This window comes from Candidatus Binatia bacterium (assembly GCA_026415395.1).
GTDB lineage: Bacteria > Desulfobacterota > Binatia > HRBIN30 > HRBIN30 > HRBIN30.
Window position 1 is genome coordinate 115,344 of record JAOAHD010000002.1, and the last position, 56,792, is coordinate 172,135.

Genomic DNA, 56,792 nt, shown 5'->3' on the forward strand with positions numbered 1-56,792 from the left:
GCATTCGACCCGGCGTCGAGCGCTCCGAAAAATAGTGCCGCCAGCACCACGCCGAAGGGAGACAGCCGCCCGAGTAGCGCAACTGCAATCGCCGTGTAACCCCAACCGGGCGAGAAGCGCTCGTAAAGCCTGCGGGTGATTGCACTGAGTTCGACGCCCCCCGCAAGACCGGCTAAGGCGCCGCTGAACACGAAGGCCCAAAACAACCGGCGGCTGACCGCGATGCCGGCGAGCCGCGCTGCAGTTGGGTTAAGTCCGGCAGCACGCAACTCGAAGCCAACGCGCAACCGAAAGAGTCCGATGTGGGCCGCGATTGCTGCGAGCAAGGCCAGGAGCAAGCCAAGATGCAGCCGATAGGGGGCCAGTCGGGGTAGCTGGTAGGCCGCCGGCAGAGGATCGGTTTGCGGGTAGGTCCCGCCCTGCTCCATCAATGGCCCTTGCACGAGATAGCTCACGAGGGCGGCAGCGATGAAGTTGAGCATGATTGTGGCAATGACCTCGTTTACGCCCCGTTTGAGTTTGAGCACAGCCGCACAGCCGGCCCAGGCTGCGCCTCCCGCAGCAGCAGCCGCGAGCCCCAGGGCAAGCGCAGCCGCCTTCGGCAGCCACGCGCCGACCACTAGCGGTGTGGCGGCAAGTGCTAGCGCTCCGATCAGCAACTGTCCCTCCGCCCCGATGTTCCAGATGCCGGCACGAAACGACAGTGCGACAGCGAGGCCCGTGATCAGCAGCGGGCAGGCTTTGACCGCTAACTCCGCCAGGCTGTCGCGACTGCCAAAGGCTCCGTCGAGCAGTGCGGCGAACGCGAGTGCCGGGCTACTCCCGGTAAGCCAAACGACGGCGGCGCTCACGGCGAGGGCCAGGACCACGGCGGTTAGCGAGACACCGATCTCTACAGCCCAGCGGCGCATATCAGTTTGCCGAATTTGCTACGATGCCGCCCATCAATGCTCCGAGTTCTATTGGGTCGATGGGAGGCACCAACGGGGCACTGAGGCGGCCGCGATAGAGAACCGCCACGCGGTCGCTGAGCGCAAGGATTTCGTCGAGATCCGTGGAGATGAGGACTACTGCGGCGCCGTTCGTTGCCGCCGCGGCTAAGGTGTGAAACACGAAGCGAGTCGCAGCGAAGTCGAGTCCGCGCGTGGGGTTGGCAGCGATGAGAATTTCGGGTCTAGCGGCCAGCTCGCGAGCCAAAATCACGCGCTGCTGGTTTCCCCCGGAAAGGGTTCGCACCGGTGCGTCGAGGCCGGGTGCGCGAATGTTGTACTCTCGCACGAGGGCCTCCGCATGGGCGCGCGCTCGAGCCCAAGCGAGGGCACCGCTTGCACGGGTAAACTGCGCAAGCGTCCGGCAATGTAGCAGCAAGTTCTCGAACACCGTCATTTCGAGAATCAGCCCTTCGCGGTGGCGATCGGGCGGCACGAACCCAACACCGGCTTCGAGAACATCTGTCGGTTTGCGGGGGGTAACTGGCGTTCCCGCAATGCGCAGCGTGCCTGTGCGTAGGGGCCGGAGGCCGGCGAGGACCTCGAAGAGTTCGCGTTGCCCATTGCCATCCACGCCAGCAATGCCGAAGATCTCACCGGCGCGAACATTGAAGCTCACATCGCGCAGGGGGGTACCGAAGGGATCGTCCTCGGTGCCCACAGTTTCCAGTCGCAAAAGCTCTGCTCCGATGGAAGTCTGGGGCTTCGTCCACTCTGGTTGTCGTTCGCCAATCATCGCCTCGGCAAGCGTGTGCAGCTCGAAAAACGGCGCTTGGGCGCGGGCCACCACTTGGCCTTGGCGGAGCACGGTTACGCGGTCGGCAACTTCCGCCACTTCGGCAAGCTTATGGGAAATGAACAGTACGGCACGCCCGTCTGTCCGCAGGCGGCGGATGAGGGCGAAGAGTTGCTGGGTTTCTTGCGGCGTGAGCACCGCGGTGGGCTCGTCGAGAATGAGCACGCGGTTGGCACCCACCAATGCTTTCAAGATCTCCACCCGCTGGCGCGCACCGACGGAGAGATCGGCAATAGGTGAGTCGAGTGGCGGGATATCGAGCCCTGTGGTCTCAGCCCAGCGCCTGGCCCGCTCGGCGAGCGTCCGTGACGCGATGCGCCACTCGCGCGGTTCGGCCAAGGCGAGCGCCAGGTTTTCCGCCACCGTCATCGACTCGGCCAGGGCAAAGTGTTGGTGCACCATGGCGACGCCCAGCGCGCGGGCGTCGTTGGGGGAGCGCAACCGCACGGGGCGGCCCGCTAAACGAATTTCTCCGCTGTCGGGAAACTCCTCGCCCGCGAGGATGCGCATCAGCGTGGTTTTGCCCGCGCCGTTTTCTCCCACAATGGCATGGACCTCACCCGCATAGAATTCGGCATCCACACGAACCAACGCCGGGATCGTTCCGTACAGTTTGCGGATCCCGCGAACCTCGAGCACCACCCCGCCAGCGGAGGCCGCCAGCGTTGCAGGCGTGAGGCGGTTAGCGGTGACAACCATCGGTTCCGCTAAAACTCGACGGTGGGCACGCGGATCGTACCCGCAATGATGGCTGCTCGGGTTTCTTCGAGCCGCTTCTTCACTTCGGCAGGAATCAAGTGTTCGAGGCGCGGGTTCAACACCAAATCGACGACGCCGTCTTTCATGCCTTTGCGCTCGATTCGCCCGACGAATTTCCCTTCCTTCACTTCTTGGGCCACCTGTACAAACGCGCGCGGGATGTCGATCGTGGCGCTGGCGATGACTACGTCGGGCGCTACGTCGTTTTGGTTTTTGTTGGCTCCGAAAGCAAACACCTTCTTTTCTTGTGCCGCTTGAAACACTCCCAGGCCAGCGGCGTCGGCGTTGTGGAAGAGAAAGTCTGCCCCCTGCTGCACCAGAGCGAGGCTGGCGGTTTTCGCGCTGCCAACGTCTTCCCAGTTGCCGATGTACACGGTGGTCACTTGGAAGTCGGCGCGTGCCGCGTTCGCGCCTGCCTCGAAGGCCAAAATGGTGCTTTTCACTGAAGGGATTTCGATGCCACCGACGGCGCCCGCCTTGCCCGTTTTAGACATCAGCGCGGCGAGCATCCCTTCTAAGTAGGTTGCCTCCTCGAGCAGGAACCGCAGCGGCGCCATGTTCTTGCGCACCGTATTCCCCGAAGTGGTGATGAACACGGTGTTCGGATAGTCCGCAGCCACGGTAGCGGCCGCTTCTTGAAACTCGAACCCGTGCCCGAAGATCAGGTTGTACCCGCGGCGCGCAAAGTCGCGAAAACCCTCTTCGAATTCTGCCGGTGTCTTGGTTTGGATTTGGGCGATTTCCGCACCCAGTTGATCGCGGATTGCGAGCAGCCCTTCATAGGCGAGGGCGTTCCAGCCGGCGTCGCTCACGGGACCAGGGCTGAGTAGAGCAACTTTGAAGGGTTTCTTCTCCTCCGCATGGGCGGCTGCAAGCAGGAGCAGACCGGCGAGCGCCGACAGAACCAAGGTCTTCATGGCCTGCGGCTATAGCCAAGGCAATTTTGCGGCCGCAACCATTTGACGACAGGGCATTCGTTCGCGAGCATGCCCCGGATGTTTTCAGCCAGCGCGCTTTTGCTCGTGTTGCAATTCGCGTTCGCGGCCTCGGCTTGGGCGGCGCAACCAAAAGTGGTGGCCACGATTTTCCCACTGGCTTCTTGGCTTGCGGAATTGACGGAAGACACCGCGGAGGTGGAACAGCTTCTCCCGGCGGGGGCGAATCCCCATATGTTCGAGCCGCCGCCGGCCCAGGTGCGCGCACTCAGCCAAGCGATTTTGCTCGTAACCGTGGGAGCTGGCCTCGATGATTGGGCGGGCAAGATCGCCGTGGCAGCCGGGGGGAACTTGCACGTGCTGAGGCTCGCCGATCGCGTGCCCTTGCTGCCGCTCACGGGCGAACAGGGGCGGGATCCGCATTTTTGGCTCGACCCGATTCTCGTCCGCGACCATGTCATGCCCGCCCTCACCGATGCACTTGCGCGTGTGGCACCACAGCACGCCGGGGCGCATGCGGCCCGCGCTCGGCAGTGGAGCGAGGAGCTTTCGCGATTGGATGAGCGGCTGCGGCAGGAATTGGCTCCGGTCCGCGGGCGCGCCTACATTGCCGTGCACTCTGCCTGGCGGTATTTCGCGCACCGCTATGGGCTGGTGGAGGCAGCCACTGTGGAACCCGTGCCCGGAAGGGAACTGTCAGCAAAGGAAATGATTGCGCTTGTCGAACAGGTACGCCGAAGCGGAGCCCGCGCGCTGATTGTGGAGCCCTACGTGTTCTCGAAAGTGGCAAGCCAAATTGCTGCGGAGACTGGCATCCGGTTGGTTACTGTGGATCCTTTCGGCGGGGGTGCGTTGCACGGGGGCTACATCCGGTTGATGGAAGCGAACGCCCGGGCCTTTGTGGAGGCATTGCGATGACGACCACGCCCGCGCTCGTTGTAGAGACCCGCAAGCTCGAAGTGCGGCTCGATGGCAGGCGCGTGCTGTGGGACATCGACTTAGCCATCCCGCCCGGACGCTTCGTTGGCATTATTGGTCCCAACGGCGCCGGCAAGACCACGCTCTTGCGTGTGCTGCTCGGGCTGGTGCCAGCCTCTGGTGGGGAGGTGCGGGTGTTTGGCTTTCCGCCTCTAGAGGCGCGCAAACGCGGCTCGCGCATCGGTTACGTGCCCCAGCGACCGAAGTTCGACCCCTTTTTTCCTGTCTCCGTGTGGGACGTGGTCATGATGGGACGCGTGCCCCGCATTGGTTGGTTTCGCTGGCCACGACGGGAAGACCGTGTGCAAGTTGCCCGCGCGCTGGAGCTGGTGGGCATGCGCGGTCGCGAGCAGCGCCGGTTGGCGGAGCTTTCCGGGGGCGAACAACAACGCGTGTTTCTTGCGCGTGCGCTCTCCAGCGAGGCTCAACTGCTCCTGCTCGATGAAGCGACCACGGGCTTGGATTTACCCGCACAGCATGAGCTGTACGCCTTGCTGCAACGCCTCCGGCAGCAGCTCGGGTTGACGATTGTGGCCGTATCCCACGACTTGCTGGAGCTGGCCGCCCACGCAGAAGAGCTTGTGTGCATCAACGGGACCATGCACATTCACGGCAACCCGCAGGTGGTGTTGCACAGCCACGAACTGCGGGAAGCGTATCGCTGCGAGTTCGATTTCTTGTATGCCGACCGTGCCGGCCTCGATGCCGCGCACGGTGGAGAATGAGTGATGGCGGACTGGTTAACCTACGGCTTTCTTCAGCGTGCCCTGGTTGCCAGCTTGCTGGCCGCATGTTTGTGCGGGGTGCTGGGGTTCTTCGTCGTCCTGCGCCGGCTTTCGTTTATCGGCGTGGGCATCTCGCATGCTGCCTTAGGGGGCGTGGCTTTAGGGGTGTTGTGCGGGGTCGAACCTCTACTTGCGGCGGCAGGCTTCGCAGCAGCGACCGCATGGTCCATCGGCCAGGTCGGGCGACTAGGCCGCCTGCACGAGGACACCGCTATCGGAGTCCTGTTCTCTGCGGCCATGGCGCTCGGGGTGGTATTGCTGAGCTTGTCCACGCAGTTCCAGAGCGACTTGTTCGGTTACCTCTTCGGTAACATCCTCGCTGTGAGCACGGCCGACCTGTGGCTCCTAGGTACGATGGCAACCGTCGTGCTGGTCGTAGTAGCGGTGTTGTTCAAAGAGCTCTTGTTCGCCGCGTTCGATGAAGAAGTTGCCGAAGCGAGTGGCTTGCCGGTGAGCATGCTCCATCACCTGTTGCTCGCAGCCTTGGCGCTAACGGTGGTGGTGGCCATGCGAGTGGTGGGGTTGATCTTGGTGGAAGCGCTGTTGGTGATTCCAGCAGCGGCGGCTTACCAATTAGCGCGCGGCTACGTGAGCATGCTGTCCTGGGCGGTTGCCATTGCCGCCCTCGGAAGCATCGGTGGCTTGTTGTGTTCTTACCAATGGAACATCCCCGCTGGTGCCACGATCGTGTTACTGCTTGCTGCGTTTTTTACGCTCGCGCTGGTCGCGCGCAGGAGCGGGTTGGTTTGCTGAACACACGCTGCCGCGGCTGTATCCAGTGAGCTCGTCTCGCTCATGCCTTGAGGCCTGCGGCTTGGGTAAAGGCTTCTTTCAATTCCTCGTAGGTGTAGGCGACGCGAAACTGCGGAAACTCGCCCACAATGTTGGCCGGTGGGCGAAACAAGATGCCATGGTCCGCCTCTGTCAACATGGTGATGTCGTTGTAGGAGTCGCCAGCGGCGACCACGTCAAAGTTCAGCAGCTTGAAGGCCATCACCGCTTTGCGCTTGCCGTCGCGAATCCGGATGCGGTAGTCCCGCACCCTCCCTGTTTCGTCGACCACTAAGGAATTGCAAAATAACGTCGGGTAGCCGAGCTGGGCGAGGAGCGGCCGAGCGAATTCATCGAAGGTGTCGGAAAGAATGATCACTTGAAAGTGTGCGCGGAGCCAGTCGAGAAATTCCGTGGCCCCCTCGAGCGGCCGCATCGAGCCAATGACGTTTTGGATGTCCGCTAGCTTGAGCCCATGCTCCGCGAGAATTTCCAAGCGGCGGCGCATGAGCCTGTCGTAGTCGGGTTCGTCCCGCGTGGTACGACGGAGTTCTGCAATGCCGGTTCGTTCCGCAACATTGATCCAAATTTCGGGGACGAGTACCCCTTCGAGATCCAGGCACGCAATCATACCGGGCGCGGTTAAGAACAACGGGAGAGGGCTTGCAAGGTGGCTTGCCGAGGGATTTGCTCGCCGAGCTCGGGGTGTCGTGGCAGCTGGGCCCGACCGCCGGTGCGCTCCAGCAGTGCGGCCAAGGCGGCGATGGTTGCCGGCACATCGTTTTCTACCCAGCGTGTGGGATTCGGTGGATTGGCCCAAGAGAAAAAATGGAACCAACGGTGGGGGCGAGCCACCATCGCCCAACCGGGACGGCTGACCTCCACCGTGACGCTGGCAGTGCCAAAGGCGTGCAAGAGGAACAGGTCGAGCTGCCCACTGAGTGCGGAGATCGGTTCGGGGACGGGTCGGTAGCGGCAGTGCTTCTGCGCGGCGGGGAACACGCTGCGGAAAACGTCGAAGATGCGGTCCAATCTCGGGTCGCGGGTCGAGGGGAAAAACACCACACCGCCAAAGCTATGGAAGTTCACCGCAGCGCAAAACCGTTCCCGTTGGCAAAGACGAGCGAGAGCAAGGCATTCCGGTTCGCTCAACGGATGCGGGCCGCGAAAGTAGGGGGACCATTTGCGGGCGCTGCTCGAATTCCAAGCCCGGCGACCTGGAATTGCGGCAAAGGGGAAGTTCCGATTCGGGTCGACCCGGTTGGCGGTGACCCGCGAGGCTTTAAAGCCGACCCAGCCGCGGCGTTGCCAAACGATTTCCGCACCGTCGGGGTTGAGAAGCGGGACGACGGTAATCACCGCGCGTCGTCCGAGAGAAGCCACCATGGGGTCGCGTTCGCTTCCTTCCAGCAGTGTTTGCAGGAGAGCACGCGCAACATATCCGCCAATGTATTCACCGCCGTGTATTTGTGCTGTCACCAACAGGCGAGGGCGGAGCGTGCCCAGTGAATCGAGGCCGACGTGAAACGCCAACAAAGGACGGCCTTGCGCCGACTGACCGATCGTTTCCACCCGGCAGCGTTCGGAGAAGCGCTCTGCCAGGCTGGTCGCTTGCTCCACTGCTGCGACGGGATGTGGATACGGGGCTAACCAGGGAGCAGCGGCCGGCACAGCTACGAGTCCTGCAATTGGCGCGGATGCGGTTTAGTGCAGCAAGCCGGGAACCGCGAGCGTAAAGGGCGCAATGCGGATATCAAAGGTTTCGCCGTTTTCTGCGACCATGCGATAAGAACCATGCATGCTCCCGACCGGCGTCGATAGCGGGCAACCCGATGTGTACGAGAACTCTTGGCCAGGACGCAGCAACGGCTGCTCACCCACGACACCGAGACCGCGAACCTCCTGCACCTCGCCTTGCGCGTCGGTGACGATCCAATGCCGGCTGACGAGCTGCGCCGTTGTGTCGCTCTCGTTGATGATGGTCACATGGTACGCGAAAAACCAGCGACCTTGGTCGGGGTTCGAATGTTCGGGCAAAAATCGCGAGCGCACCCGCACCCGGAAGCCGCGGGTGCATGCCTCAGAGCCGTACGTGTCCTCCATCGCAAAGCTTCGCGCATAGTCGGCTTTCACCGTTGGTTCAATCCTAAGGCGGCGGACCATGGCTCGGCGCAGATGCGGTGAGTCTGTTGAAGGAGACATGCCTAGATGACCGGCAAGAGTGGCGGCTGCCAGCGGGAGGCCCCGCAGCCACTGAAGCGCCAGCGGTACGCTTGACATCCCGACACGGTGTGCCATCGAATGCCGCGCGTGAGCGAATCTTGTTGAGGAGGCTGTATGGCCGAGCGGCCGTTTCGGGTTTTGGGTGTGCAACAAATTGCGATTGGGAGCACGGATAAGGAGCGTTTGCGGCGCTTGTGGGTGGATCTGTTTGGGCTCGCGGTAACCGGTACGTTTCGTAGCGAGCGCGAAAATGTCGACGAGGATATTTGCGTGCTCGGCGAAGGAGCGACGCGGGTGGAGGTAGACTTGATGCAGCCGATCGATCCCGAAAAGCGGCCGAAGGTCCATGAGCCGCCGCTCAATCACATAGGCCTCTGGGTGGACGACTTACCAGCAGCAGTGCAGTGGCTCACCCAGCAAGGAGTGCGCTTTGCGCCGGGAGGGATCCGCAAGGGCGCCGCAGGCTACGACGTGTGCTTCATCCACCCCAAAGGCAGCGAGGAATTCCCGCTGAGTGGCGAAGGCGTGCTGATCGAGCTCGTACAGGCTCCTCCCGAAGTGATCGCCGCTCTTTCTAACTCATAGCCTTGCCAATGTCGCCGCGGCCCGCACTTGGCTTGGGCGCGGCAAAGGGCGTTAGCCTGCATGGCGAAGAGGACACAGAAAACAGGCGGTCAACTTCGCGACCGCTTTGTCCGTACTCACCCAAAGTTGCCATGCGGGCGGCACCGTCGGGATGCGGCCCGTTGTGCAGTGGTGCGCCCGGCAAATGTGCGGTCAGACGGAAGAACGGTTCAGCCTTCGCCCGACGAACCGTGCGGCACGGCTGACCGCGCTGTGCAAAATGTGGAGACCACGGCGTTGGAAACCGCGGATCCACGACTCCACTTGGTCCAGGCTGATTCCCAGTGTGGTGGCGATGTCTTCCTCGTCTTTCCCTTCGGCGGCGGAGAGCAGAACTTGCGCGAGCAAGCGACGCCCAGGGTGAGGCCCGTTCGCCCACGTTGCCAGCAACCGCTCCATGGCCGGCGTGAGCCGGATGCGCAGTTCACGCCCACGGCGCCAGTAGCGCTGGGGCAGGTCATGCCCCCGCAAAATTTGCCGCAAGCCTTCGACGCTGACGTCCTGCACGATCTGCTGCTCCAACAGGTACCCGCGCAGTCGCCGCAAGGACCACCGCGAGTGCGGTAGGCGCAACGAGCGCGGAGAAGTTTGCGCGATCTCCACGATTTTTGCCCGCACTTCGTCGCTAAACACAATTGGGCGCGTGGTGCCGGTGGCTGCATGGGTCAGCCCGGCAACTCCGAGTTCGTAAAAGCGGAGCAGCCGGTTCCGCACGGTGTTCGGGTGCACCCCCAGACGCAGAGCGACCACCTTCAAGGGAAGGCCCTTGGCACGTGCTAACACGATTTGGGCATTGCGTTTTACCGCCTCGGGCCCGTTGTTTGCCAACCACTCGAGCTCTCGCCGAACGGATTCTGTGAGCTCCAGTGGCCGTCGAAGCGAACGTTTCGCCATGGCCTCCACTCCTCGCTTGGTGAGGTTTAGTCAGGACAAGCCGCCTACTGCATCCGGACAGCCATGTCAACAAGCAAGTCGGGGCGAATCGCAGTCACGCCGCCGACCGGGCGGCTTCTCTTACGCCATGACTGGCGCGGGGCGACAACAGTGATTAGAGAGTCGGGCGCTCTCGCTGGCAATGCAGCCAGGGGCGTTTCCATCCGTAAGATTTCTCATGCCGGAAGGCACTGCTCCGGCGAGGTCGACAGGAGATGGAAGGAGGAATCATGCGGATTGCACAGGTTGCACCTCTAATCGAAAGCGTTCCCCCAAAGCTCTACGGCGGCACGGAGCGGGTGGTTTCGTACCTTACCGAGGCGCTGGTCGACATGGGGCATGACGTGACCCTGTTTGCCAGTGGCGACTCGCACACGCGGGCCCGCCTCGTGTCCACGTGCTGCCGCGCCTTGCGGTTGGACGAGTCTGTGCGCGACCCTTTGCCGCACACCCTGCTGCTCCTCGAGCGCGCGCGGCAAATGGCAGACGAGTTCGACATTTTACACTTCCACGTCGATCTCCTGCATTTCCCCATATTCCGTCCGTTGCGTGAGCGCACGGTGACGACCCTACACGGCCGCTTGGACCTTCCGGATCTCGTGCCCTTTGCCCGAGAGTTTGCCGATATGCCCGTGGTGTCGATTTCCACGGCGCAGCGCGCACCCTTGCCGTGGATGCGCTGGATGGCGACCGTCCCGCATGGGCTGCCGAAAGATCTTTTGCAGTTCCACCCGCAGCCGGGTGGTTACCTCGCGTTCCTCGGCCGCATCTCGCCGGAGAAGGGCCCAGAGCGTGCCATTCGCATCGCTCGCCGGGCAGGAATGCCGCTCAGGATTGCCGCGAAAGTGGATCGTGCCGATCAAGCGTATTACGAAACGGTGGTACGCCCAATGTTGCGCCAACCGGGCGTGGAGTTTCTGGGAGAGATCACCGAGGCAGAGAAGTCAGAATTCCTCGGCAACGCGGCGGCGTTGTTGTTTCCCGTGGATTGGCCAGAGCCCTTTGGCTTGGTGATGATCGAAGCGATGGCTTGCGGTACGCCGGTGATTGCCTTCCGCCGCGGCTCGGTGCCTGAAGTGCTCGAGGATGGCGTGACCGGGTTCATCGTGGAGCACGAAGGCGAGGCGGTGCGGGCGCTCGACCGCTTGGGCGACCTCGACCGCCACACCATCCGGCGGGTATTCGAGCAGCGCTTTACAGCCGAGCGCATGGCTCGTGACTACTTGGCTTTGTACGAAGCGCTGCTTAGCCAGGAACAAAACGGGAGGCTGGAAGAGGCAGCATGAGCAACGAGCAGGAGACAGCCGGGCCCACGTTTTATATTCCCGCGCTGGGCTCGGGGGTCGAGCGCAGTCGCATTCTCAAACACGGCGATACGTTTGCGGTCTTTGACCTGCTGGGCGATTTGCCGGGTGAACCGCGAGCGGTGGAGGGCGTGTACCATTGCGACATGCGTCACCTGAATTTCTTGCGTTTGCGGCTCGATGGCCGGTCGCCTCTGCTGTTGAGTTCTCATGTGCAACGCAACAACGCGCGCCTGAACGTCGATTTGACCAATCCGGATTACTGGCAAAATGGTGTGCTGGTTTTGCCGCGGGATTCGCTGCACGTGGGGCGAATGAAATTCCTCTGGGAAAGCGGCGTGTACGAGAGCATTACCGTGCGGAATTACGCTGACCGCCCGCTGCTGGTGGTGCTCGAGTTCGAGTTTGGGGCCGATTTTTCCGACGTTTTCGAAGTGCGTGGGCTACGCCGCGCGCGGCGTGGAACCCTCGAGCAGGAGGTGCAGAACCCGTGCCGTGTGTGGTTCCGTTACACGGGTTTGGATGGCATCCAGCGCCTGACCCAAATCGAATTTACTCCCGCTCCCGCGGAGCTCACCAGCGAACGCGCGCGATTTACGTTCACCTTGAGACAAGGCGAGCGACTACGCTTGTTTCTCACGGTCCGCTGCCACCCGAACGGGATGCAAACCCAACGAGAGCTTGGGTTCGCAACCGGGGTACGCCGCGCGCATCGGGCACGCCTTATTGCCAGCCGTCGTTTTCCGACCGTCGCCACCGGTGACGAGTTGTTCAATGAGTGGCTGTGTCGGGCCACAGCGGATTTGGTCATGCTCGCCACCGACACGCCGTATGGCCCTTACCCCTACGCGGGCATCCCATGGTTTTCTACTGTGTTCGGGCGCGACGGGATTCTCACCGCGCTGCAGGTATTGTGGGCCAATCCTGACTATGCACGGGGAGTGTTGCGCTTCTTGGCTGCGCACCAGGCCGATAAAACCGACCCAGCCTCGGCAGCCGAGCCGGGCAAGGTTTTGCACGAGATACGGCAAGGGGAAATGGCGCGCACGGGAGAAATTCCCTTTAGTGCCTATTACGGGAGCGTCGATGCGACCCCACTGTTCGTCTGGCTTGCGGCGGAGTACTTTCGCCGCACGGCTGACCTGGCCACAATTCGTTCGCTGTACCCACAAATCCAGCGTGCTTTGCAGTGGTTCGATAGTGCCGCAGATTCGATGGGCTTCTTACGATACCACGGTGAAAGCCAGCGGGGATTGAGAAATCAAGGATGGAAAGATTCGGAAGACGCCGTCTTCCACGCCAATGGCGCGTTGGCCCGCGGCGCCATCGCGTTGTGCGAGGTGCAAGGATACCTGTATGCCGCCCGCCTCGGTGCTGCGGCCATTGCCCGCGCGCTCGGTGATCAACAATTGGCCCGCGCACAAGAGGCGAAGGCAGCGGCACTGCAGCAGCAATTCGAGGCCAACTTTTGGTTGCCCGAAAAGAACTTTTATGCGTTGGCGCTCGACGGTGAGAACCGGCCTTGTGCTGTGGCGGCTTCGAACGCCGGGCACTTGCTGCTGACTGGCATTTGCCATCCTGTTAGGGCGGATGCAGTTAGAGACGCATTGCTTTCGCCGCGCTTTTTTTCCGGCTGGGGCATTCGTACGGTGGCCGCCGGGGAAGCCCGTTACAACCCGATGTCGTACCACAACGGTTCCGTGTGGCCGCACGACAATGCGCTCATTGCCATGGGTTTGGCGCACCGCGGGGATGTGGCCGAATTCGTGGAAATTTTCCAAGCCCTCTTTGATGCGGCCGTGCACATGGAGCTGCGGCGTTTGCCGGAATTGTACTGCGGCTTTTCTCGCCGACGCGATGCCGGGCCCACGCTTTATCCCGTGGCCTGTTCCCCGCAAGCCTGGTCGGCGGCCGTACCGTGGGCGCTGCTCGGTGCGGCGTTGGGGGTGGAGGTGGACTCGTCGCGCTCCGCCGTGGTGCTGCGCCGGCCGATTTTGCCGCGCTTTCTCGATTGGGTGCGGATCCGCAATCTCCCGGTGTTGGGAGGCGAGCTCACACTGCATTTGCATCGGGCGGACCGCACGGTGGCCGTCGAAGTCGAGGAGGCTAGCCCCGGGCTGCGGGTGGAAGTGCAACCGTGTTGAACAAGATTCAAGCGGGCGCCAAGCGCATCCGCGTGTCCACAACCACTACACCTTGGCCAGGTGGTAATACCTTAACCGGATTGAGGTCGAGCTCCCGCAACTCGGGAACCACTTCCACTAGAGCCGACACCCGTTGCACGAGTCTGATGAGCGCCTCTTTGTCTCCTGGAGGCATGCCCCGGTAGCCGGTCAGCAACGGCGCGGTTCGCAAGCTCTCGACCATTTCCCGTGCATCCACGTCGGTGACCGGGGTGAGCCGAAAGCGCACGTCGCGCAGCAACTCGACAAGGACGCCACCGAGACCGCAGACCAGGAGGGGGCCAAAGGTCGGGTCGGTCACCACTCCTACCATCGCTTCGTGCCCACCCATGATTTGGCGCTGCAGGAGAACGCGCTCGAGCGTGTAGCCGTGTTGGGCAAGATCCTCTTTCATCTCGGCCACCGCTGCTTCCACCTGCTGCGCAGCAAAAATGTTCAGGATCACGCCCCCGACGTCGCTCTTATGCACCAGGCCAGGGATTTGCGCCTTCATCACCAGCGGGTAGCCAAGCCGTTCCGCAGCTTCGAGCGCTTCTTCACACGGCACGGTTTCGCCCTCCGCCACTGGAATGCCGGCCGCCTTGAGGATCAGCGCGGTGTCGTGCTCGTCCACCCACACAGGCTCCGTAGCGCTCTGGAGGACGCGGTCGACCACAGCGCGGATGGTGCTTTCGGCAAAACGGTCCAAGCGCAGCTCCTCGCCCCGCGGTCGCTCCCGCCAGCGGCGGTAGTGCCACGCTTTGGCGAGCGCCCGTGCAGCGTCTTCCGGAAAGCGGAAGGAGGGAAGCGGTCCGCGCGGACCTTGGGCCAGCCGTGGCGGGATTCCCCGCGATGAGAGGAACACCGTGAGCACGGGCTTTTCTTCCGGGATTCGCCCTGCCCCGCGGGCAATGGCCGCCGCAGTTTCATCCACCTGCGTGAGAAAGAGCGGAATGTAGATGGCAACCACAGCATCCACTGCTGGGTCGTTGCCCACCACTTCGAGGCTGCGTTCGAATTGCTCGGGTGTGGCTGAAGCAATGATGTCCACCGGATTCGCGACGCTTGCTTGTGGGGGAAGGAAGGTGCGCAACTGTTCTCTCGTGGCCTCCCCAAGTTCTGGCAGTTGCAACCCTTCTGCCTCGCAGGCATCGGCCAAGAGGATCCCAGGGCCACCGGCGTTGGTGACGACCCCCACACGCGGCCCCGGAGGAACCGGCTGCGTCGAGAGCAACGCCGCGACATCAAACATCTCTTCCAACGTATTCGTGCGCATCACCCCGGCCTGTTCGAACAGGGCATCCACCGCCACATCGAGGCTAGCCAGTGCCGCCGAATGCGATGCCGCTGCCCGGGTTCCCGCTGCGGAGCGGCCAGACTTCATGGCGATAATCGGTTTTTCGCGTGCGACCAACGGGGCGATACGGGCAAATTTTCGCGGGTTCCCAAAGCTCTCCAGGTACAGCAGGATGACGCGGGTGGTGGGGTCTTGGAACCAGTAGCACAAGAGATCGTTGCCCGACACGTCGGCCTTGTTTCCCACCGACACAAAAGTCGCAATGCCCACTCCGAGAGCGCTCACGGTGTCCAAAATGGCAATGCCCAGGGCACCACTTTGCGACAGCATGCTGATGTTGCCTCGCGGCGGAAAGGTCGGCGCAAACGTAGCGTTCAGCGACACCTCCGGATCGGTGTTCAGCAAGCCGAGACAGTTCGGCCCCACCATCCGCATGCCGGAGTTGCGCACCAACTGGCGCAGCGCCTGTTCGCGCTCCCGGCCGGTGGGTCCGCTTTCCCCAAAACCAGCAGAGATGACCACGACCGCCCGTACCCCAACGCGGGCACAGTCAGACACCACCGCCTCGACAGTGGGCGCTGGTACAGCAATCACCGCGAGATCCACCGGCCCGCCGATGTCCGTGATCTTCGCATAGGCCCGCAGCCCGGCGATTTCGGAGTAGCGGGGGTTGACGGGGTAAATCGGACCGTGAAAGCCACAGTCTTTGAGATTTTTCACCAACGCATGCCCCACAGTGTTGGGCTTATTCGATGCGCCAATGACCGCGACGGACCGCGGGTAGAAAAACGGGCGGATGCTTTCCGCGATGGCTTGGCGCTCGCGCGTTTCCGCTGCAGCACGGAATTCTACAGTTTCTTCCGTGGGGAAGGAGACGTGTACGATGCCGCCCTCGACGGTCCGCGCGACGCGGAAGCCGCTACGCGCAAACACTTCGAGCATCTGGTTATTCTCCCCAAGCACGTTGGCTTCGAACTCAGTCACCCCGCGCTCCCGGGCGATGCTGGCCAAGTGCTCGAGAAGGGCGGTGCCGATGCCTTTGCCCTGATACGCATCGGCAACCGCGAAAGCGACTTCAGCGCGACGTGGGTCGCCATGAGGCGGAATGATGTACCGACCGACGCCAATGATTCGTTCCTTGCCGTCTTCCAATCGGGTAGCCACGAGGGCAACGTGGGTGACGAAGTCCGGCTCGGTGAACCGCACCAGTTCTTCATCGGTGAGCCGCTTCTTGGCACTAAAGAAGCGAAAGTACACGGAGCGCTCGCTCAAGCTGTTGAAGTGCTCCGTCAAGCGCTCTTTGTCGTCGGGCCGAATGGCGCGGATGCGAATGGAGGAGCCGTCGCGCAGCACAACGCTGGTGTCGTAATTGCGCGGGTCGATTGCCATGGAGTCTCCTTCCTCGCTCCGAACAAAGCACGAAGCTTCTCAGCAGGGAACCGCAACAGCAAGAGAGAAAGTGCCGGCCTGTGACCATGCTGAGGGTGACAAACGCGCGAGATTCGGTAAATTGAGGCAACTTTGCTGGATCTGAGCTCGGAAAGAGGAGGCCGTTTGCCGATGTTGGTGGTTGGTGTTCCGCGCGAGTCGTTTCCTGGCGAGCAACGCGTGGCCTTGATTCCGGCCTCCGTGCCTGCGCTAACCAAGGCAGGCTTTACGGTCGTGTTGGAACGTGGGGCGGGTGAGCAGGCAGGATTTCCGGACGCCGCGTATGAAGAGAAAGGAGCAGAAATCCTCCCTGACCGCGCGGCTGTGTTTGCACGGGCCAACATCATTGTGCAGGTGCTGGGAATCGGGGCCAACCCGCCGCGCGGGGCAGAAGATCTGACGCTTTTTCGCCCAGGGCAGGTGGTCGTGGGCTTCCTACGTCCGCTCGGGGCCCCCGAGGCCATCGAGCAACTTGCGCGTACTGGCGTGAGCGCCTTTGCCGTCGAACTCATGCCGCGCATCACCCGGGCACAGTCGATGGATGCCCTCACCTCGATGGCCACCATCGCCGGCTACAAAGCTGTCGTAGTGGCTGCACATGCGTTACCGAAGCTGTTCCCGTTGATGATGACTGCAGCGGGTACGTTGCGCCCTGCGAAGGTGTTGATCCTGGGTGCAGGTGTGGCTGGTCTGCAGGCAATTGCCACAGCCAGAAAGTTGGGTGGGGTGGTGTCGGCCTACGACATTCGCCCTGCAGCGAAAGAGCAGGTATTGAGTTTGGGGGCACGTTTTGTGGAGTTACCCTTGGAGGTCCAGGACGTCGAAGACAAAAGTGGCTACGCCAAGGCACAAGACGAGCGTTTTTATGAGCGCCAGCGCGAGTTGCTTGCTCGCGTCGTTGCCGACAGCGACGTGGTCATTACCACTGCCAACGTGCCGGGGCGGAAAGCGCCGGTGCTGGTGACTGACGAGATGGTGGCGGGAATGGCTCCGGGCTCGGTGATCGTGGATTTAGCAGCAGAGCGCGGCGGCAACTGTTCGGTAACCCAAGCTGGAAAGGAAATCAGCTACAAGGGGGTGAGCGTGTTTGGGCCGATCAACATTGCAGGCACGGTTCCATATCACGCGAGCCAGATGTATTCGAACAACCTCGTTGCATTCTTGCTGCATGTGTTCCCCAAGGGGGAGATGCGTTTGAACTTGGAAGACGAAATTACCGCGGGGACCCTGGTGGCGCATGAAGGGCGGGTGGTGCATCCGGCGGTCCAACGAGCCTTAGCGCAGCCACATTAGGAGCAGCGGGGAGGGAGGCGGGCCATGAGTGACTTCGTCGATATCCTGACGATCTTCGTCCTGGCGATTTTGGTGGGTTTCGAGGTCATCAGCAAAGTGCCACCGACGTTGCACACGCCGTTGATGTCCGGTTCCAATGCCATCTCCGGCATCACGATCGTGGGCGCGATCTTGTCGCTCGGCATGCAGCACACGGTGTTGACTGCGATTCTCGGTTTCGTGGCCGTGGTCTTTGCGATGATCAATGTCGTGGGTGGGTTTTTGGTGACGGATCGTATGCTCGGCATGTTCAAGAGAAAGGAATGAACCGGTGTCCGCGGCCATCATCAATATCGCCTATCTCGTTGCTGCCCTTCTGTTCATTTGGGGCTTAAAGGAACTTGCCCACCCGCGTACGGCGCGCCGGGGCAACGGGATTGCCGCCGTCGGGATGCTGATTGCGATCGTGTTCACGTTGCTCGATCGCCAAGTGTTATCTTACGCGGCAATCTTCGTTGCCTTGGTCATCGGCTCCGCCATTGGTGCTGTGCTGGCCTACTACATCCGCATGACTGCCATGCCGCAAATGGTGGCCTTGCTGAACGGCTTTGGTGGTGGAGCATCAGTGCTCGTTGCCGGTGCGGCGTTGATCGAAGCGGTGGGCATTGTGGAGCGGCCGGTCACGCTGCAACTCACCATTTCCACAGCCGCCTCGGGGTTGATTGGCGCGGTGACCTTTTGGGGTTCGCTGGTCGCATTTGCGAAACTGCAAGAAATCATGCCTGGGCAACCGATTTTGTTGCCAGGGCGCCATGTCATCAATGCTGCGCTCGCCGCCGTGACGTTGGTCCTGGGAATGGCGCTTGTGCTTCACCCAGAGATGCTCTCGTTGTACTGGCTCGTCGTCATCGTGGCTTCGGTGTTGGGAGTGCTCACAGTCATCCCGATTGGCGGCGCCGACATGCCTGTGGTGATCTCGCTGTTGAACTCGTACTCGGGGTTGGCGGGGTGTGCCACCGGGTTTGTGCTCAACAACAACATGCTGATCATTGCCGGCTCTCTCGTGGGCGCGAGCGGGATTATTCTCACGCAGATTATGTGCAAGGCCATGAACCGTTCGTTGCCGAACGTGTTGTTTGGGGGGGTGGGCGTGGTTGCTGCTGCCGGTGGTGCAGAGGAGGACGTCTACGCCGGCCGCATCAAATCGGCCACCGCTGAAGAAGTGGCCATGCTCCTCGATGGGGCGCGGCGAGTGATGATTGTTCCCGGCTACGGCATGGCTGTATCCCAAGCACAGCACGCGGTGCGCGATTTGATGCGCCTTCTCGAGTCGCGCGGCACCGTAGTGGCGTTTGCCGTCCATCCCGTTGCTGGGCGCATGCCCGGGCACATGAACGTGCTTTTGGCGGAGGCGGACATCCCGTACGAAAAAATGCTCACCATGGAAGAGGCAAACCCACTGTTCGAGCAAACGGATGTGGCAATCGTCATCGGCGCAAATGACGTGGTCAACCCACTAGCTCGAGAACAAGCAAGTGGACCGATTGCCGGCATGCCGATCCTCGACGTGGACAAGGCTCGCACTGTGGTGGTGGTCAAACGTTCGCTTTCTCCCGGCTTTGCCGGCGTGCCCAACCCACTGTTCGCGGCGGACAATACCCTCATGTACTTCGCCGATGGCAAGAAGGCAATCTTGGATTTGATCAATGCCTTAAAGGACCTGTGACTCCGTCACCTTTCTGACACCACTACATCACGGCCCGCCTCATTGCCTCACGTCCCTCTGCGGACTCAAACGAATTTCGGGAGCTTGGGCTGCACCGCGCAACATTGATCCCGAGGGATCGCGTTGGCGCTCAACTGCCGCGGTACAAGTGGACGCGTTTGGTGTCCTTCGTGGTGGCGAGCAGTTCCGACACACTTTTGTGCAGCTCGGGATGGCGAAAGCTCGGGGCCAGTTCGCTGAGAGGCAGCAGCACGAACTTGCGGTTCGGTATCTCCGGATGGGGGATCTTGAGGTTGCGTTTGTTCAGCACCAGGCTCTCGTAAAAGAGAATATCGAGGTCGATGACACGGTTGTCCCCCTTCTTGCCCTTCACCCGCTTGCGACCCATCTCTTCCTCGATCGCCTGCAATTTGCGTAACAGCTCTTCGGGGGTGAGGTCGGTTTGCACCTCGATCACGGAATTTACGAACCATTCCGTAGCGTCTCCGTGTGGTTCGCTTTCGTAAAACGAAGATTGTTTGACGACCCGCGTGTGTGGCAGCTCCTGAATGCGGCGGATTGCTTCCAAGTGGTTGGCTTTGCGGTCGCCGAGGTTCGAGCCAATTGCGATGAACACCTGATGAGGCATCGTCGCTCCTCCTCCCCTCGGGCTTTCCCTGCCCGACTTTCACCTCTCATCCCCGGTTGCCAGACGACCTCGTGCCCGCCAACCGGCGCCACCTGCTTGTGGACCCAACACACGTGGCCTTCAATATCGCGGTTTGCCGTGCTTGACAACGTTCGCTCTTTTTTCGCCTGCCCGCGGTGCTGAGCACGCACTACTTTGGTTCCAGCGTGCATCAGTGGTCCTCCACCTTCGCATGGCCGAGCGTTGGCAACGGGGGCGCACCAGGTTCGTTTGGACCTTGTCCATCGACAGGAGTCGGGCCGCGGACAGGCTCCTTCGTTTCGGCGTCTCCGTTGTCGGGCGCTAGCCGTGGTGCTACGCGGCTTCGGCTTTTCCACGAGGAGGAGAGGTATGCGGACAGCGGAACGGCTCAAGAAGATTCCGCCCTATTTGTTTATGGAGCTTCGCCAGAAGATTGCCCGCGCCCGTGCCGAAGGGGCCGATGTCATCAGTCTTGCCATCGGGGATCCGGTGGAACCGACTCCAGAGCCGGTTGTCGAGGAGCTCGCGCGCGCTGCACGAGACCCATTAAACCACCGCTATCCTACCGACGAAGAGAAGGGCATGCTGGCTTTCCGAGAGGCGGTGGCGCGCTGGTATGCGCGGCGATACGGTGTGGAGGTCGATCCCGCAACGGAAGTCATTGCCCTAATTGGATCGAAAGAAGGTTGCCACCACTTCGTATTGGCGCGGGTAAATCCTGGCGAAACTGTGCTGATGACCGATCCCGGTTACCCAGCCTACCGGGCCAGCATTTTGATCGGTGGCGGCGAGCCTTACAGTGTGCCGATTCGTGCGGAGGACGGTTACTTACCACAGTTCGCCGACATTCCAACCGATGTTGCAAAGCGTGCCACGGCGATGTTCCTCAACTACCCCAACAATCCAACCGGCGCCACGGCGACGCGACGTTTCTTGGCAGAATTGGTGGACTTTGCCCGCTCCTACGACATAGCGGTGTGTTACGACAACCCGTACAGCGAGATTGTCTTCGATGGCGAGCGGCCGCTGAGTTTCCTGGCGATTCCAGGCGCCAAGGATGTGGGGATCGAACTCAACTCGCTGTCAAAGCCATTCAACATGACCGGTTGGCGTTTGGGCATGGCGCTCGGCAACCGCGACCTGATTGCCGCAATCTCGAAAGTAAAGGAAAACACCGATTCGGGGGTGTTCAACGCCATTCAGTATGCCGGGATCGTCGCCCTCGACCAGTGTAACGACAACATCCGGCACATGCTCGAAATCTACCAACGGCGGCGCAAACTCGTGCTGGAGACACTGACCGACTTGGGCATTCGCTTCACGCCAGGAAGAGGCACGTTTTACCTGTGGGTGCCGGTTCCTGAAGGGATGACGAGCATCGAGTTCGCTACCTTCCTGTTCGAGAAAGCCCATGTGGTCGTCGCTGCCGGGGCTGCGTACGGTCAGTACGGCGAGGGTTACGTGCGCTTTTCCCTATCAGTGAGTGACGACCGTTTAGCGGAGGCCATGCAGCGGATCCGCCGCGCCTTGAAGTCGTAGCCGGTGCCCTCAGCGAACCCGCCGGACGATCTCGGCAGTCCACGGGCAATAGCGGGCTACGGTGTGCAGCCAGTAGTCCAATTCTTCTTCGACGAACGACGGGCAGGCGTCGCAAAGCTCGATCGCGATATCTGCAAATCCCACGGTGGCAGGGTCCAAGTGCCAGCTCCACGGGCCGTTGAAGTTGCCGTGCCCGCAACGAAGCTCGCCAGTGACGATCTTCGGCTGCTCTTTGCCTGCGAGGATGCGCTCCGCGAGCTCGAGCGTTTCTGAGTCCTGGATGTGAACGCGGAACCGCTCGTCACCGCACACTTGCACCTCGTATATCCCCCCGGCTTCGAGCGGGCAGCCTTGTAGGGCTGAACCTGCCCCAACAACCAGCTCGTCGATTGTTACCTCGCCGTTGCCGTCGCGATCCATGGGCGCACAGCGCGACAGAGACGAGCTGCCCAGGGCAATGAGCACACCCGCGATCAATTCCTCGATGGTGACTTCCGCGTCCGTGTTACAATCCCCAGCGCAAACTGGGATCGGGGCAGGGCAATCTTGCGCCATGGCGGCTCCGCTTCTCGGAGCCGGATTGTGGGCTCCCGCTGGGACCTGAACGAACGGTGAGGCCGGCCATGGTGAGAGGAGCAGCGCCGCTGCAGAAATGAGGACGCGAAGTGCTCGAGTTCGTCGGTCACGCGCCATTGTTCCAGCCATCTGCTGTACCTCGGCCACGAATGCGCCCCCGTCTAGCAGCTCGATCCGCTCACTTCCAAATGGAGCCTCCCTTCGCAGCAAGCAAACGGTGCGAAGGCTTGCCGTTGAATTTCCTTGCATCGCCTCGCTCGTTCGTTATGCGTGCCGCATTCGAGGGACTGCCATGGGTAAGGACGACGTGTTTCCACCACCGACGCGTTTGTTGTTGGGGCCAGGCCCGAGCATGGTGCACCCCCGTGTGTTGCAAGCGATGAGTACGCATTTGGTCGGGCATCTGGATCCAGCTTTTCTCGCTATCATGGAGGAGAACAAGCGGTTGCTGCGCTGGCTCTTCGGTACCGCGAATGAGCTAACGATTCCGATCTCCGGAACGGGGAGCGCCGGAATGGAAGCGTGTTTCGTCAATTTGCTGGAACCGGATGACGAAGCCGTGGTCTGTGCAAACGGCCTCTTTGGCCAGCGCATGGCGGAGGTGGCGCGCCGTTGTGGCGCATCTGTCCATGAGGTGCAGGCACCCTGGGGGCGCATTGTCGATGCGGGGGACGTACGCAGCGCCCTGCGCTCGTGCCGCAAGCCCAAAGTGCTGGCCGTTGTCCATGCGGAAACCTCTACCGGTGTGCTGCAACCGCTCGAGGATTTGGCGGCGCTCGCACAGGAATATGGAGCTTTGTTCCTGGTCGACACCGTAACCTCGCTCGCCGGCCATCCCGTCCGAGTCGATGAGCTGCACATCGATGCGTGTTACAGCGGCAGCCAGAAATGTCTCAGTGCCCCGCCGGGGCTCGCGCCGATCACTTTCTCGGACAGCGCACGTTCGGCCATCAGGCGGCGCCAGCGGCCGGTACAAAGTTGGTACCTGGACGTGTCCTTGCTGTCTCAATACTGGGGTTCGGAGCGGGTGTACCACCACACGGCGCCAATTACGATGAACTATGCCCTGTTGGAGGCGCTGCGGCTGATCGAAAGCGAGGGGTTGGAGGCACGCTGGCGACGGCATCGCCGCAATCACGAAGCTTTGGTGGCGGGCTTGCATGCGCTTGGGATCGAGTTCGCGTCGCAGGAGGGGCATCGGCTGTGGACCCTCAATTGCGTGCGCATTCCGGAAGGAGTGGACGATGTTGGCGTACGCCGCGCGTTGCTCGACGACTTTGGTATCGAAATTGGCGGAGGCTTAGGCCCATTCAAAGGCCGTACTTGGCGTATTGGACTCATGGGTGAGTCGAGCACCGCAGCAAACGTCTTAGCTGTGCTGTCGGCCTTGGAACGAGTGCTCCCTCGTTTCGGGTTCGCTGTGAAAGCCGGGGAGTCGGTGGCCGCCGCCGAGCGTGTGTTGGCAGCCGAGAGCAACTCAGCCTGACGGAGAGGTGTGTGGAGGAGCGATGCGGAAGCTGTTTTTGTTGGTGTTCGTTGCGTGCTGGTGTGGTGCAAGTGGATGTGTCAGGCCGGCGAAAAACCCGGTGCCGGTGCTATCTGAAGGGCTTTCTTCCGGGTCTGGCGAGCTGGTCAGTTTGGTGGCGCTCGATGATGCAACGTGCCGCCAACGGTTACGGGATGATGCCACTCCGGACTCCCTGCAACAGGCAGCCGAACGGAATGCCGATTATTTGATGCGTTTCCCGCCGGAGCGCCGCTTGGCAGTTGCCGGGCGCGAGGTAACGATCGGAGCGCTGCTCGCCGTAACTCGCACCGTGTTGCAGCTTGGGGCCACAGCGCCGGATCGGCTGTGTGAGCAACTTCGGCTTTACCAGGTTCGATTGCCCGAGCCGCTCGTGGTGATGGGGTACTACCAACCCGAACTGCGTGCGAGCCGGCGGCGCACGGAACGGTTCCGCTATCCCGTGTACCGCATCCCGGATGACTTGGTGGATGTCGACCTGCGAGCGGTCTGTTCCGAGTGCCCCGCCCGTGTCGTGCAAGGTCGGGTGAAGGATGGCCAGCTCGTTCCCTACTACACCCGCGCCGAAATCGAGCTCGGCGCGCTGAGCGGACGCGGCTACGAGCTTGCCTGGTTGGACGACCCGGTGGAAGCCTACTTCTTGCACGTGCAGGGTTCCGCGTTGCTCGAACTAGAAGATGGAGTGCGTTTGCAAATCAGCTACGCCGGCTCCAACGGTCACCCTTATCGCAGCCTCGCCAAGATATTGCGCGACCGGGGACAGCTTGGTTCGAGCGCCCTCACCCTACGTGGGCTTAAGGACTACCTCCGGGCTCATCCTCAGGAACAATCTGAATTATTTGCCCACAATCCGCGGTGGGTTTTTTTCCGCGCGGTTGCAGCGGGTCCGATGGGGAGTTGCAGTATTCCTCTCACCCCCGGCCGCTCTGCTGCAGTGGATCCGGCTGCCTACCCGCATGGAGCACTGGCTTGGCTCGAAGTCGAACCACGCCCGGGCGCAGCGCCCGGCAGCCGCGGGTTTCGCCGTTTGGTGTTCTTTCAAGACACGGGAACCACGATTACGGGCACTCAACGCGTGGATATCTTCTGGGGCAACGGGACAGTTGCTGAAGCGATAGCCACTGAACTGGAAAACCCGGGCCAGTTGTATCTGTTACTGCCTAAGGAGTAGGTTCGGAGCACTGCCGACCAAGGCCGAAAGAGGTTGATTCCTGAATGGCAGAGACGGTGACTCTGGGCCACAAAGGCGAAGTTGTCTTACCGCGCAAGGTGCGAGGTGAATTGGGTCTCAAGCCAGGCGATGAACTCGAGTTGCGGCTTGAAGGGGACACGATTGTATTGCGCAAAAAGGCGGGCCACTTTGCGGCGTACTTGGAACGCTTAGGCCGGCGCAAGCAAGAACCGGAGAGATAGCGGTTTTCGATGTACGGGCTTGTTTCCTAGACTCGAACCTTGTACGCACGGCCACCAGCGAGCCGGTGATGGAACGGCTTTACGAATGTGCGGTTGTGGGGATCGAGGAGGCGGCGCCGGGTGTGCGACGGATGGCTGTGGAGCGTCCGCCGGGTCTCAAATGGCTGCCCGGGCAGGATCTTGCTGTTGAGCTTCCCGGATCGACCGGACGCACGGCTTGGTACGCGATTGCGATTGCTCCAGAGGTGGCCGGCCCACTGGAGATTTTTGTGGATGTTACGCGCCGCGGAGTCGGCCCTTCGTACATGGGACAGCTTGCGGTGGGGCAGACCCTGCGGTTTCGTGCCCCAGTGGGCGATTTTTTCCTCGACCGGGCGCCTGGGGCACCGCTGGTGCTCGCGGGTGTGGGGCTGGGCATTGTTGCGCTTCGCCCCATGGTGCAACGGCTGCTCCGCCACCGTTTGGCATTTCCGCTGCGCGTGCACCACTTCATCCAGGATCTCACCCAGCAGCTATTCCGGCCCGAATTGGTGCGCGAAGTGTTCCGGCACGAGCAGTTCGAATATGAACTCCTCTTCGACCTGCCGGTGGTCGATTACTTGTATGGCCGCTACGTCGGTGGCACGGTGGAGCGCAATTGGATTTTTTACTTGTGTGGCCCTGGGCCCGATGTGCGCAACGCTGGCGAACTGCTGATCGATGCCGGGTATCCTCAGGGCGCGATTCACCTGCAACAGTGGTGAGCTCGCTTGGGGTTTTACGCTTGGGTGCCAGTGTGTAAGCGGGCCCGGAAGAAGGCGAGCACCCGTTCGAGCGCCTGTTTGGTTGGGTGGCCCTCCTGGTCGACAAAGTCGACCGTGAGCACCGAGTGCGCGCGCGGAGAGATCCCGTGCGGGTTTCCAGGGGAGGAATCGATCTCGATTGCCTCGAAGCCATTCCCCAATTCCTCGCGCAGCCGCTGAAAGCGCTCCGGCGGACAAGCGAAGTCGTGCGTGAACCTGAGCCCCAAGACCGGACAGCCGCTGCGCACGCGCTCCCTGACGATTTGCAGTTGCCGCGAGGCAAGATGCAGCGCTTGTCGGTGAGAAGGGCTGATGGGCAGCGGTAACGAAGGCTGGCTCAACACCGGCGCCTGCACCGCCGGATCGATCATCATGGCAAGGGCGAAATTGCCTGTAAGGCACATCCCCAACGCCCCCACGCCGGACCCGCCGCACTCGCGAAAAGCTTCGCGAGCCAGTGCGCGCAGCCAGTTCGTCACGGGGCTCGCCTCGTTGCGTGCCAGTACCTTGAATTCTCGGCTGATGCAGGCACGGAAGAACGAACTTGCGATGTAGCCAGAAGACACAGGCTTGCCGGGAACGCCGAACAAGTGAGGTAAGTACACCCGGAAACCGGCTTGGCGGACATAGCCCGCGAAGCGCAGCACCTCAGGAGTGATACCAGGAATCTCGTGCACAACGATGACTGCCGGCCCTTCTCCGGCGCGGTACACGTCGTGCTCAATGTTGTCGAAACGGAAACGGAAGCACTCGTAATCCGCCAACATCAGCGCTGTGTTACGGCCAATCCGGTGGCAAACCGATCGTGGCTTCGCGCGAGCCTTCGAGGTAGGGCTCGTTGCTCGAAGTGGAGGGAACGCCGGACCCGGGTACCGTGAAGCGGTCGATCACGAAACCAATCACCGGAACCTCCACGCCGCGCACAATCAGATGTGCCGTATTCGTTCCGATGCTGCTGAAGCGTAGTGCAGGAATGGTGCTGAAACTCCGTCGCTCCATGCAGCGGAACGAACTGGCTCCGGAAAAGGTTTGTTCCAATTCGTTGATCACCGCATATTGCAGGGTGACTGAGGAGAATACCTGGGTTTCCAGGTTTTGCGTGCATGGGACGAGGATGAGCTCGCTGTTTGAGGTGGCAGTTTGCGCCAGCACATTGAAATGGAGCCGGTCGGGGCAAGCCTCGTAATTCACGCCGTCGAGCGCCACGAAGCTGGTGGGCGCATCGTCGCGCAGCTTGCGGAAGGCAATGGCGGAGTAGGCGATGCGCTGCCCTGTGTCGTCGGCAATGAGGGCACGACCGGTTAACGAATTTGTCGGCGCAAAGCATTTGAGCTCGCCGTCTCCCCGGAACGGTGGGGCAATCCGCCGGCCGTTGCCGTCGAGCCCAGTGCTCACCATCCACGAAAGCGGCCGTGCTGCTGCCCCGCCGCCACCAGAAGGGGCGATGGCCTGGAAGCCGATTTCCACGCAGTTGGTTGCGGTAATGTAAAAACAGCGCGCGGCAGGTCCCGCCGACGTGGAAGACGAGGCAATTTCAATCCGCGTATCTGTGTTCGCGGAAGCACGCACGAGCGGGAAGATCAGCACCGCTGCAGCAAGTTTTTGTGCCGGCGGGTCGCCTTGCGCCACTACCCCGAGCGGATCCACCTCGCCACGGACCCGTGTGGGACGCGGCGTCGGTGACGAAGTCGGCGTTAAGCTCGGGCGCGGGGTCCAGGTTGGTACACGCGTAAACGTCGCCGTGGGTGTACGGGTCGGCGGCGGTGTACGCGTGAGGGTCGGCGTGCTCGTCGGTGGGAACGTGGGCGTTTGCGTACGCGTCGCGCTCGGTGTTCGAGAGGCGCTAGGACTCCAAGTTGCCGAGCGCGTTGCCGTGGCCGATGGCGTTGCCGTGAACGAGCGGGTCGCAGTTGCCGACCGAGTAGCCGTATGGGTCCAAGTGCTCGTCGGGGTGCGCGTGGTTGTGGCGCTCGGTCGCGGCGTGGCCGTCGAGCTTGGCGCTGGCGAAGGCGAGAACGTTCTTGTCGGCAGTTCGGTTCGTGTATGCGTGGCTGTCGCTGGTGGACGCGGGGACCAGGTGGGTGTGTACGTGGGCCAAGGAGTATTCGTTGGTGTCCCCGTTGCTCCGACCGGAGTAGGCGAAGGAGGTAGGTCCGTGGGCGACGGACTACGGTTGGAGGTCAGCGTTGCCACAGGGGTCGCCGTTGCCGTTGGGCGCGGTGTGGCGGGAGACACCCCGTACTGCGCGAGCAATTGGTACCAAGCGAAGAGAAAGGCGGCGAGTCCGCTAAGAAGTTCGTTCATGGCAGCTATCGCGACCGGGGCACGGAAATGGTGGCGGTCCGGCCCCCCAGGAACATGGGTTCGTTGCCCGCCAAGCCGAACGTGGAGGCATACGGGATGCCGTCAATCACTAACCCGATGAGTGGCCCGCCCACGCCCCGAACGGAGATTTGCACGACGTCCGACCCGCCGATGCTTCGCTGCAACACGTCGGCAATCGTGCTCAAGGTGCGGCGGAAGTAACAGCGGACTTGAAACGACGTCGACACGGTTTGCCCGAGTTCGGTGGTGAGCAGGAGTTGAGCGGTAACCGCCGTGGGCGACTGGAGCACCAAATCTTGGGAACAGGGAAGCAGGATCAACTCGCTATTGCCTGCAGGAGTGTCGGCCAGCACGGTAAACAGCAAACGATCAGGGCACTGCGCGTATTCGTTGCCATCGAGCCGCAGTACACCGGTGTACTCGCCGCCGACGAATCGTTGGAACCCGTACGCAGTGTAAGAAACGGTGGAGCCATCGAGGCCGAACACCGTGGCTCGGCCCTGCACGGTGTTGTAAAGCTCCAGCGCGGGCTCCGGTGGCACGACGGCGCACTTGAGTTCGCCGAAGCCCCAAAACGGTGGTGCTGCCGTCCCATTGACGACGTTGCTCATTCCTTCGCTGGCGAGCCAAGCGAAGGGCTGATAAGGCGTGAGCGCCAGCACGAAGCCGACTTCGTTGCACGACGGGTCGTCGCCATTGACGAAGAAGCACTCGAGTTCGATCGGCACACCACTAAGATTGACAAGTTCGATCCGCGTGTCCCGCCCCGCTCCGGCTTCTACGTACGGGAACATCAACAGGGCCGCTGGCACTCGCTGGGCAGGCGGCCCCGGAGCTGCTCCGCCGACGGCAGGAAGGTAGGTGCTGGCAGCCGTTGCCACCACCACTGCTGCCAAAAACCGACCCAACCGTGCCGTCATAGTCCTCCCGCGTGATCCGCTATGCTACGCCGTGTCTCCGAGCAATTCAATCGCAAAAGCAGGCTCTCCGTTCATCCATGGCTGTTGCGTTTGCCGACGTTATCGCAAGCGCCAAGGGCTTGTGGGCTGCGCACAGTGGGAGCAAGACCAGCTTTTGTGCATTTGCCCCGAGGGACGGGCCAAACTCGCGCCGAACTCGATGTTGCAGTTGTGGCGGTAAGGCCACGCTGCGATCGAAGGCTCAATCGCCGTTACCGCGGCCCGTTAGCCAGAGCTCTGTGGACTTCACAGGTTACTTAGCAGGAGGCGAAGGTGCGGTCTGGGCGGTGGGCCAGAAGACTTGCTCTCCGTCGATGCGAAACGAAGCAATGGCATGTTGGCCGGCGGGCGAAGTGAGCCAGAGAATCAGTTGGCGCGCTGCCTCCTGTCGGGCTGAGGGAGCATCCCCCCGTTTGGATAGGAAGATGCGGTACACGTTCCGCAGGGGTGGCTTGTTGCGTACTAAGACGCGCAAGCGTTCTCGGTTTCGGTATGCGAGGAAGGTGGCCCAGTCCGTGAGTGTGTAAGCGCGGCGTTCAGCGCTCATCATCAGTGCGGCGCCCATTCCCTGCCCGGCCTCTAAGTACCAGGGTCCGCTCGGCCGCACCTCGGCTCGCGCCCACAGGTTCAGTTCCGCGGTGTGTGTACCCGAACGATCGCCACGCGACACGAAGGGCTGTCCTTCCGCCGCGATCGTTGCCATGGCTTTGGCGATGTCGTCCAGGCCGGTGATATGGGCAGGGTCGTTGGGCGGTCCGACGAGCACAAACTCATTTTCCATCACCACTCGTGGCTCCGCCACCACCCCTCGCGCCAGAGCTTCTTCCTCGAGCGACGGGGCATGAGTGAGCACGACGTCGGCATCGCCCCGCCCGGCCAGTTCCAGTGCCTGGCCGCTCCCGACGGGAAGTACGCGCACACGCACCCCGCTGGTGCGTTCAAACTGCGGCAAGAGGAAGGCGAGTAGGCCCGAATTTTCCACGCTGCTCGTGGTGGCGAGAAACACTTCGCGCGGTGCTGGGTGGCTTTGTCCTTGGCTGCCTGGCGTAGCCCCGAGGGCGAGAATCAGTGCGAATGGAGCAGCAGCGCGCAAGCGAAAGCTCAACGTTGGCTGGCTTGTTGTGCGACCCGGTGGATTGCTGCCACCATCTCGGGCCACAAGGGGCGCGGCATGTCGTGCCCCATATCCTCGAAGGCGAGAAGCTCGGCTCGTGGCAAGGCGCGAGCCGTCGCCTCGCCGGCAGCGAAGGGCACAAGTGGATCGATGCGGCCGTGGATCACCAGAGCCGGCTTATCGACTTTGCGTAGCGCCTCGGTACGGTTGCCCGACGCCAGGATGGCCGCCAACTGCCGCATGACACCGGCGGGATTGATGCCGCGATCAAATGCCCGCGCCGCCAGCTCGCGGATTTCCGCCTCGTCGAAATATTTCGGACTGCCAATGGTGCGAAAGATAAACACGCCACGCTCAATGGCTTCGTCGCGCGATGAGGGCTGCGGCGCGAGCAGCACGCTCAACGCTTCCGGCCGTGGCGGGGGCAAGGTGGGATCCCCCGTAGTAGACATGATGGAGGTGAGGCTGAGGGTCCGCTCCGGATACTCGATGGCGAAGGTTTGCGCGATCATGCCGCCCATGGAGGCGCCGACGATGTGGGCCCGCGGAATTCCCAACGCATCGAGCAAACCCGCAGTGTCGGCAGCCATATCGGAGAGTATGTAGGGAGCGTCGACCGGTTGACCTGCTGCCGCAGCAGCCATCAGGCCCATTACGTTGGGCAAGCCCAGGTGGTCGAGCCAAGTCGAGCGACCCACGTCGCGGTTGTCGAAGCGAATGACCCGGTAGCCGCGCTCGACCAGCATCTGGCAGAAGTCGTCGCGCCACAGGATCATTTGCGCGCCCAGGCCCATGATGAGCACCATTGGTTCGCCTTGTTCGGGGCCTAGGATTTCGTACTCGAGCTCGATGCCGTTCGTGCGTACCCGTGCCATGATCTCTTCTCGAAAGCGCATTGCGCGTGAAGCGTCAACTCGGGGTCTGTGCCTTTAAGACTTGCGTCGCGTTTGTCGAGCTAACCGTAAAACCTCGGGGGGCAACTTGATATTGCCCACAAGAGCCCGCACATGGGCTTCCTCTTCTGGGGTCAGTTTTGGCTCCGGAGGTTCGCCAGCCTCGATCAAGCGGGCGTGGATTTCCGCAATGAACTCAGGGAAGCCGGCGGCGAAGATTACGCCCCGCCCCTCAGGCTCGCGGATCTCGAGATAGCCTCCGTGGTCTTCGGCAATTTGCAGGCAAAGGGCAAGGCCGAGTCCGGTGCCGTCCGGTTTGGTGGTGAAAAATGGCTGAAACACTTTTTCGCGTAGTTCCTTGGGTAGGCCGGGTCCCGTATCCCGCACCCGGACCTCCCCGTAGCTACGCCCGTTTTTTGTCTCTCGTGCAACAATAAACGCCACTGTGGATCCACTGGGCGAAGCCTCGATCGCGTTGAGCCCCAAGTTGAACAACACTTGCCGAACGCGGTCGGCATCGGCAAACACGGTCACGGGTTCCGGCGGGGCATCAGCTTGGAGAAGCACGCGCACCTGCTTGGCGGCAGGTTTGAGCAAGTCAGCCACGTCGGTAACACACTTGTGTAAATCTACCGCGCCAAATCGGGGCGGCGTGGCCCGGGTGGCGTGCAGCAGCTCGTCGAGCAAGCGTTGCACCCGCTCAAGTTCGCTGATGATCACCGGTGCGCTGTTTTCGATCATCTCCGGCGAGCTCTTATGTTCGCGAGCCAACTGCATGAATGTGCTGAAGGCAACAAGTGGGTTGCGCACCTCGTGGACGATGCCGGCAACCATCGTGCCGATGGCACTGAGGCGTTCGACCCGTTCGAGCGCTTGCCGCGCAAACGCGGCCTGCTCGTGCAACTGGATATTGTCCAGCGCCAGGGCAAGTTCATCGCTCAGTCGTTCCAGAGCCTCGAGTTCCGTCAACATGTACCAGTCTCGGCCCTCTTTGAGGCCGAGGGCAAGAAATCCCAGCAACTGGCGATTCGCTTTGATCGGAACACACGCGGTCCAATGCAGCCGTTGCATGAGCTCGCCCACTTCGCGCGCGCGCGGGCGCTTGGACTCCGCCAACTCGCTTTGCAGCAAGGAAAGGGAGGCCTCTTCGAGTTCGGCTACTAGAGCACTGCTGAAAGGGAAGGTTGTCTCTGCTGGTTCCTGGCCGACATGATGGGCCAAACGCAAAACCCCAGCTTCCGGATGGCGTGTGAAGATGGCCACTGCGGGTGGTCTAAATACCGCCCAGAGGCCCCGCGCAACTATGTCGAGCAGGCGTTCACGATTTTGTTCCTGCAGCACCGCCTTGCGCAGCATTTCCAAGGAGGCGTGCTGTTCAACCTTGTAAGGGAAGGCGCGCTTTGCGAACTCCTGTTCGAGCCGCCGCTGAAGGGCGGGGAACACTAGGGCGACGAACACCAACGACAAGAAGATCCCCGACGACACGTCGATTTGCGCGTGCCCGAGGGTGTAAATTTGCAACACCACGAGCAAGATGTAGGCGGGCACGATGGTGACGAGCCCGGCAACAAAGGCGGTGCCGAGGCGCGAGATCCAAATTTCCACGTCGAGCAGCCGATGCCGGACGATCGCGTAGGCGATGATCCCCGCCCACACGGCACTACCCAGGTTGCCAAGAGGATAGATGGGGATCTCGTAAGCGGGGAATAAGTTCGTGATCCCGAGCGGCAGCGCCACCGCCCCACTGATGAGCCAGAACCTAGCAACGAGGCGCTCTCGGGCATTTGTGGCACCTCTTAAATCAGCCGCGCACAAGACTAGAGCTGAAGCAAAGCACAGTGCGACGTTGGCGGTGTACACATGGTAGAGCGGCCCTGTCAAAGAATAGCAGCCCAAGTGATGATACTTCAACCCGCGAACGACCAAGCCGAAGGGATTGGCCGCAACCAGCACTACACAGCCCAGCACGTTGAGAGAGACCAGCGACTTCCAGAAGAGCGGTCTGCTGCGGAGGTCGTTCACGAAGGATAGGATGGCCGTTGGTAAAATGAGCCCTCCAACCCGGGAGATGTTCAAAAGCTCTGTAGAGGAGGACTCGCATGGCAACGTGGAAAGGAGAAAGAAATGCAGATTCCACGCGCCGACCAGTAGGGCCATGAACGCAAATCCCTTAGCGGTCTTGTCCCGGCGCTGACTTACTACCAGCACCGCGAGGCAAAGTGAGCTGCCGGCAGCCAGAAGGGTAACTACCGCCAGGAAAGTCATTTCCGCGCCCTCGCATCGATCACTGGGGTTGCTGCCTTCCGTGGTGCACCCCCACTGAGCGCTGCGGTAGGCTCATTGCACACTCGATCGTGCAGCGGGAGCCACATTGTGTAGACTGGCCCCCACTCTGGATCGAGGAAGTCTAGCGACTGGAGTCGTAGAAAACCGACCGCTCGATAGAGTTCTGCCACGGGTCGGCTAGGTGTGCGTAAATAGATAGCCGCGGCCGAGTGCCTCGTTGCGACCTCGAGTAATTTCGCGTAAAGCAGCCGGAAGAGTTCGCCAGAGCGCGCTCTTAATCTCCGAAAGTCCCTTCGCACCCAAAACCCGCCGGCCTGCAAGGCACGGTTTTCCAACGGTGGCGATCCCACAAAGCGAAACATTTCAAGCGGCAACGGTGATGGGCCGATGAGCCGAATCGCCGCCACCAGCTCGGTACCGGCAAATCCGGCAATGTGCAACGCCGTACGGTCGGCAAAGTCGATTCCCACTCGGCCAAGGTCCTGCAGGTAAATCTCTCGCCTGCTCGCCACGGTAAGCAAACGCTCCCTGGCATCGGCCACCTTGACGTAGACTCTGTCATCTACTTTGACATTGCCAAGGGTATAGGTCACCTGGGCTGGTGCTCCAATGTAGGTGGGTCTCCAATGACCTTCGTAATGTGACTGGATTGGGGGTACCAGTCAAGCGTGACGAAACAAGGTCTATGCCGGTTGAGGCAATGGGAGGAAAGATGACTTCGCGAACCGAGATCGGGACGGATTTGACGCCTGCTGCCGTAGCCGAGCGAGTCCGACAACTGGTCCACGAAATCACCGGTATTCCCCTCGAGCAAATTACCGAGGATGCCAGCTTCGACACCACGCTGGTGATGGAATCCGTGCAGTTAGTGGAGTTGCAGGTGGCGCTCGAGGAGGAATTTCAGACCGAGCTCGATCCGTTGTACATGATCGAGCTCAACCGGTTTGGCGACATCGTGGATTACATTTATCGCCGGGCGCGCGGCGAGGAGGTGCCGTAATGGCCCTGTTTACTGAGGACCACGAGCAGTTCCGCAAGCAAACGCGGGCGCTCATCGAGACCGAGCTCGCACCAAGGGCGGCAGAGTTCGACGATCCCGAGACCGTCCGCTCGTGGTTTCCGCAGTTCGGTCGATGGGGCTGGCTCGGGCTTTCCGTCGCTAAGGAGTATGGCGGACGCGGCGGCGACTTTGGCCACGATGTGGTGCTCGCCGAGGAAATTCCGCGCGCCCGCACGATGGGCTTGGCTTTGAGCATGGCCGCGCAGTCTCAATTTGTGATTCCATACCTCATTACCCATGGCACGGAACAACAGCGCAGAGAGATTGTTGGTCCGTTGGTTCGCGGGGAAAAGGTTGCTGCTCTGGCGGCCACCGAGCCCACTGGCGGTACCGACCTCGTGCGTGCGGTTCGCTGTACCGCACGCGACGATGGTGATTTCTGGGTGATTAACGGCGAGAAAAAATTCACCACTAACGGCCCGATTGCCGACTACGTCCTGGCGCTGATCCGCACGGCTTCGGCCTCGAGCACCAGCAGCTTTTCGCTGATTTTGATCCCGACGGATACCCCCGGATTTGAAGCAACGCGACTGCAAACGATGGGGATGAAGTCGTCGCCCACCGGCTGGCTCAAGTTTCGAGACTGTCGCGTGCCGAAATCCTTGACCATCGGCAAGCCCAATCTCGGGTTTTTGTATTTGATGAACGGGTTGCAGCGCGAACGGCTCATTGCGGCGGTGAGTGCCGTGGCCCTGGCGGATTTGGTGCTGCAGGAGACCATCGCCCGCGTCCGTGCACGGATGATTTATGAGCGGCCGCTGGCAGAACTACAAAGCGTGCGTCATCGGATTGCAGAGATGGCGGCAGAAATTGAAGCGAACCGACGTTTTGTCCGCTCGGTGGCCGAGTCGTACCGCGATGGCCGCGTGGAAGGCAAAGAGATTTGCATGATCAAGTACCACGTGATGGAGAGCGTGCAGCGCATTCTTGGGCAGTGTTTGCAGTTGCATGGCGGAGAGGGGTATCTCGAGGAAAATTGGATTTCGCGCGCTTTTCGCGATGCCAGAGTGTTTACGATTGGTGGCGGTGTGTCGGAAGCAATGAAAGATCTGGTTGCAGGTTACCTCCGACTGTGATGGGGCAAGGAGAGCTTTGAATCGTCGCGTCGTCATCACCGGCATCGGCTTTGTGAGCCCGGTTGGCTCGCAGTTGGAGTCCTTTTGGTCGGCTTTGATCGAAGGTCGCTCTGGCCTGCGCGTGATCGATCGCTTCGATCCATCGCCGTTTAACTGCCAACTGGGTGGGCAGGTGGACGATGCTGAACTGCAAGCGCTCGATCCGCGTTACCTCCGCACCGTGACGCACGCGAGTCAGCTCGGGCTGTTGGCCGTAGAGCGAGCGTTGCAAGACGCCCAGTTACCGCCCGCCTCGTGGGAGAATCCCGGGGCTGTGGCGCTGCTCGTCGGTTGCGCGCTCGGTGGGCTTCGCAGTGGCGAGCAGCAATATGCGGTGATCATGGAACGCGGCGTGCGGCGCGTGAACCCATTTCTGGCCAACGGCTCCCTCCCATTTGCCACTGCCGCCGAGCTGGCGGCAGTGGCGCGGGCGCAAGGGCCGCAACTGACCATTACCACCGGGTGCACGGCAAGCACCCAGGCTATCGCGCTCGGGCAACAGTTGATTGCGGCAGGCGAGGCGGAGGTGGTGATTGCCGGCGGCACGGAAAGCCCACTGACCGTATTCGTACTTGCTTCCATGGGCCGCACGATGGAGTTGGCGCGCGACAGCAGCGATCCACAACGAGCATCGCGCCCCTTCGATCGCCGCCACAATGGGATGGTGCTCAGCGAAGGCGCTTGCATGTTGGTGCTCGAGCCGCGCGAGCGTGCTTTGGCTCGCGGTGCTCACGTGTATGCCGAGGTGCTCGGCGGTACGAGCTCGTGCGATGCTCGAGGCTTGTTTCCGACGGACCCTAGCGGCGAAGTGGGCGCTGCGGCGATTTGCGCTTTGCTGCGTCGATGCCGGCTCGGCCCCGGCAATGTGCAGTGGCTTTGCGCACATGCAAACGCGTCTCCAACGTTCGACAGCAAGGAAACCCGCGTGGCTAAGGCGGCCTTTGGCGAGTGGGCGGCAAAGTTGCCGGTGAGCTCGATCAAGGCAGTGCTCGGTCATCCGTTCGGCGCCTCAGGAGCATTTCAAACAGTGGCCGCCTGCTTAGCGCTGCGGCATCAGTTAATTCCTCCAACCCACTTCTTGGAGCAGCCAGCAGACGACTGCGACCTCGACTACGTGCCCAACGTCGCACGACCGGCACAACTCGAGCACGTGTTGGTGAGTAGCTACGGTTACGGCGGCGCCAATGCTTATTTGCTCGTACGCCACCCTGAAGCTTGAGAGCTGAAAGCGCCGGCGACAGCCGGCACAACCAGGAATGGGGCGTAGGCGAGGTGCCGCAGTCCCCAAAGGGTACCGCGACCGCCGCGCTCGGCCAGAACGTGTCGCGAGACCAGCGTAGGGGCGAGCGGCCCGTCGCGCCTCGCGACGCGCCAATCCCGCCGGCCGCCTTGGATGTCCTCACCATTCATGTCTCGTGACTCTCCTTTCCATTTCCCACTTGCCGTTCGCGATTCACTTTTGGCAGCTCCCTACCACTCGCCACTCCCGACTCGCCAATCAGCTCTTCACCCGCGGCGAGAAGCGCAGCCTCGCACTCGGCGGCGGTGCGGGTAAGCTCGGATCGGAGAGCGAGCTCGCTTTAGTCCCCATACCTTCCTTGTCCGGAGATCTACCCCTGCTGCCCTGGCTTTGCGTTTGCACCCGCGCTGGCTTTACTGCAAGCTGAGGTAGCCATGGCCGCGCAGCATAAGGCACCACAACGGCGACGGCTCCGCCCGAATTGTCATGCGGTGTACGAGCTCACTGCCGAGCTGTTGCTGGTGTTTAAGCCTCAGGGGCACAGGGAGGGGGAGCACATGCACGAGTACACGCAAACGCTGCGTGTACTCGCGGGGGCGCTCGAGGTGGTCGTGAAGGGAAAACCAAAGCGGCTCACCGCGCAAGCGGCACCGTTGGTGATCGAGGCCGGAGCTGTGCACTCTACGCGCGCTTTGGCCGACACGTGGGTTGCGGTGCAGCGAGCGCAAGCCCGGCTTGCTTAGTGCGTGCCCGAAAGGAGATTTCCCTGCTCAGGCGCTCGCTTCGCGGGCTTCTTGTTTTCCGTACTCCTTGGCGAAGTGTTCTGCGCACAGGCCGCGCCGCTCTTGGCGCTTGCGGCAGCCTTCAGCGTTGCAAGTTTTGTAGCGGGGCTTGGGCATGCGGCCTTTTCGCCACAAGCGGTAGTGCTTGGCGCAGTAGCGCTTCCCTTGTACCTCGCCATTACATCCTTCTACGCGGCAGATTCCTTTTCCCATCGTGACACTACTCTCAACTCCAGAACTCGGGTTTTGCCTCGCGGCGCAGTAGGTCGTTCAAGACTTGCAGGGCAGACTTCCCCTCGTGCAGCAGCAGCCGCACTTGCTCGGTGATAGGCATTTCCACGCCGGCTTTGCGTGCGAGTTCTGAAATGCTGATGCTATTTCGGACGCCTTCCGCCACTTCGTGCATGCTGCTCAGGATCGCTTCCAAGGGCTCGCCGCGGCCGAGGCGCAAGCCGAGAGAGCGGTTACGGCTTAAGTCGCCAGTGCAGGTCAGCACGAGATCGCCGACTCCAGAGAGTCCAGAAACGGTTTGCGCGCTTCCGCCCAAACGCACCACGAGCCGGGCAATTTCCGCCACCCCACGGGTGATCAACGCCGCTCGGCTACTGTGTCCGAGACCCAGGCCGTCGCTCACTCCGGCGGCGATGGCAATCACATTCTTGGTTGCGCCACCGAGTTCCACGCCGATGACATCGTCGTGGGTGTACACCCGAAAGGTGCTGCCCTGAAAGGCCGCCTGTGTTGCTTTGGCGGCCGCCAGGTTGCGGCTGGCGGTGGTGACTGCCGTCGGTTTGCCGGCGGCAACTTCCTTGGCGAAGCTCGGCCCGGAGAGCACGGCAATGCGGTGCGCGTAGCTCGTCCCCAGCACTTCTTCAAGCACTTGCGACATTCGCAGCAGGCTTTCTTCTTCCACGCCTTTCACGGCGCTCACCACCCACGCACCTTCAGCGAGGTGCGCCCGGGTGCTCTCCATCACCTTCCGCACTACATGGGAGGGCACTGCGACCACGACCATTTCGGCACCGCGCACCGCTTCGTTGCAGTCAGCTGTCGCCTGGAGGGTTACAGGCAAAGGAATTCCGGGGAGGTAAAGGGTGTTTTCGTGCCGCGCACAAATCTCGCTGGCATGCTCCGTACGGCGGCACCATAGCCGCACCTCGTGCCCGTTTTCGCACAGTAGCTTCGCTAGCGCCGTGCCGAAGCTCCCCGCACCGAGCACACTCACCCGCATGGCCGTGGTCCGTTTGCTTTACACAAAGGCAACGGTGGCACAAGCGATGGGAGGCACGTCAGGGAACGCGGATGATGATCTTCGCTGGTCGTCCATAATTCCCATTGCGGTCGCGCCAGCGCACGATCAGGGTGGTGCTTCCCGATGGGAACCGCATCTCGGTGCCGATCACCCCGTCGGTGCACACTTGAGTAGTGGTATCGGCAGACACGTATGCGGGGCGCTCGCGCTCGTCGAGCGTGCACGGATCGATGGTGTTGTTGGCCAGTCGGCAGGCAAAATCGTTCATCGCGTCGGTCACCGCTTGCGAGGGGTCGTCGAGGTTTAATGCCGGGAATCCCGGAACTCCGCCCAGCGGAAACGGGGGCGGTCCTTTATCGCACACCTCGGTGCTCCCATTGCCCAGCGGTCGGGAAGAAAGAATCTGCACGTCCGGTCGGGAGTTCGGGTCCGACGGGTTGTACAAGTTGCGGGTGTCGGGGGCACTGTTGCTCGTGCCCGGTTTTGCCTCGATCACGAGGAAAAACCCGGCCCCGAACGGGCGCTCGAAGATCGGCACTCCCTGATCATCCGTGCCCGCTGGGGCGATCAGGTGGTTATCGGCGGTGGTGATACCGAAGTAAGTGATCACGGGCCCTGCCAGCGGTGGCAGCGTGGCTGTGGGAGTGCGGGTAACCGTGGGGGTACGGGTGGCGGTACCAGTTTGCGTGACGGTGGGCGTGTTCGTTTGGGTGCGCGTTTGCGTGGGGGTGCGCGTAATGGTTGGTGTAGCCGTTTGAGTGGGTGTCCAGGTCGGGCTCCCGGTGGCCGTCGCCGTGCGGGTGTTGGTTTGCGTACGCGTCGCGGTGGTTGTCGGAGTCGGTGATGGGGTCCAAGTGAACGTTGCGGTTGCTGAGGGTGTGCGCGTGAGCGACGGCGTGCGTGTCCCCATATCCGTGCGCGTTGGCGTGCTGGAAGGGGTTGGCGAGAATGTTGCCGTGGTTGTGCGGGTGCGCGTGGCCGATGGCGTGCGCGTGGGTGTTGGCGACGGGGTTTCAGTTGCCGTGGCTGTGGCCGAGCGCGTAGAGCTCGGCGTTCGCGACGGCGAAGGCGGGCGGGTAAAGGTGGCCGTTGCGCTCGGAAGGGGCGTGAACGTCGGGCTCGGCGGTGAAGGGAGAGGCGAGACGCTGGTCACCGTGGGGCTGGGCGTGGGAGAAGGGCTCGCGCCTTCCGTGGTGGTGGAAGTGGGGGACCGTGTAGGGAGAACAGGTGTGGTCGTGGGGCTTGCCGTCAGTGACGGGCTGCTGGGCGTTGTTGCGGTCGGAGTGGATGACGGTGAGGGGAAGATCGGAGGTGTTTCAGTCGGTGTTCGGGAAGGCGACAAGCTGGGTACTGTGGGCGTCACGGTTTGTGTAGCTGTGGACGGGGTTGCGCTCGGTGACGGAGTGGGCACGGGGCTACTCGTCGGCGTGGCGCTGGGTTCTGGGGAGGCAAGGGCTGAGGCCGTAGGTGTGGCCGACGGAGTCGAAGTGTTCGGCACTCGATCGCTCGGCGTCGGGCTCGGGCTTGCCGATTCCGTAGGCGTGGGCGTCATTGTGGGGGTTGAAGTCAAGGCCGCGGCGAGAACGCTCACCAGGCTCACCAAGTCGGCTGCGCTTGCGCTGCCGTCGTTGTTGGCGTCCACCTCAATGCAGGAAAACGTCGGGGCAAAGATGGCCGCACTCAGCGCTTGGAGGTCTTCTTCATCCACCAGGCCATCACAGTTGGCGTCGCCAAACAGGCTGGTTTCGAGGTCTAGAGCAGCCTGCCCTATCCAGAGGGAAACGCTGGTTGCTGCCGGATCGCGAAAAAAGGAACCCCGCTGGTGTGCCTCGCTCCCTAAGGTGGGCATGGGCAGTGTGAGCAGACACAGGCCCACTACCCACAGGAACTTTGCCGCAAACCCCGAAGCCGCCGCCATGCGTCGGCAGCATGCATACAACGATTTCTCAGGGAGCGCTACTCACGAATTGGTTTGCCACTTCAGTTGCCACAGAAACGGAATTCGGTGACCAGGTCTGCGCCTTGTAGTGCGTGGAGGACGGGAGCCGCGAGCACAAAGCAGCCAGCGCCGTTCGGGTTCGTCCAGTCTTGACAAGAGAAGTTTTCGCCCTTGGTGGTGAAAACGAGCTGGTGCCCGCACACACCCTTGCCCGGGCCATCGGCATGGTCGCAGTCGCTGTCCTGCGTACATGCCGAGTTGTCGCTGCAAAGGCCGAACTCATTGCTGACATTTTTCACCGTCGCCCGCGCCGTGCCCGTGGTGAACGCGAACGACTGGCTAAACCCGGCGGACACTGGCTCGTCCCCACAGGGGAGCGCTTGCTCGAAGGATAACTCCACAGGCACGCCGTTCAGGCCGAAGACGGGGGCGAGCACAGCGGCTCCGGCCCCGCTGTCTTCTCCCACGGAGCCTGCAGTGAGGGGGCCGTTGCACACTCCGGGGTGGACCGCGCGACCGCCGCACTGCCCGTCTTCGGCGTTGGGTGCCGTGTCGCAGTCACCGTCGTTGCGGCACGGGGCACCCGACTGCCCGACGGTGCAGGTGGCCTGCTCTGTACAACGGCCCGAAGCTTCGGCGGTACGGCAATCATCGTCGCTCGTGCAGGTCTCGCCGTGCTTTGCCCCGACGCAGTAGCGGCCGAGGCCGCAGCGACCATCGCCGGCACCCGTCAGCGTATCGCAATCGGAATCCCTACGGCAGGTTTCGCCCACCGCGCCAGCAGCACAAATCTGCGTGGGGCCTTCCACTTGCCCGCACACCGTGCCGTTACAAACCGATAAACAGTCGGCGAGCGTAAACCCGTCTTGGCCCAACTGGCCGACGTGGTGGTCCGTTTCCAGGGCGATGCTGTAGTCGAGTCCCCCGTTGCACTGCACGACGCCCGCGCGCGCAACCGGTAGAAGCGGCCGGACGCAAACGAGCAGGTTCGCGACTTGGGCTTGGACGAAGAAGTAATCCGACCCGTCGACAATGTCGATGGTTGCGACCCCTGACTCGTCCGGCTCGCCCGCGCGCAGCACGAAGTACGCATCGCCCGTCTCGCCGTTTTTCTGCCCGCGGAAGTTACCCAAGGCGAGGCGGAAGCCACTGCTGAGAATTGCGCTAAACTGGCTTCGCTGGCTGAAAGTGAAGCGACGATCTCCCAGCGCTCCACCCGTAGTTGGGCAAGAAGCCAAGAGGTTGTTCACGGCGGCGACGATTTCATCGACGGTAATGGTGCCGTCACCGTCGCGATCCCCGGCTGGGCACGTGCTTGCGCTGGCGTTACCCAAAGCCACGTTGACCATCGAAATGATTTCATCGACGGTCACTCCCCCATCGCTATTACAGTCGCCCGTGCATTGGGCAACAACGCTCGACGAGCTACCCAGAAGCCAAGCCAAAACTGTCACCGAAAGCCAACGCCGCATGGAGGCACCCCTTGGAAGGAAAAGAATGTCGGTCAGGTACCTGGTTGTGCAGCGTAACGCAACCACCGGACCGCAAGCGGCCAAAGGAGGCGGCGCAACCGTCAAAAAAGAGCCCTGTGAGCTACCAGTGCATGCGCGAACGGAGAGAACGGGTTTGCGCCCGGCTCAGTTCAAGTTCGGAGCCGCGCTGGTCCTTCATCACCAACTTGTAGCGGCCGCCGAACCACGGCACGATTGCCTTGACGTGCTTGAGGTTCACTAAGCGCGACTTGTGTGCGCGGAAGAACACGTTGGGGTCGAGTCGTTCTTCTAGTTCTCGCAGGGTAAAGTTGGTCATGAAGCGATCGCCGTCGACGTACGCGAACACGATCCGGTCTTCGACCTCGAACCAGAGAATTTGTTCGGTGGACAAGACCACGATGTTGCGCCCCCTTTGCGCCGGCACTTGTTGGATGTACCGCCGCTCGCGGGCTTCCAGCGCGGCGAGAATCTCTTCGATCGCGGGTGGTGCGGTTTGGTTCACGAGTCGGTCGCGGACACGCCGCATGGTTTCCGCCAAGCGCTCTTTGGAAATGGGCTTGAGCAAGTAGTCTACGGCACAGACTTCGAACGCGCGAATCGCGTATTGGTCGTAGGCAGTGGCGAACACCACTTGCGGGCGGTGCCGCACTGCTTGCAGCACGCCGAAACCATCCACGCCCGGCATTTGCACGTCGAGGAACACAACGTCGGGCTTCAAGCTGTCGATAGCCTGGATTGCTTGGGGGCCGTTTTTGGCGGTGCCGACGATTTCCACCTCTGCGAAGTCGCGCAAAAAAGTTTGCAACCGTTCCCGTGCTAAACGCTCATCGTCGACAATGAGGGTCCGAATCATCGCGCTGCCTCATGATGGCTTTGCAAAGGAAAGCGCAGCCTCACGGTCGTGCCTTGGCCTGCGACCGAATCGATCTCCGGGGCGTGCCGTTCTCCGTAAAGTCTTACCAAGCGATCCCGCACACTGCGGAGCCCGAGCCCGCGTTCATACAATCGGCCATCGTCGGTGATCCCCACGCCCGTGTCTTCGACTTCGATCTGGAGCTCGCGCTCGCGCACACGCGCACGGATCACCAGCGTTCCCCCGTCGATTTTTTTGGAAATGCCGTGTTTCACTGCGTTTTCCACGAGCGGTTGCAAAATGAGGCTCGGCACCGTCTGGCGCCGTGCGGCAGGTTCGACGTCCCATTCCACGGTGAGCTCGTCGCCGAAACGAGCCGTTTCGATTTCCAAGTACGCGTGGGCAAAGCGTAACTCCTCGTCCAACGGCACGAACTCCGTACCCGAGCGCGAAAGTAAATACCGAAAGACCTCGGCCAAGCGCTCCACGCAGCGCTCGGCTTGATCCGGATGGATGCGGATCAATTGTGCGATGGAGTTCAGGCTGTTGAAAAAAAAGTGCGGGTGGATTTGTGCCCGTAGTGCGGCGAGCTGGGCTGAGGCGGCTGCGTCTTCCAATGCGCGAGCGCGTGCTTGCATAACCAGGATGCGCCACCAATGGAGGTTAAAGCCCACGACGCAGAGAATGGCGGTAGGCACGATGGGGATGAGGAAATAGATCACGGGCGCGTGTCGCAGTGCACTCGCCGGAATGGTGATCGTACGATCTGGCCCGTTATAGGGATTCAAGATGGAGTGTCCGCCAAAGAGAAAGGAATTGGCTTCGACAGTGAGGAACGATAGCGCCGCAATGGCAACCGCGGAGGTGAGAATTTGTGCGGCCAATCGCAGTGGAAAGCGCAGGTTGGCAAAACGCGGTAACACCCAAATCCACAACCCGAGAATGACCGTGCATGACAACAGTGTGGCACCAAGGAAAAAGAAAAACGCTCGTGGTGAGCCCCAGAGGTATAAGTGGACCAGCGCGAGATGGAGGCCAATGGCGAGGCCGGTGAGATACAAAAAGCTTACTTGCAAAACTTGCGAAGGTGCAGAACGTGGCGGATCCGCCCCTAGTACTGTTGCAGGCGAGGGCCGCGGGGCTGACGGGCTCCGCAGCCGGGGCTCAAAAAGCGACTCCTTTGCGTGAGTTTGATCCGGCGTGCGCGCCAATGGCGGCCCTTGTCCCTTGACGACGGAAATTGACATAACTGCGCTCCGGCGCATACTAGTGCAGCTATGAGTGCAAAAAAAGCAGGTTGGTTTGCAGGCTTCTTCGTGACGCTTTTGGGTGTCTCCGCGTTGGTGGCCGTTGCCCAGGAAGAGGTCAAACTGCAAGGCGAGGTCGTGGATCTGGCTTGCTACATGGCTAAGGGCGCGAAAGGAAGTGGCCACAAGAGTTGCGCACAGATGTGCGCGAAGAAGGGGGTGCCCCTGGGACTGCTCACCGATGCTGGTGAGCTGTACCTTTTGGTAGATGACCACAACAACGAGGCACCCTACAACGAGGTGAAGAAGCTTGCCGGTGAACGTGCCGAGGTGACGGGAAAGAAGTACCTCCGGAACAATTTGCCGGGCATCGTTGTCGAAGGCGTGAAGGGGCTGTAGCGCCCGCGACGGCCGCACACTTACAGTGCGCAAATTGTTGTTTCAGAGGGCTGCCCGAGCCGCGGGGTTTTGGTTTGTCCTCGCCTCGCTGGGCTGTGCTGGTGATGGGCCGCCGCCAACGGCGTCTACGGGAAACACGTTTGCTGAGTTGCAAGCGAGCGTGTTCACTCGATACTGCGCGGTTGGGCCGTGCCATTCGGCGGGTGTAGGCGCTGGCGGGTTGGTTCTCGAAGGACCAAGTGCGTATGACCAGTTGGTGAACGCTCCGCCGGAAAATTCTGCGGCGCTTGAGGTGGGATGGCAGCGTGTCGTTCCTGGCGTGCCCGACCGGAGCTTTTTGTGGATCAAGCTTACGGGGCCGGGTCTAGGCCAGGGAAGTCGCATGCCTCTCGGGGCGCCCCCGCTGCCCGAGCAAGAACTTCGGCGGATCGAGGAGTGGATCTTGGCGGGCGCACCGCGCGGCGGGGAAGCCGTTGGTGGAGTTGGAACGCCAACTCCGTCACCCTCGCCTTCGCCGACACCGATCGCAACCCTGAATCCGCCGAGTGCCTCCTTTGCCGCACTGGAGAGCCAAGTGCTCCGGCCTCGCTGTGCGGTAGCGTTTTGCCACGATGCGACGACTCGAGCCGGCGGGTTGGATTTGACCGCGGCATACGACGACTTGGTGGGTGTGCCGCCGACGAACGTTGCAGCGCGCGATGCGGGCTGGCTGCGCGTTACGCCGGGGCAGCCGCAAGCAAGTTTCCTACTGGTGAAACTCACGCTGAGTGCCTTCGACGAGCGTTGGGGGAGCCCCATGCCGCTGGTCGGCGCGCGGCTCGAACCGCTATGGATTGAGGCGCTAACGGCATGGATCGAGGCAGGCGCGCCCAATAATTAGCCTGCTCTTCCGATCAAAAGCCCTGTGATGCGCTCGATGTAGGACGCAGTGGTCGCGCCTCCGCCCATCAGGCGTGCTCCGGGCAAGCGGGCTCATTCGATTAAGCAGTAGTCCATGCTGTCTGAGCCGTGGGCGGTTCGCACTTCGAGCCGGACTGGCTTAAAGCACGTAAAGGGCATACGAACGAAAAGAGTGGTTGGTGTGGCTGCTTCGACGGGAGCGGGAACTTGGTCAACGTACACACAGATTCCCTGGTAACAAGGGTTGGCATCGCGAACACAGGTGGGGGTAGGAGGTGAGCTTGGGAAGAAGCGATGTCCAAGAATTCGTATGAGTGCTCCGGCCGGAGCGGCCCGGGGACGTGCCGCTTGGATTCGAGGAGGCTCACGGAGAGCCAGGGGCAGTGCTGGTTCGAGACCAATGCCCGTGGTGGTCCCACCGATATCTCGCTCGAGCACGACGTCCTCACATCCTGGACTCTGGATGCAGTGTTCCCAATGATTTGCGCGAGCCGAAACGGGCTGATTGTTCAGCACCAGCAAGTTGGGCCGCGCTAAGCTCAAGCCGTTCCAAGCGAAGAGATTGCTCCCGACGGCATGGAAGGGCCCACCGCCAAAATCAGCACGGCTTCCGGCTTCGACGGCGAATCCGGCAGCCTGGTTGCACACGAATGCGTTGCCGTTGGCTTGCAGGGATGGACTTCCAGTGTCTTCGACTTTTTGGATGCGGCCACCATCGCGCCCATTGCCGCTAAAAAAGTTGCTTTGGAGGAAGGCAGCGGAGAGAGCGCGAATGAGCACGCCCGCCCCGGCGTTTGCTCGCACGAGATTGCCTTCGGCAGCGAACAAGGCGGGATCTTCGGGAGTAGAAGGATGGGCGCCATTGACTGCGATGCCATTCTGGGCAGTGGCTCCCTCGTTGAGCTCGATGAGGTTGTCCCGCGCGAAAGCTCGGCCGCCGAGCGTGGCTTGTACGCCACCGTTGGCATTGTGCAGCACCCAGTTTCTCTCGATGCGGGCGTAGGCACCGGCGGTCACTTTGATCCCCTTGTCGCTTGCACCACGGATCACACAATCCCGGACGACGTTGCTTTTACTGGCAAAATCCTCTCCGGCATGGTTGTCGATCCCCACCGCGTCTCCGGTGGCCGACCCTTCGATCAGACAATGTTCGACTACGTTGCCGAAGGCAGCAGGACTAGAAATCGAAAGAACATCGCGATCGGCACCGCCGACGTTGCGCAAAACGAGGCCAATGATCTGATTGTAAGGGCCACGGATCGCCAGCACGGGAAAAGGGCCGCCATTGGCGTCGATCACACGCATCCAAGTGTTCCCGAGGGCATCGCGGCCGTCGATGGTGACGTGGCCAGCACTTAGGGTAGGTAAGGGGCCACGGAGCACAATGGTCGACACTTGTCCGGGCGGAAACACTCCATCATCAAAGCGGATGAGCACGGGTGGGGCCGATGCGTTGGCTAATTCGAGGGCCGAGCGGAAGGACAGTCCGGAATCCGTGCCGTCGCTCGCCGTGGTGACCGTGAACACGGAGGAGTAGAGGCGCCACCGCTGCCGATTCGCGCGCGTGCCTCCGATGACCATACTTTGTGCGTGCTGTACTTGCCCGACTGCAGGCTCGCCCACCGCAATGTGGTGCACCCAGATGCCGGGAGCCAAGTTTTCGAAGTGGGCGGGCGCCGGTGCGGTGAGTACGCTGGAGTAAGAGGGCGCCAATGCTGGGCCAGCTTGGCAACTTGGGAACAGCAGCTCACCTCGGATCTCGGCGGTTGCGTGCGATAAAATAGCGCTGTTTTCGAACTCCACGACTAAACGGGCGCCAGAATCCGGAGGGCACGGCTGGGGTGTGGGGGTTATGGTGGGGGTTGGCGTGTGCGTAGGTGTGAGGCTGGGTGTTGGGGTTGCTGTCCTGGTGGGTGTAAAGGAGGGTGTAGGTGTTGTTGTCGGTGTGGCGGTCGCACTCGGAGTGTAAGAAGCTGTAGGGGTACCGAGCCAAGGCGTTGGCGAGAAAGCCTGGTTGCGCAGGAGAATGACGAGGGTCCAGTCGGCGACCGACACCACTCCATCGCCGTTCCAATCGAAGCATTCCGGTCTGGGTCGGATCTCAAATAAAGGGGCAAAGTCGAAGCCAGGTTCTGGTTCGTCAACGGGGCATACTTCTCCTAAGCTTCGGCTGGTACTTGCCAAAAAGAACGCCGGAATGGCGAGGAGGACGAACGCGAGTGTTTGGATCACCATGTGTGCGGTTGCTTCTATGGGGACACTCGCCCGCCAGACGCAACCGTAAAACCTACAAATTTGCGCCCCGCCGACGTGTGAGCTCGAGCAGACCTTCGTTCAGCAATGCGGTTACGAGTGCGGTTCGCGTCACACCGAGCTGCTCTGCGAGTTCGTGAGCCTCCCGCAAAAGCTCGACCGGAATTTTCAGATGAACCGTTGGCCCGTGATTCAGCGTTGTGCCCCGACGGAGTAGTTCTTCGATGGTGAACGTCGAGAGCGACACCGGCGTGTGCCGCGGCTTCTGACCCATGTATACCCCCTTCGAATTCTACGCCTGGAACAACATCGAACAGATTGAATCTTATCGTTGATGCCGTCAAGCCTCCGAGGCCGCAGCTCGCAGTGGCAGGGCCGGAGGAGGCTTGAGGTCCGAGGAAGGCCGGGGCTCAGGGAAGGGACCGATCCCCAACGGAATCGTGAGTGCTCGTGTTCAGGGCGAGAACCCCCCAACCTTTAGGGCGGGACCTGGCAATGTAAGCATTGGTGGGCAAGGGTAGCGTTGACTTACCGGTGTGCCGCTTTCTAACGTGACGGCATTTCCGCAGGGCATTCCGTGGCATGGAGGGAAGAACAATGACCGAGCGCGTGCGCGAGATCCTCAGTTGGTATCGAAGCGAGAACCCAGGAGTCCTCACGAATATCGCCCGTTTGTTGAATCACGGGCGGTTGGGCGGCACTGGGAAACTGGTGATTTTGCCCGTCGATCAGGGCTTCGAGCACGGGCCGGCGCGCAGTTTTGCACCCAATCCCCCGGCCTATGACCCGCGGTATCACTTTGAATTGGCCATCGAGGCTGGATGCAATGCGTACGCTGCTCCTTTGGGTTTCCTAGAAGCTGGGGCAGCGGAGTTTGCGGGGGAAATTCCCCTGATCCTCAAGTTGAACAACTCGGATACGCTGTACACCGGGACGGATCCTTGCCCGGCTGTGACTGGTAGCGTGGACGATGCGTTGCGGCTTGGCTGTGTTGCCATTGGGTTCACGATTTACCCTGGTTCGGCGGCGCGCAACGAGATGTATGGCCAACTGCGGGCCTTGGCCGAGGAAGCGAAACGGAAAGGGTTGGCGGTGGTGGTGTGGTCGTATCCTCGCGGGTCGGGCTTGAGCAAGGCCGGCGAGACTGCCGTGGATGTGGTCGCCTATGCTGCGCAAATTGCGGCGCAACTCGGGGCGCACCTGATCAAAGTGAAACCCCCGACAGCTCACCTCGAGCAAGACTCGGCCCGCAAGGTGTACGAGAAGGAGCGGATCCCCATCGAGACCTTGGCCGACCGTGTACGGCACGTCGTGCAGAGTGCGTTCAATGGGCGGCGGATTGTCATTTTCTCGGGAGGCGAGGCCAAGGAAACCAGCGCCATTCTGGATGAAATTCGCGCCATTCGTGATGGCGGCGGGTTTGGCTCCATCATCGGCCGGAACTCGTTCCAGCGGCCACGCCGTGAGGCGATCGAGTTTCTGCACACGGTGATGGACATTTATGCGGGCAAGGTGAAGTAAAACGCTGCCTGGAACTCCGGCACCGAATCTTGTGATGGCTGCCGCCGTGTGCATCGGCTAGGACTGACCCGAGTAGTGGTCAGCTCTTGAGAAGATTGCGTGCGATGACCACCCGCTGGATTTGCGAAGTCCCCTCGTAAATTTGCAGCAACTTCGCGTCGCGCATGAGCTTCTCCACGGGGTATTCCCGCATGTAGCCGTAACCTCCGAAGATTTGCACCGCGTCCGTCGTGATGCGCATGCACGCATCGGCCCCAAATGCCTTCGCATAGCTGGAGACGATGGGGGCTCCAGCTCCTTGATCGAGAAGCCACGCCGCCTTGTACGTAAGCAAGCGCATCGCCTCGATCTCGATTGCCATGTCCGCAAGCATGAACTGGATCGCCTGGAAATTCGCGATCGGCTGTCCAAACGCCTGGCGCTCGAGCGCGTACTTCTTGGCTTCGTCGAGCGCTCGCTGAGAAATACCGATAGCGATGGCCCCGATTTCTGGCCGGGTGTGATCGAAGGTTTGCATGGCGAGCTTAAATCCCTGGCCCTCCTCGCCCACGAGCGCGCTTTTGGGAACCACGACCTCTTCGAATACGACCTCTGCAGTGTCGGCCGCGCGTTGCCCGAGCTTCCCGTGCATTCGGCGGCGACGAATGCCTGGGGTATCTGCCGGCAGGACGAAGCAGGAAATGCCTTGGTGGCGGAGATTACGGTCACGGGTAGCAAACACCGTGTACCAGTGGGCCATGGAGCCATTGGAAATGAAGTGTTTGACGCCATTGATCACGAAGTCATCCCCAACGCGTCGATAGGTTGTCGACATTCCCGCCACATCGGAGCCAGCGCCCGGTTCTGTGGTGCAAAAAGCGGCGAAGGTAAATTCGTGAGCCAGCATGCCCAAGTACTTTTTCTTTTGTTCCTCGCTGCCCGCTTTGATGAGCGGCACCGCGGCCAAGCCATTGGCGGCCAGTGCGTTGGTAATGCCCGCGCAGCCGTAGTTCAGCTCCTCGAGGATCAGGATTGTATCGAGCACGCCGAGGCCTGGTCCGCCGTACTCTTTGGGCACTTCCAGGTTCATCAAGCCCAGTTCCCAAGCTTTACGGCATACCTCTACAGGAAACGTTTCCGTTTCGTCGCACTTTGCGGCAATCGGGATGATTTCCTCCGCCGCAAATTTCCGTGCGAGCTCCTTCATTTCGCGTTGCTCAGGGCTCATTTCGAATGAAAACATGGAATACCTCCTTGCCCCGCGGGCGGGATGGGTTCGGGTTGCGTTCGCGGCAGTAGCACGTGGCGAGGCCAGCAATCCAGGGTGGTGACAAAGGTGCTTGCTTTAGACCGGCAGTTGTGCGCTAAAGGCGGCTTCGACTGCGCGGAATCTTTTTGTTTGACAAACCTGGTGCGGGGTTGAAGAAAGGAGCCCGCAATCTGCAATGGCCCGAAGGCAAAGAATTTGGTAAGCCGGTCGCGATCCAAACGAGGAGAACGGTAGATGAGGTGTACAGTCCATAGTTTTCTCGCACTCGTTGCGGTTGGGGTATTTGGAGCAGGTTCACTCTCAGCGCAGGTTTCCTTCATTCCTGGAGAGCAACGGCAGGTTCCAAACGGCCCGACCTATGTCACAGGTGGGGACTTCAACGGCGACGGGATCAATGACGTCGTGGTATCCAGCACGGTACGCGACCGGGTGTCGGTGCTGTTTGGCAGCCCGACGGGAATTTTTCTCTCTGCTCTCGAGATTCCCGTGGGTACGCTGCTGCGCGGCGTCGCTGTTGGTGACTTCAACGGGGACAATATCAACGATATTGCCGTGACGGACCCGAACGTCGGTAAGCTGTTTATCATTCGCGGTGAGGGGAGCAACGGCCGAAACGATGGCCGCTTTGCCGCTCCTCAGCCGTTCGACGTGACGCGACGGGGACCGGTGTGGGTCGCCACAGGATACTTCGATAGCGACAATCGCACGCGGCTGGATGCGGCAACGGCAAACGGCGCGGCAGACTCCTTTACGGTTCTGGTCAATCAGGGTGGAAATCGCGGATTGAATCGCGTCGGCACCTTCCCAGTCAGCCCGAATGCCAACCCACGGGTAATCTTGGCTCACGACCTAAACGGCGACCGTTTCGACGACCTCATCTTGCTCAATACTGGGACGAGGGGAACGGACGAGGTGTCGGTGTTTCTCAACACCGGAACGGGATCGTTCGCCGGTGTGGTGGGGCAACGTTTCGTCGTTGGCACCGACGCCATTGGCATGACCAAGGGCGACTTCAATAACGACGGGCGGATCGATCTGGCGGTTGTGAACCGCGATCTGCAGTCGACGAACCAATTCTCGATCTCGATCCTAATCGGTGGCGAGAGCCCGCGATTCCGGGTGTTGCCGCCGCTGCGTTTGTCATGCCCCTCACGGATTAACGGCGTCGCCGTTGTTTGTACGCCTCAAGACATTGCCTCAGCCGACTTCGATTTGGACACTCGGCAGGACTTGGCTGTGTCTTTCAGCACCCGCTCGGCTGACAATAATTCCGTGACAGCCGGTTTCGTGAATGTTTACGCCGGCTTGGGGGACGGGCGGTTCGAATTTGCGACGCAAGTGATTGTTGGCCTCGGCCCGCGACGTCTTGCCGCTATGGATTTTACCGGAGATGCCATCCCTGACATTGCGGTTGCTGAGTTTTCTAACAACTCCGTGCGTGTGCTGCGGGCGCGCGAAATTCCGCCACGGCCGAATGGCGCCGCCTGTACAGTAGGGCGACAGTGTGAATCCGGTGCCTGCGTGAACAATACCTGCTGCAGCACGCCGAGCTGCCCGGAAGGCGAGCGCTGCGATATTCTGCCGCCGCGGGCGACGACCTTGGACGGTGTGTGCCGGCCGCCGGCTCCTAACGGCAGCCGTTGCACATTAGGAGCTCAGTGTGAATCTGGCCGCTGTGTCGATGGCTTCTGCTGTGCTTCTGCGTCCTGCCCTGAAGGCCAATTTTGCAACACGGGTACATGCGGGCCCCCGGCGGGCAACGGTACACCGTGTTCCGGTCCGGAACAGTGCGCTTCTGGCTTCTGTACCGACGGCGTGTGTTGTTCCGATCCTCTGTGCGCAGTCAACGCTGCTTGCAATATTCCGGGCTCGGAAGGTGTTTGTACCACGCGGCTGCCGCCAGGAAGTCCCTGCACGGACGCTGCGCAGTGTTGCACGAGCGTGGACGACCCAACGCAGTGCGACCCGTCCTACTGCATCGATGGATTCTGCTGCGAGCGCCAGTGCACGAGCAGCGAGACGTGCGGTGCCCCCGGACGGGAGGGCCTGTGCGTGCCGAAGCCGACAGCAACGCCGACTCCGATTTTCACACCTACACCGCTGCCCATTGGCTTCCCTTGCACCTCCGATGCGCGTTGCATCAGCGGCTTCTGCACCGACGGTGTGTGCTGTCGCGAGCGATTATGCCCGGCTGGGCAGTCTTGCGGAGTTCCCGGGTTTGCCGGAACGTGCCAGTTGAAGCAGGCAACCGGCTCTCCGTGTGACAGTAACGACGACTGTGAAACTGGCTTTTGCCGACCCACCGGAGGTGGAGCAGGCGTGTGCGATATTCCGCCGCCAACGCCGACACCGACACGTGTGCCACCCGGTGGCCCGTGCTCGGATACTTCACAGTGCGACTCCTTCTTCTTCTGTAACACCGTCGAGGGTGGGGTGTGCTGCAACCAAAACGAGTGTCCGGCAGGCCAATCCTGTCGCGTTCCTGGGCAAGCCGGTTTCTGCCAGCCGATTCCGCCAACCCCCACGCCGCGCCGCGGTCTGGGCGAGGCGTGCTCGCGGGCAGATCAGTGCGAATCTGGCTTCTGCGTGCAAAACGTTTGCTGCGAGGTCGAGCAGTGCGAGGATCCAGGTGAGCGGTGTGATATCACAGGATTCCGCGGATTCTGCGTCCCGCCCTTTGACGTCGGTGAGGTCTGTCAAAAGAATTCCGACTGCATCACGAATCTCTGTCTAGCCGGATTCTGCCAGGCGCCGCCAACCGCTCCACCAACGCCACCGACTCCTTTGCCAGCGACCCCAACCCCAGAGATCGTGACTCGGGTCGACCGCAGCGGCGGCTGTCACGTCGCCCCAGCCGACAGCGGCAACTCCTGGTGGTTGCTCGTGAGCATCGCTGCACTCACCTGGATACGGCGGCAGCGCTCAGCGCGTTGGCGCTAGTCGCGGCGACCGGAGCAGTGTAGCGCATGCGGCCCGCCACTCTTCCATGAGGGTGGCGGGCCATGTTTTGTCTGCGGGGAGGCGCAACAGGGTTCCGCCATCGGTTTTTCTATCGCGAAGGAAGGCCGCCAAGATGACCGTAGCGTCGACCCTCTCTGCGCAGCCACGAACACTTCTCGGACCCCAAGCTTGCTCGCGGAGCCACTGCTCGAGTTCGGCCGGGTGGGAAATGGCTGTGCGGGCCACGAGCTCGCCCCCGAGCAGCAAATAGGCATCGATTGCCTCGTCGTTGCTGCGGGGTAAGAGCAACAAAAAATTCTGGTGGCAGTGCAGCCAGCCTAGAAAGCCAACGCGTGCGCTGAGGCGTTCGAAGAAAAGCAAATCGTCGTTTAGGCGCTGCGCTGCCTCGAAGCGTTCGCGTTGTGCCATGCGCTCCCGCTCCGCGATGAGGTAGGCGCGCGTCTGTTCTCCATTTGAAGCGATGTCACGGAGCAGAGAGGTCACGTTGGCGCGGTAGCCTTCGGCGTCGATTCGTGCCGCGCATGGCATCGCGCACAGGCCGGTTTGTCCTTGGAAACACGGGGAATTCTGCGGCGACGGCCGAAGTTCTCCACGGCAGGTCCGAAGACCGTACAGGCGCAGCCAAATCTTCAGCAGGCGTTCCGCTTCGAGCCGGGAGCGCAAAGGACCAATGAGCGTGACGTTTTTGCCGTGGGGCCTCGATGTGATCGAGATGCGAGGGAATGGCTGCTCTCGCCCTATTTTGAGGTAAGCAACTTGGGGCAGGTGCTTGGAGCGCTCATTGTACGGAGGCTTGGTGCGGCGAATCTCCTCTGCTTCGCGTAACGCCGCTTCGAGTTCAGAGGGGCACCGTTCCACTCGAACACTGTGGATGTGTCGAATGAGGTCGAGGGTTTTGGGGGAGTGGTGCTCGGAGTTGCTCAAGTACGACGACACTCGGCGCCGTAAGTCCTTCGCGCGGCCGACGTACAGCAGCTTGCCGGTCTCGTCGTAAAAGCGATAAATGCCCGGACTCGCAGGTAGCTCCTCTACCGCTGATCGCGGCAAGGGGCAGAAAAAAGGACGGCCGTCTCGCCCCTCATGTTGCACGGCGAGGAGTTGGTCGACACGATTGAGCCCGCGAGCCTTGGCTCGCTCGAAGAGATGGAAGAGAACCTCGGTTGTGATCAGCGCATCCCCGAGTGCGCGGTGGCGGCGTTCCGTGGAGATGCCAAAGAACTCAGCCAAGCTGTCGAGCCCCCGCTTGCGGATCTCCGGAACGAGGCGGCGAGCGAGTTTCAAGGTGCACAAGTAGGTGTCGGTGAGGCGCACGCCGGTCAACGACTGCGAGGCAAGGTTTAGATAGCTCAGGTCGAAGCTCGCGTTGTGGGCGACGAGCACCGAGTCCTGCACGAAAGCACAGAACTCGTCCCACACCTCGGCGATCGCGGGTTGGTGGCGCAACATGTCCCAGGTGATGCCGGTTAAGCGCACGATAAACGGGGGTGGCCGCTTGCTCGGGCGAACTAAGCGCTCAAATTGCCGTACGACTCTCCCTCGTTCTACCCGTACGGCACCGATCTCCATGATACCACCCGCATCCGGGGTCAGACCGGTGGTTTCCAGATCGACGATCACAAACGAGCACTCCTCGAACGGTTGAGCTAGGTAGTCGAATTTCCTGAGTTTCCAGCGGTTTAGCGCGGTATCCCAAACAAACCGCGGGTCGGGTTCGAGTAAGAGCTTCACAAAGTACGGGCGAACCTCCGGGTCGTTACCTGGGTGGGTGAACATAAGCTCGAGGAGTTCCTCGGCTGTGGCCCCTGCCGGACGTTGCTCGAGGTAAGCGTAAATCTTGTCGCGCATGGGCGCGCTGACTCCTCAGCTCCGTGACCGCGGTATCATTTCTTCTGTGGTGCGGACTCGCTCGCCTGTTTGCGTAAATAGGCCTCGATGAAGGGATCGATTTCACCGTCTAACACCGCGTCGGCGTTGCCGATTTCCACTCCTGTACGGTGGTCCTTCACTAAGCGGTACGGTTGGAGGACGTACGAGCGGATTTGGTTTCCCCAAGCAATGTCCCGTTGCGACTCGGTCAGTTCTGCAATCTGCTCTTGTCGCTTCTTGAGCTCGAGCTCGTAAAGGCGAGCGCGCAAGATTCGCATCGCCATCGACTTGTTCTTGTATTGGGAGCGTTCGTTCTGGCAGGTGACCACAATTCCGGTGGGAATGTGAGTGATGCGCACCGCGGAGTCGGTTTTGTTCACGTGTTGCCCGCCCGCCCCACTGGCTCGGAAGGTGTCGATGCGCAAGTCCTTTTCGTCGATCTCGATCTCAATATCCTCGCCCAAATCGGGGTAGACGAACACCGATGCGAAAGACGTGTGCCGGCGCGCATTCGCATCGAAGGGTGATATCCGAACTAAACGATGCACCCCGACTTCTGCCTTTAGATATCCGTATGCGTATGGGCCCTCGACGGCAACAGTCGCGCTCTTAATTCCCGCACCTTCGCCCGGTTGCAAATCTAAAATCTCGGTTTTGAAGCCCCGGCGCTCGGCCCAACGCAGATACATGCGCAGTAACATTTCCGCCCAATCCTGAGCTTCTAGGCCGCCGGCGCCTGGGTGGATGGTGAGAATGGCGTTGCCACTATCGTGCTCGCCCGACAGCAGCCGCTCTAGCTCAAGGCGTTCGGTTCGCTCACGGAGTTGGGCGAGAAGCCGCTTAAGCTCTTGGAGTGACTCGGCGTCTCCCTCCCGCGCAAATTCGAGTAGAACGCGTGCGTCTTCCAGTTGCCGCGTTAGCTCGTGCCAAGTCTCGACCAAACGCTGAAGCTCGGCGCGCTCCCGCTGCACTTCACGGGCGCGCTCACGATCGTTCCAAAATTCGGGGGAGGCCGCCAGTGCGTCTAGTTCCGCGAGGCGGCGTTCGCGTCCGGCAACGTCAAAGATAGCTCCCGAGTGTGTTGATGCGGTGCGCTAACTCTTCCATGTGAGTGGCTAGCGCCTCGTCGAAAACAGCAATGTCTACGGTACGGTTTTGCATGTTCCCGGTTTTAGTGATTGGGCCGATTCCCGCAAGCGCTCGCAGCAGTGGGCGTCAGAACTCAACCACCGCATCCGGAGAGCCGTCCAGATGCACCGTGTCGACGAACCGAATAATGCGTTCGCGCAAGGTCATGACCACGGAGTAGGTGCGAGCACCATGCCCGAAGAAGCGCACGCCACGCAGCAGTGCGCCGTCGGTCACACCGGTGGCGGCGAAGAGGATGTCCGGGCCGGGGGCGAGATCACGCTCGGTGTATATCCGATTCGGGTCGGTAATACCCATTCCGCGCAGGCGTTCTTCGAATTTTTTCCGTTCTTCCGCCCCAGGTTTGGCTGGTACGAGCCGCCCCTCCATGCCGCCGTTGAGGCAGCGCAGTGCAGCAGCGGTGAGCACCCCTTCCGGGGCGCCGCCGATTCCCATCACCGCGTGTACGTTCGTGCGGCGGATGGCCGCCG

The 56,792-nt window shown here is 61.4% G+C and carries 54 protein-coding genes (2 of these 54 cut by a window edge); 24 read left to right on the plus strand and 30 right to left on the minus strand.

Features of this window, described 5'->3' with window-relative positions; all coding sequences use genetic code 11:
- The 3 genes in view from N3C12_01010 to N3C12_01020 are tightly spaced (at most 8 nt apart) and all read right to left on the minus strand, a layout consistent with a single transcriptional unit that may run on beyond the window.
- Window positions 1-911 carry the 5' portion of an ABC transporter permease gene (locus tag N3C12_01010; protein ID MCX8071017.1) on the minus strand. The gene continues 103 nt to the left of window position 1, outside the view, so only the first 911 of its 1,014 coding nucleotides appear in the window; it begins with the start codon at window positions 909-911; its stop codon lies beyond the left edge, outside the window.
- Between the two features lies 1 nt (window position 912).
- Window positions 913-2,484 carry an ABC transporter ATP-binding protein gene (locus N3C12_01015; GenBank protein ID MCX8071018.1) on the minus strand — a complete coding sequence of 524 codons (1,572 nt, stop codon included), beginning with the start codon at window positions 2,482-2,484 and terminating at the stop codon, window positions 913-915.
- A gap of 8 nt (window positions 2,485-2,492) precedes the next feature.
- Window positions 2,493-3,461 carry a BMP family protein gene (locus tag N3C12_01020; GenBank protein ID MCX8071019.1) on the minus strand — a complete coding sequence of 323 codons (969 nt, stop codon included), beginning with the start codon at window positions 3,459-3,461 and terminating at the stop codon, window positions 2,493-2,495.
- A 78-nt stretch (window positions 3,462-3,539) separates the two neighbouring features.
- On the opposite strand from N3C12_01020, the gene N3C12_01025 reads away from it, so the two are divergent.
- Genes N3C12_01025 through N3C12_01035 form a run of 3 tightly spaced genes read left to right on the plus strand, consistent with a single transcriptional unit; the run spans window position 3,540 to window position 5,995 of the window.
- Entirely contained in the window at window positions 3,540-4,397 is an 858-nt protein-coding gene (locus N3C12_01025; protein MCX8071020.1) for a metal ABC transporter substrate-binding protein, read from the plus strand.
- On the plus strand, window positions 4,394-5,182 hold the full coding sequence (locus N3C12_01030) for a metal ABC transporter ATP-binding protein (protein ID MCX8071021.1): 789 nt from the start codon (window positions 4,394-4,396) through the stop codon (window positions 5,180-5,182). Before N3C12_01025 ends, N3C12_01030 begins: the two co-directional genes overlap by 4 nt.
- A 3-nt stretch (window positions 5,183-5,185) precedes the next feature.
- Window positions 5,186-5,995: a metal ABC transporter permease gene (locus N3C12_01035; GenBank protein MCX8071022.1), complete on the plus strand. Its 810-nt coding sequence runs from the start codon at window positions 5,186-5,188 to the stop codon at window positions 5,993-5,995.
- Between the two features lie 40 nt (window positions 5,996-6,035).
- Here the strand turns inward: N3C12_01035 and thrH are convergent, their stop codons facing one another.
- Genes thrH through apaG form a run of 3 tightly spaced genes read right to left on the minus strand, consistent with a single transcriptional unit; the run spans window position 6,036 to window position 8,116 of the window.
- Entirely contained in the window at window positions 6,036-6,644 is a 609-nt protein-coding gene (thrH, locus tag N3C12_01040; protein MCX8071023.1) for a bifunctional phosphoserine phosphatase/homoserine phosphotransferase ThrH, read from the minus strand.
- An 11-nt stretch (window positions 6,645-6,655) separates the two neighbouring features.
- The gene (locus N3C12_01045) at window positions 6,656-7,684 is read right to left on the minus strand and encodes a M14 family metallopeptidase (protein ID MCX8071024.1); all 1,029 of its coding nucleotides are present in this window, start codon (window positions 7,682-7,684) and stop codon (window positions 6,656-6,658) included.
- Window positions 7,685-7,717: 33 nt separating this feature from the next.
- Entirely contained in the window at window positions 7,718-8,116 is a 399-nt protein-coding gene (gene apaG / locus N3C12_01050; protein MCX8071025.1) for a Co2+/Mg2+ efflux protein ApaG, read from the minus strand.
- Between the two features lie 234 nt (window positions 8,117-8,350).
- On the opposite strand from apaG, the gene N3C12_01055 reads away from it, so the two are divergent.
- On the plus strand, window positions 8,351-8,821 hold the full coding sequence (locus N3C12_01055) for a VOC family protein (protein ID MCX8071026.1): 471 nt from the start codon (window positions 8,351-8,353) through the stop codon (window positions 8,819-8,821).
- A 192-nt stretch (window positions 8,822-9,013) separates the two neighbouring features.
- Here the strand turns inward: N3C12_01055 and N3C12_01060 are convergent, their stop codons facing one another.
- Window positions 9,014-9,754: a helix-turn-helix domain-containing protein gene (locus N3C12_01060; protein MCX8071027.1), complete on the minus strand. Its 741-nt coding sequence runs from the start codon at window positions 9,752-9,754 to the stop codon at window positions 9,014-9,016.
- Window positions 9,755-10,023: 269 nt separating this feature from the next.
- Between N3C12_01060 and N3C12_01065 the strand changes: the two genes are divergently transcribed.
- Together N3C12_01065 and N3C12_01070 are read left to right on the plus strand one after the other, a co-directional pair.
- Window positions 10,024-11,079 (plus strand): glycosyltransferase family 4 protein, encoded by a 1,056-nt coding sequence (locus N3C12_01065; protein MCX8071028.1) that lies wholly within the window; start codon window positions 10,024-10,026, stop codon window positions 11,077-11,079.
- Window positions 11,076-13,241: an amylo-alpha-1,6-glucosidase gene (locus N3C12_01070; protein MCX8071029.1), complete on the plus strand. Its 2,166-nt coding sequence runs from the start codon at window positions 11,076-11,078 to the stop codon at window positions 13,239-13,241. Before N3C12_01065 ends, N3C12_01070 begins: the two co-directional genes overlap by 4 nt.
- Before the next feature lie 7 nt (window positions 13,242-13,248).
- Here N3C12_01070 and N3C12_01075 read toward each other — a convergent pair whose 3' ends face one another.
- Window positions 13,249-15,945: a GNAT family N-acetyltransferase gene (locus N3C12_01075; GenBank protein MCX8071030.1), complete on the minus strand. Its 2,697-nt coding sequence runs from the start codon at window positions 15,943-15,945 to the stop codon at window positions 13,249-13,251.
- Between the two features lie 174 nt (window positions 15,946-16,119).
- Here N3C12_01075 and N3C12_01080 point away from each other — a divergent pair, with 174 nt between their 5' ends.
- From N3C12_01080 to N3C12_01090, 3 genes are read left to right on the plus strand one after another with little or no spacing between them, the layout of a single operon-like run.
- Window positions 16,120-17,277 (plus strand): Re/Si-specific NAD(P)(+) transhydrogenase subunit alpha, encoded by a 1,158-nt coding sequence (locus N3C12_01080; GenBank protein MCX8071031.1) that lies wholly within the window; start codon window positions 16,120-16,122, stop codon window positions 17,275-17,277.
- Window positions 17,278-17,301: 24 nt separating this feature from the next.
- Complete coding sequence (locus N3C12_01085; protein ID MCX8071032.1) at window positions 17,302-17,583, plus strand: NAD(P) transhydrogenase subunit alpha; 282 nt, start codon at window positions 17,302-17,304, stop codon at window positions 17,581-17,583.
- A 4-nt stretch (window positions 17,584-17,587) separates the two neighbouring features.
- Window positions 17,588-18,982 (plus strand): NAD(P)(+) transhydrogenase (Re/Si-specific) subunit beta, encoded by a 1,395-nt coding sequence (locus N3C12_01090; protein MCX8071033.1) that lies wholly within the window; start codon window positions 17,588-17,590, stop codon window positions 18,980-18,982.
- 130 nt (window positions 18,983-19,112) lie between these two features.
- On the opposite strand, the gene folK is transcribed toward N3C12_01090, so the two are convergent.
- Complete coding sequence (gene folK, locus N3C12_01095) at window positions 19,113-19,610, minus strand: 2-amino-4-hydroxy-6-hydroxymethyldihydropteridine diphosphokinase (protein MCX8071034.1); 498 nt, start codon at window positions 19,608-19,610, stop codon at window positions 19,113-19,115.
- Between the two features lie 390 nt (window positions 19,611-20,000).
- On the opposite strand from folK, the gene N3C12_01100 reads away from it, so the two are divergent.
- The gene (locus N3C12_01100) at window positions 20,001-21,170 is read left to right on the plus strand and encodes an LL-diaminopimelate aminotransferase (GenBank protein MCX8071035.1); all 1,170 of its coding nucleotides are present in this window, start codon (window positions 20,001-20,003) and stop codon (window positions 21,168-21,170) included.
- Window positions 21,171-21,179: 9 nt separating this feature from the next.
- On the opposite strand, the gene N3C12_01105 is transcribed toward N3C12_01100, so the two are convergent.
- Entirely contained in the window at window positions 21,180-21,725 is a 546-nt protein-coding gene (locus N3C12_01105) for a hypothetical protein (GenBank protein ID MCX8071036.1), read from the minus strand.
- A gap of 313 nt (window positions 21,726-22,038) precedes the next feature.
- Between N3C12_01105 and N3C12_01110 the strand changes: the two genes are divergently transcribed.
- The 4 genes from N3C12_01110 (at window position 22,039) to N3C12_01125 (ending at window position 25,427) form a co-directional block, all read left to right on the plus strand.
- The gene (locus tag N3C12_01110) at window positions 22,039-23,232 is read left to right on the plus strand and encodes an alanine--glyoxylate aminotransferase family protein (GenBank protein MCX8071037.1); all 1,194 of its coding nucleotides are present in this window, start codon (window positions 22,039-22,041) and stop codon (window positions 23,230-23,232) included.
- A gap of 22 nt (window positions 23,233-23,254) precedes the next feature.
- A complete protein-coding gene (locus N3C12_01115; GenBank protein MCX8071038.1) occupies window positions 23,255-24,442 on the plus strand; it encodes an MltA domain-containing protein in 1,188 nt (395 codons plus the stop codon).
- Window positions 24,443-24,486: 44 nt separating this feature from the next.
- Window positions 24,487-24,684, plus strand: coding sequence for an AbrB/MazE/SpoVT family DNA-binding domain-containing protein (locus N3C12_01120; protein ID MCX8071039.1), 198 nt, complete (start codon window positions 24,487-24,489; stop codon window positions 24,682-24,684).
- A gap of 68 nt (window positions 24,685-24,752) precedes the next feature.
- Complete coding sequence (locus tag N3C12_01125; protein MCX8071040.1) at window positions 24,753-25,427, plus strand: FAD-dependent oxidoreductase; 675 nt, start codon at window positions 24,753-24,755, stop codon at window positions 25,425-25,427.
- Window positions 25,428-25,441: 14 nt separating this feature from the next.
- Here N3C12_01125 and N3C12_01130 read toward each other — a convergent pair whose 3' ends face one another.
- From N3C12_01130 to N3C12_01165, 8 genes are all read right to left on the minus strand, one after another.
- Window positions 25,442-26,233, minus strand: a complete 792-nt coding sequence (locus tag N3C12_01130) for a dienelactone hydrolase family protein (GenBank protein ID MCX8071041.1) — start codon at window positions 26,231-26,233, stop codon at window positions 25,442-25,444.
- Between the two features lie 10 nt (window positions 26,234-26,243).
- Window positions 26,244-27,113 carry a hypothetical protein gene (locus tag N3C12_01135; protein ID MCX8071042.1) on the minus strand — a complete coding sequence of 290 codons (870 nt, stop codon included), beginning with the start codon at window positions 27,111-27,113 and terminating at the stop codon, window positions 26,244-26,246.
- Between the two features lie 196 nt (window positions 27,114-27,309).
- Window positions 27,310-27,564, minus strand: a complete 255-nt coding sequence (locus N3C12_01140; protein ID MCX8071043.1) for a hypothetical protein — start codon at window positions 27,562-27,564, stop codon at window positions 27,310-27,312.
- Window positions 27,565-27,775: 211 nt separating this feature from the next.
- Window positions 27,776-28,711 carry a hypothetical protein gene (locus N3C12_01145; protein MCX8071044.1) on the minus strand — a complete coding sequence of 312 codons (936 nt, stop codon included), beginning with the start codon at window positions 28,709-28,711 and terminating at the stop codon, window positions 27,776-27,778.
- Between the two features lie 292 nt (window positions 28,712-29,003).
- Complete coding sequence (locus tag N3C12_01150; GenBank protein MCX8071045.1) at window positions 29,004-29,855, minus strand: substrate-binding domain-containing protein; 852 nt, start codon at window positions 29,853-29,855, stop codon at window positions 29,004-29,006.
- On the minus strand, window positions 29,852-30,739 hold the full coding sequence (locus N3C12_01155; GenBank protein MCX8071046.1) for an alpha/beta fold hydrolase: 888 nt from the start codon (window positions 30,737-30,739) through the stop codon (window positions 29,852-29,854). The genes N3C12_01150 and N3C12_01155 overlap by 4 nt, the downstream gene beginning before the upstream one ends.
- A 54-nt stretch (window positions 30,740-30,793) precedes the next feature.
- Entirely contained in the window at window positions 30,794-33,022 is a 2,229-nt protein-coding gene (locus N3C12_01160) for an ATP-binding protein (GenBank protein MCX8071047.1), read from the minus strand.
- On the minus strand, window positions 33,019-33,636 hold the full coding sequence (locus N3C12_01165; protein ID MCX8071048.1) for a hypothetical protein: 618 nt from the start codon (window positions 33,634-33,636) through the stop codon (window positions 33,019-33,021). The genes N3C12_01160 and N3C12_01165 overlap by 4 nt, the downstream gene beginning before the upstream one ends.
- Before the next feature lie 119 nt (window positions 33,637-33,755).
- Between N3C12_01165 and N3C12_01170 the strand changes: the two genes are divergently transcribed.
- From N3C12_01170 to N3C12_01185, 4 genes are all read left to right on the plus strand, one after another.
- Complete coding sequence (locus N3C12_01170) at window positions 33,756-34,043, plus strand: phosphopantetheine-binding protein (GenBank protein MCX8071049.1); 288 nt, start codon at window positions 33,756-33,758, stop codon at window positions 34,041-34,043.
- A complete protein-coding gene (locus tag N3C12_01175; protein ID MCX8071050.1) occupies window positions 34,043-35,179 on the plus strand; it encodes an acyl-CoA dehydrogenase family protein in 1,137 nt (378 codons plus the stop codon). The genes N3C12_01170 and N3C12_01175 overlap by 1 nt, the downstream gene beginning before the upstream one ends.
- A gap of 16 nt (window positions 35,180-35,195) precedes the next feature.
- On the plus strand, window positions 35,196-36,437 hold the full coding sequence (locus N3C12_01180; GenBank protein ID MCX8071051.1) for a beta-ketoacyl-[acyl-carrier-protein] synthase family protein: 1,242 nt from the start codon (window positions 35,196-35,198) through the stop codon (window positions 36,435-36,437).
- A gap of 455 nt (window positions 36,438-36,892) precedes the next feature.
- The gene (locus N3C12_01185; GenBank protein MCX8071052.1) at window positions 36,893-37,201 is read left to right on the plus strand and encodes a cupin domain-containing protein; all 309 of its coding nucleotides are present in this window, start codon (window positions 36,893-36,895) and stop codon (window positions 37,199-37,201) included.
- A gap of 27 nt (window positions 37,202-37,228) precedes the next feature.
- Here N3C12_01185 and N3C12_01190 read toward each other — a convergent pair whose 3' ends face one another.
- The 3 genes from N3C12_01190 to N3C12_01200 are packed head-to-tail and all read right to left on the minus strand — an operon-like array spanning window position 37,229 to window position 39,102.
- Window positions 37,229-37,453, minus strand: coding sequence for a vegetative protein (locus N3C12_01190; GenBank protein ID MCX8071053.1), 225 nt, complete (start codon window positions 37,451-37,453; stop codon window positions 37,229-37,231).
- Between the two features lie 13 nt (window positions 37,454-37,466).
- Complete coding sequence (locus tag N3C12_01195; GenBank protein MCX8071054.1) at window positions 37,467-38,471, minus strand: NAD(P)-dependent glycerol-3-phosphate dehydrogenase; 1,005 nt, start codon at window positions 38,469-38,471, stop codon at window positions 37,467-37,469.
- Between the two features lie 58 nt (window positions 38,472-38,529).
- Window positions 38,530-39,102: a hypothetical protein gene (locus N3C12_01200; protein ID MCX8071055.1), complete on the minus strand. Its 573-nt coding sequence runs from the start codon at window positions 39,100-39,102 to the stop codon at window positions 38,530-38,532.
- A gap of 22 nt (window positions 39,103-39,124) precedes the next feature.
- Between N3C12_01200 and N3C12_01205 the strand changes: the two genes are divergently transcribed.
- Entirely contained in the window at window positions 39,125-39,250 is a 126-nt protein-coding gene (locus tag N3C12_01205; GenBank protein MCX8071056.1) for a hypothetical protein, read from the plus strand.
- The gene (locus tag N3C12_01210; protein ID MCX8071057.1) at window positions 39,251-40,501 is read left to right on the plus strand and encodes a hypothetical protein; all 1,251 of its coding nucleotides are present in this window, start codon (window positions 39,251-39,253) and stop codon (window positions 40,499-40,501) included.
- Here the strand turns inward: N3C12_01210 and N3C12_01215 are convergent.
- From N3C12_01215 to N3C12_01225, 3 genes are all read right to left on the minus strand, one after another.
- Window positions 40,473-41,903, minus strand: coding sequence for a hypothetical protein (locus N3C12_01215; protein ID MCX8071058.1), 1,431 nt, complete (start codon window positions 41,901-41,903; stop codon window positions 40,473-40,475). The genes N3C12_01210 and N3C12_01215 overlap by 29 nt on opposite strands.
- A 121-nt stretch (window positions 41,904-42,024) precedes the next feature.
- On the minus strand, window positions 42,025-42,777 hold the full coding sequence (locus tag N3C12_01220; GenBank protein ID MCX8071059.1) for a LytTR family DNA-binding domain-containing protein: 753 nt from the start codon (window positions 42,775-42,777) through the stop codon (window positions 42,025-42,027).
- The gene (locus N3C12_01225; GenBank protein MCX8071060.1) at window positions 42,774-44,024 is read right to left on the minus strand and encodes a histidine kinase; all 1,251 of its coding nucleotides are present in this window, start codon (window positions 44,022-44,024) and stop codon (window positions 42,774-42,776) included. Before N3C12_01225 ends, N3C12_01220 begins: the two co-directional genes overlap by 4 nt.
- Before the next feature lie 30 nt (window positions 44,025-44,054).
- On the opposite strand from N3C12_01225, the gene N3C12_01230 reads away from it, so the two are divergent.
- Entirely contained in the window at window positions 44,055-44,423 is a 369-nt protein-coding gene (locus tag N3C12_01230; GenBank protein ID MCX8071061.1) for a hypothetical protein, read from the plus strand.
- 34 nt (window positions 44,424-44,457) lie between these two features.
- Window positions 44,458-45,303, plus strand: a complete 846-nt coding sequence (locus N3C12_01235; protein MCX8071062.1) for a hypothetical protein — start codon at window positions 44,458-44,460, stop codon at window positions 45,301-45,303.
- 92 nt (window positions 45,304-45,395) lie between these two features.
- Here the strand turns inward: N3C12_01235 and N3C12_01240 are convergent, their stop codons facing one another.
- Together N3C12_01240 and N3C12_01245 are read right to left on the minus strand one after the other, a co-directional pair.
- A complete protein-coding gene (locus tag N3C12_01240; GenBank protein MCX8071063.1) occupies window positions 45,396-47,558 on the minus strand; it encodes a hypothetical protein in 2,163 nt (720 codons plus the stop codon).
- Between the two features lie 52 nt (window positions 47,559-47,610).
- Window positions 47,611-47,850 carry a hypothetical protein gene (locus N3C12_01245; GenBank protein ID MCX8071064.1) on the minus strand — a complete coding sequence of 80 codons (240 nt, stop codon included), beginning with the start codon at window positions 47,848-47,850 and terminating at the stop codon, window positions 47,611-47,613.
- 323 nt (window positions 47,851-48,173) lie between these two features.
- Here N3C12_01245 and N3C12_01250 point away from each other — a divergent pair, with 323 nt between their 5' ends.
- Window positions 48,174-49,097 carry a class I fructose-bisphosphate aldolase gene (locus N3C12_01250; protein ID MCX8071065.1) on the plus strand — a complete coding sequence of 308 codons (924 nt, stop codon included), beginning with the start codon at window positions 48,174-48,176 and terminating at the stop codon, window positions 49,095-49,097.
- 79 nt (window positions 49,098-49,176) lie between these two features.
- Here N3C12_01250 and N3C12_01255 read toward each other — a convergent pair whose 3' ends face one another.
- The gene (locus tag N3C12_01255; protein MCX8071066.1) at window positions 49,177-50,319 is read right to left on the minus strand and encodes an acyl-CoA dehydrogenase family protein; all 1,143 of its coding nucleotides are present in this window, start codon (window positions 50,317-50,319) and stop codon (window positions 49,177-49,179) included.
- Between the two features lie 261 nt (window positions 50,320-50,580).
- Here N3C12_01255 and N3C12_01260 point away from each other — a divergent pair, with 261 nt between their 5' ends.
- On the plus strand, window positions 50,581-53,286 hold the full coding sequence (locus N3C12_01260) for an FG-GAP-like repeat-containing protein (GenBank protein MCX8071067.1): 2,706 nt from the start codon (window positions 50,581-50,583) through the stop codon (window positions 53,284-53,286).
- Here N3C12_01260 and N3C12_01265 read toward each other — a convergent pair.
- From N3C12_01265 to glpX, 3 genes are all read right to left on the minus strand, one after another.
- Window positions 53,269-55,152, minus strand: a complete 1,884-nt coding sequence (locus N3C12_01265; protein ID MCX8071068.1) for an exonuclease domain-containing protein — start codon at window positions 55,150-55,152, stop codon at window positions 53,269-53,271. The genes N3C12_01260 and N3C12_01265 overlap by 18 nt on opposite strands.
- A 35-nt stretch (window positions 55,153-55,187) precedes the next feature.
- A protein-coding gene (prfB, locus tag N3C12_01270; GenBank protein ID MCX8071069.1) for a peptide chain release factor 2 occupies window positions 55,188-56,280 on the minus strand; the annotation gives its coding sequence in 2 pieces (ribosomal slippage) (window positions 55,188-56,246 and window positions 56,248-56,280; 1,092 coding nt in all).
- Between the two features lie 108 nt (window positions 56,281-56,388).
- Window positions 56,389-56,792: the 3' end of a class II fructose-bisphosphatase gene (gene glpX, locus N3C12_01275; protein ID MCX8071070.1), read on the minus strand. The gene runs 592 nt beyond the window's last position; 404 of the gene's 996 nt are visible here — the last part of the coding sequence; its start codon lies off the right edge, out of view; its stop codon occupies window positions 56,389-56,391.

Coding starts and splice junctions, on each gene's coding strand:
- N3C12_01015 (MCX8071018.1), bottom strand. CDS start 2,484: ATGGTTGTCACCGCTAACCGCCTCACGCCTGCAACGCTGGCGGCCTCC.
- N3C12_01020 (MCX8071019.1), bottom strand. CDS start 3,461: ATGAAGACCTTGGTTCTGTCGGCGCTCGCCGGTCTGCTCCTGCTTGCA.
- N3C12_01025 (MCX8071020.1), top strand. CDS start 3,540: ATGTTTTCAGCCAGCGCGCTTTTGCTCGTGTTGCAATTCGCGTTCGCG.
- N3C12_01030 (MCX8071021.1), top strand. CDS start 4,394: ATGACGACCACGCCCGCGCTCGTTGTAGAGACCCGCAAGCTCGAAGTG.
- N3C12_01035 (MCX8071022.1), top strand. CDS start 5,186: ATGGCGGACTGGTTAACCTACGGCTTTCTTCAGCGTGCCCTGGTTGCC.
- thrH (MCX8071023.1), bottom strand. CDS start 6,644: ATGATTGCGTGCCTGGATCTCGAAGGGGTACTCGTCCCCGAAATTTGG.
- apaG (MCX8071025.1), bottom strand. CDS start 8,116: ATGGAGGACACGTACGGCTCTGAGGCATGCACCCGCGGCTTCCGGGTG.
- N3C12_01055 (MCX8071026.1), top strand. CDS start 8,351: ATGGCCGAGCGGCCGTTTCGGGTTTTGGGTGTGCAACAAATTGCGATT.
- N3C12_01060 (MCX8071027.1), bottom strand. CDS start 9,754: ATGGCGAAACGTTCGCTTCGACGGCCACTGGAGCTCACAGAATCCGTT.
- N3C12_01065 (MCX8071028.1), top strand. CDS start 10,024: ATGCGGATTGCACAGGTTGCACCTCTAATCGAAAGCGTTCCCCCAAAG.
- N3C12_01070 (MCX8071029.1), top strand. CDS start 11,076: ATGAGCAACGAGCAGGAGACAGCCGGGCCCACGTTTTATATTCCCGCG.
- N3C12_01075 (MCX8071030.1), bottom strand. CDS start 15,945: ATGGCAATCGACCCGCGCAATTACGACACCAGCGTTGTGCTGCGCGAC.
- N3C12_01085 (MCX8071032.1), top strand. CDS start 17,302: ATGAGTGACTTCGTCGATATCCTGACGATCTTCGTCCTGGCGATTTTG.
- folK (MCX8071034.1), bottom strand. CDS start 19,610: ATGCCTCATCAGGTGTTCATCGCAATTGGCTCGAACCTCGGCGACCGC.
- N3C12_01100 (MCX8071035.1), top strand. CDS start 20,001: ATGCGGACAGCGGAACGGCTCAAGAAGATTCCGCCCTATTTGTTTATG.
- N3C12_01105 (MCX8071036.1), bottom strand. CDS start 21,725: ATGGCGCAAGATTGCCCTGCCCCGATCCCAGTTTGCGCTGGGGATTGT.
- N3C12_01110 (MCX8071037.1), top strand. CDS start 22,039: ATGGGTAAGGACGACGTGTTTCCACCACCGACGCGTTTGTTGTTGGGG.
- N3C12_01115 (MCX8071038.1), top strand. CDS start 23,255: ATGCGGAAGCTGTTTTTGTTGGTGTTCGTTGCGTGCTGGTGTGGTGCA.
- N3C12_01120 (MCX8071039.1), top strand. CDS start 24,487: ATGGCAGAGACGGTGACTCTGGGCCACAAAGGCGAAGTTGTCTTACCG.
- N3C12_01125 (MCX8071040.1), top strand. CDS start 24,753: ATGGAACGGCTTTACGAATGTGCGGTTGTGGGGATCGAGGAGGCGGCG.
- N3C12_01130 (MCX8071041.1), bottom strand. CDS start 26,233: ATGTTGGCGGATTACGAGTGCTTCCGTTTCCGTTTCGACAACATTGAG.
- N3C12_01145 (MCX8071044.1), bottom strand. CDS start 28,711: ATGACGGCACGGTTGGGTCGGTTTTTGGCAGCAGTGGTGGTGGCAACG.
- N3C12_01155 (MCX8071046.1), bottom strand. CDS start 30,739: ATGGCACGGGTACGCACGAACGGCATCGAGCTCGAGTACGAAATCCTA.
- N3C12_01160 (MCX8071047.1), bottom strand. CDS start 33,022: ATGACTTTCCTGGCGGTAGTTACCCTTCTGGCTGCCGGCAGCTCACTT.
- N3C12_01170 (MCX8071049.1), top strand. CDS start 33,756: ATGACTTCGCGAACCGAGATCGGGACGGATTTGACGCCTGCTGCCGTA.
- N3C12_01175 (MCX8071050.1), top strand. CDS start 34,043: ATGGCCCTGTTTACTGAGGACCACGAGCAGTTCCGCAAGCAAACGCGG.
- N3C12_01185 (MCX8071052.1), top strand. CDS start 36,893: ATGGCCGCGCAGCATAAGGCACCACAACGGCGACGGCTCCGCCCGAAT.
- N3C12_01190 (MCX8071053.1), bottom strand. CDS start 37,453: ATGGGAAAAGGAATCTGCCGCGTAGAAGGATGTAATGGCGAGGTACAA.
- N3C12_01195 (MCX8071054.1), bottom strand. CDS start 38,471: ATGCGGGTGAGTGTGCTCGGTGCGGGGAGCTTCGGCACGGCGCTAGCG.
- N3C12_01215 (MCX8071058.1), bottom strand. CDS start 41,903: ATGCGGCGTTGGCTTTCGGTGACAGTTTTGGCTTGGCTTCTGGGTAGC.
- N3C12_01220 (MCX8071059.1), bottom strand. CDS start 42,777: ATGATTCGGACCCTCATTGTCGACGATGAGCGTTTAGCACGGGAACGG.
- N3C12_01225 (MCX8071060.1), bottom strand. CDS start 44,024: ATGTCAATTTCCGTCGTCAAGGGACAAGGGCCGCCATTGGCGCGCACG.
- N3C12_01230 (MCX8071061.1), top strand. CDS start 44,055: ATGAGTGCAAAAAAAGCAGGTTGGTTTGCAGGCTTCTTCGTGACGCTT.
- N3C12_01240 (MCX8071063.1), bottom strand. CDS start 47,558: ATGGTGATCCAAACACTCGCGTTCGTCCTCCTCGCCATTCCGGCGTTC.
- N3C12_01245 (MCX8071064.1), bottom strand. CDS start 47,850: ATGGGTCAGAAGCCGCGGCACACGCCGGTGTCGCTCTCGACGTTCACC.
- N3C12_01250 (MCX8071065.1), top strand. CDS start 48,174: ATGACCGAGCGCGTGCGCGAGATCCTCAGTTGGTATCGAAGCGAGAAC.
- N3C12_01255 (MCX8071066.1), bottom strand. CDS start 50,319: ATGTTTTCATTCGAAATGAGCCCTGAGCAACGCGAAATGAAGGAGCTC.
- N3C12_01260 (MCX8071067.1), top strand. CDS start 50,581: ATGAGGTGTACAGTCCATAGTTTTCTCGCACTCGTTGCGGTTGGGGTA.
- N3C12_01265 (MCX8071068.1), bottom strand. CDS start 55,152: ATGCGCGACAAGATTTACGCTTACCTCGAGCAACGTCCGGCAGGGGCC.